55 protein-coding genes, 2 tRNA genes, 1 other RNA gene and 1 pseudogene (1 of these 59 cut by a window edge) are annotated in these 56,770 nt (G+C 64.2%); 25 read left to right on the top strand and 34 right to left on the bottom strand.

Translation table 11 applies throughout. The annotated features are described in order from the left end of the window. The 3 genes and pseudogenes from QM797_RS12020 to QM797_RS12030 all read right to left on the bottom strand — a co-directional run. Positions 1 to 1,090, bottom strand: a pseudogene (locus QM797_RS12020) (bifunctional [glutamine synthetase] adenylyltransferase/[glutamine synthetase]-adenylyl-L-tyrosine phosphorylase); the annotation flags it as partial. A gap of 126 nt (positions 1,091 to 1,216) precedes the next feature. Next, on the bottom strand, positions 1,217 to 2,557 hold the full coding sequence (glnA, locus tag QM797_RS12025; protein ID WP_027497412.1) for a type I glutamate--ammonia ligase: 1,341 nt from the start codon (positions 2,555 to 2,557) through the stop codon (positions 1,217 to 1,219). Between the two features lie 102 nt (positions 2,558 to 2,659). After that, positions 2,660 to 4,228: an alpha/beta hydrolase gene (locus QM797_RS12030; protein WP_283275858.1), complete on the bottom strand. Its 1,569-nt coding sequence runs from the start codon at positions 4,226 to 4,228 to the stop codon at positions 2,660 to 2,662. 81 nt (positions 4,229 to 4,309) lie between these two features. On the opposite strand from QM797_RS12030, the gene QM797_RS12035 reads away from it, so the two are divergent. From QM797_RS12035 to pip, 4 genes are all read left to right on the top strand, one after another. Next, on the top strand, positions 4,310 to 6,040 hold the full coding sequence (locus QM797_RS12035) for an NAD+ synthase (protein WP_283275859.1): 1,731 nt from the start codon (positions 4,310 to 4,312) through the stop codon (positions 6,038 to 6,040). A 118-nt stretch (positions 6,041 to 6,158) separates the two neighbouring features. Then, entirely contained in the window at positions 6,159 to 7,010 is an 852-nt protein-coding gene (gene panB, locus QM797_RS12040; RefSeq protein WP_283275860.1) for a 3-methyl-2-oxobutanoate hydroxymethyltransferase, read from the top strand. 42 nt (positions 7,011 to 7,052) lie between these two features. After that, positions 7,053 to 7,502 (top strand): hypothetical protein, encoded by a 450-nt coding sequence (locus QM797_RS12045; RefSeq protein ID WP_283275861.1) that lies wholly within the window; start codon positions 7,053 to 7,055, stop codon positions 7,500 to 7,502. Position 7,503: 1 nt separating this feature from the next. Further along, positions 7,504 to 8,460, top strand: coding sequence for a prolyl aminopeptidase (gene pip, locus QM797_RS12050; RefSeq protein ID WP_283275862.1), 957 nt, complete (start codon positions 7,504 to 7,506; stop codon positions 8,458 to 8,460). On the opposite strand, the gene QM797_RS12055 is transcribed toward pip, so the two are convergent. From QM797_RS12055 to QM797_RS12075, 5 genes are all read right to left on the bottom strand, one after another. Next, positions 8,450 to 9,880 (bottom strand): RNB domain-containing ribonuclease, encoded by a 1,431-nt coding sequence (locus QM797_RS12055; RefSeq protein ID WP_283275863.1) that lies wholly within the window; start codon positions 9,878 to 9,880, stop codon positions 8,450 to 8,452. The two genes, pip and QM797_RS12055, sit on opposite strands and share 11 nt — an antisense overlap. A gap of 2 nt (positions 9,881 to 9,882) precedes the next feature. Further along, positions 9,883 to 10,065, bottom strand: coding sequence for a hypothetical protein (locus QM797_RS12060; RefSeq protein ID WP_094688449.1), 183 nt, complete (start codon positions 10,063 to 10,065; stop codon positions 9,883 to 9,885). Positions 10,066 to 10,125: 60 nt separating this feature from the next. Further along, positions 10,126 to 10,567, bottom strand: an RNA gene (gene rnpB / locus QM797_RS12065) — RNase P RNA component class A. 25 nt (positions 10,568 to 10,592) lie between these two features. After that, positions 10,593 to 11,996 (bottom strand): MFS transporter, encoded by a 1,404-nt coding sequence (locus tag QM797_RS12070; RefSeq protein WP_283275864.1) that lies wholly within the window; start codon positions 11,994 to 11,996, stop codon positions 10,593 to 10,595. Further along, positions 11,993 to 12,571 carry a TetR/AcrR family transcriptional regulator gene (locus QM797_RS12075; protein WP_283275865.1) on the bottom strand — a complete coding sequence of 193 codons (579 nt, stop codon included), beginning with the start codon at positions 12,569 to 12,571 and terminating at the stop codon, positions 11,993 to 11,995. Before QM797_RS12075 ends, QM797_RS12070 begins: the two co-directional genes overlap by 4 nt. Positions 12,572 to 12,642: 71 nt before the next feature. Between QM797_RS12075 and QM797_RS12080 the strand changes: the two genes are divergently transcribed. Continuing rightward, entirely contained in the window at positions 12,643 to 13,167 is a 525-nt protein-coding gene (locus QM797_RS12080) for a DUF1697 domain-containing protein (protein WP_283275866.1), read from the top strand. Continuing rightward, positions 13,164 to 14,414, top strand: a complete 1,251-nt coding sequence (locus QM797_RS12085; protein ID WP_283275867.1) for an SLC13 family permease — start codon at positions 13,164 to 13,166, stop codon at positions 14,412 to 14,414. The genes QM797_RS12080 and QM797_RS12085 overlap by 4 nt, the downstream gene beginning before the upstream one ends. A gap of 111 nt (positions 14,415 to 14,525) precedes the next feature. On the opposite strand, the gene QM797_RS12090 is transcribed toward QM797_RS12085, so the two are convergent. After that, the gene (locus QM797_RS12090) at positions 14,526 to 15,224 is read right to left on the bottom strand and encodes an SDR family NAD(P)-dependent oxidoreductase (protein ID WP_283275868.1); all 699 of its coding nucleotides are present in this window, start codon (positions 15,222 to 15,224) and stop codon (positions 14,526 to 14,528) included. A gap of 119 nt (positions 15,225 to 15,343) precedes the next feature. On the opposite strand from QM797_RS12090, the gene QM797_RS12095 reads away from it, so the two are divergent. Then, positions 15,344 to 16,261 carry a helix-turn-helix domain-containing protein gene (locus tag QM797_RS12095; protein WP_283275869.1) on the top strand — a complete coding sequence of 306 codons (918 nt, stop codon included), beginning with the start codon at positions 15,344 to 15,346 and terminating at the stop codon, positions 16,259 to 16,261. On the opposite strand, the gene QM797_RS12100 is transcribed toward QM797_RS12095, so the two are convergent. The 4 genes from QM797_RS12100 to cobC all read right to left on the bottom strand — a co-directional run bounded on the left by QM797_RS12100 (position 16,195) and on the right by cobC (position 20,311). After that, on the bottom strand, positions 16,195 to 17,304 hold the full coding sequence (locus QM797_RS12100; RefSeq protein WP_283276096.1) for a bifunctional RNase H/acid phosphatase: 1,110 nt from the start codon (positions 17,302 to 17,304) through the stop codon (positions 16,195 to 16,197). The two genes, QM797_RS12095 and QM797_RS12100, sit on opposite strands and share 67 nt — an antisense overlap. Before the next feature lie 5 nt (positions 17,305 to 17,309). Then, positions 17,310 to 18,047: a zinc ribbon domain-containing protein gene (locus QM797_RS12105; RefSeq protein WP_283275870.1), complete on the bottom strand. Its 738-nt coding sequence runs from the start codon at positions 18,045 to 18,047 to the stop codon at positions 17,310 to 17,312. Between the two features lie 90 nt (positions 18,048 to 18,137). After that, positions 18,138 to 19,259 carry a Nif3-like dinuclear metal center hexameric protein gene (locus QM797_RS12110; protein ID WP_283275871.1) on the bottom strand — a complete coding sequence of 374 codons (1,122 nt, stop codon included), beginning with the start codon at positions 19,257 to 19,259 and terminating at the stop codon, positions 18,138 to 18,140. Between the two features lie 14 nt (positions 19,260 to 19,273). Continuing rightward, positions 19,274 to 20,311: an Rv2231c family histidinol phosphate aminotransferase CobC gene (cobC, locus tag QM797_RS12115; RefSeq protein ID WP_283275872.1), complete on the bottom strand. Its 1,038-nt coding sequence runs from the start codon at positions 20,309 to 20,311 to the stop codon at positions 19,274 to 19,276. A gap of 56 nt (positions 20,312 to 20,367) precedes the next feature. On the opposite strand from cobC, the gene QM797_RS12120 reads away from it, so the two are divergent. From QM797_RS12120 to QM797_RS12130, 3 genes are read left to right on the top strand one after another with little or no spacing between them, the layout of a single operon-like run. Continuing rightward, positions 20,368 to 21,060 carry an HAD-IA family hydrolase gene (locus QM797_RS12120; RefSeq protein WP_283275873.1) on the top strand — a complete coding sequence of 231 codons (693 nt, stop codon included), beginning with the start codon at positions 20,368 to 20,370 and terminating at the stop codon, positions 21,058 to 21,060. Beyond that, positions 21,057 to 21,530: a low molecular weight protein-tyrosine-phosphatase gene (locus QM797_RS12125; RefSeq protein WP_283275874.1), complete on the top strand. Its 474-nt coding sequence runs from the start codon at positions 21,057 to 21,059 to the stop codon at positions 21,528 to 21,530. Before QM797_RS12120 ends, QM797_RS12125 begins: the two co-directional genes overlap by 4 nt. Positions 21,531 to 21,548: 18 nt before the next feature. Beyond that, positions 21,549 to 22,469, top strand: coding sequence for an SURF1 family cytochrome oxidase biogenesis protein (locus QM797_RS12130; protein ID WP_283275875.1), 921 nt, complete (start codon positions 21,549 to 21,551; stop codon positions 22,467 to 22,469). Here QM797_RS12130 and QM797_RS12135 read toward each other — a convergent pair. The 3 genes from QM797_RS12135 to QM797_RS12145 form a co-directional block, all read right to left on the bottom strand. Next, positions 22,410 to 23,378 (bottom strand): cobalamin biosynthesis protein, encoded by a 969-nt coding sequence (locus tag QM797_RS12135; protein ID WP_283275876.1) that lies wholly within the window; start codon positions 23,376 to 23,378, stop codon positions 22,410 to 22,412. The genes QM797_RS12130 and QM797_RS12135 overlap by 60 nt on opposite strands. Before the next feature lie 46 nt (positions 23,379 to 23,424). Next, complete coding sequence (locus tag QM797_RS12140; RefSeq protein ID WP_283275877.1) at positions 23,425 to 23,550, bottom strand: hypothetical protein; 126 nt, start codon at positions 23,548 to 23,550, stop codon at positions 23,425 to 23,427. A gap of 191 nt (positions 23,551 to 23,741) precedes the next feature. Next, a complete protein-coding gene (locus QM797_RS12145) occupies positions 23,742 to 24,638 on the bottom strand; it encodes a LysR family transcriptional regulator (RefSeq protein WP_283275878.1) in 897 nt (298 codons plus the stop codon). Positions 24,639 to 24,750: 112 nt separating this feature from the next. On the opposite strand from QM797_RS12145, the gene QM797_RS12150 reads away from it, so the two are divergent. Both QM797_RS12150 and QM797_RS12155 read left to right on the top strand, forming a co-directional pair. After that, positions 24,751 to 26,244: a CoA-acylating methylmalonate-semialdehyde dehydrogenase gene (locus tag QM797_RS12150; RefSeq protein ID WP_283275879.1), complete on the top strand. Its 1,494-nt coding sequence runs from the start codon at positions 24,751 to 24,753 to the stop codon at positions 26,242 to 26,244. A 16-nt stretch (positions 26,245 to 26,260) separates the two neighbouring features. Further along, positions 26,261 to 27,427, top strand: a complete 1,167-nt coding sequence (locus QM797_RS12155) for an iron-containing alcohol dehydrogenase (RefSeq protein ID WP_283275880.1) — start codon at positions 26,261 to 26,263, stop codon at positions 27,425 to 27,427. Here the strand turns inward: QM797_RS12155 and QM797_RS12160 are convergent. Next, positions 27,424 to 28,833 (bottom strand): amino acid permease, encoded by a 1,410-nt coding sequence (locus QM797_RS12160; RefSeq protein WP_283275881.1) that lies wholly within the window; start codon positions 28,831 to 28,833, stop codon positions 27,424 to 27,426. The genes QM797_RS12155 and QM797_RS12160 overlap by 4 nt on opposite strands. A 113-nt stretch (positions 28,834 to 28,946) precedes the next feature. Here QM797_RS12160 and QM797_RS12165 point away from each other — a divergent pair, with 113 nt between their 5' ends. After that, on the top strand, positions 28,947 to 29,888 hold the full coding sequence (locus QM797_RS12165; RefSeq protein ID WP_283275882.1) for an NAD(P)/FAD-dependent oxidoreductase: 942 nt from the start codon (positions 28,947 to 28,949) through the stop codon (positions 29,886 to 29,888). A gap of 12 nt (positions 29,889 to 29,900) precedes the next feature. Here the strand turns inward: QM797_RS12165 and QM797_RS12170 are convergent, their stop codons facing one another. From QM797_RS12170 to QM797_RS12185, 4 genes are all read right to left on the bottom strand, one after another. Next, the gene (locus QM797_RS12170) at positions 29,901 to 30,572 is read right to left on the bottom strand and encodes a nitroreductase (RefSeq protein WP_283275883.1); all 672 of its coding nucleotides are present in this window, start codon (positions 30,570 to 30,572) and stop codon (positions 29,901 to 29,903) included. Between the two features lie 98 nt (positions 30,573 to 30,670). Next, a complete protein-coding gene (locus QM797_RS12175) occupies positions 30,671 to 31,558 on the bottom strand; it encodes a MetQ/NlpA family ABC transporter substrate-binding protein (RefSeq protein WP_283275885.1) in 888 nt (295 codons plus the stop codon). Positions 31,559 to 31,584: 26 nt separating this feature from the next. Then, positions 31,585 to 32,202 carry a methionine ABC transporter permease gene (locus QM797_RS12180; protein WP_283276097.1) on the bottom strand — a complete coding sequence of 206 codons (618 nt, stop codon included), beginning with the start codon at positions 32,200 to 32,202 and terminating at the stop codon, positions 31,585 to 31,587. Positions 32,203 to 32,285: 83 nt separating this feature from the next. Further along, positions 32,286 to 33,293, bottom strand: a complete 1,008-nt coding sequence (locus tag QM797_RS12185; RefSeq protein WP_283275886.1) for a methionine ABC transporter ATP-binding protein — start codon at positions 33,291 to 33,293, stop codon at positions 32,286 to 32,288. Between the two features lie 170 nt (positions 33,294 to 33,463). Here QM797_RS12185 and QM797_RS12190 point away from each other — a divergent pair, with 170 nt between their 5' ends. Beyond that, positions 33,464 to 34,855, top strand: a complete 1,392-nt coding sequence (locus QM797_RS12190) for an LLM class flavin-dependent oxidoreductase (RefSeq protein ID WP_349307194.1) — start codon at positions 33,464 to 33,466, stop codon at positions 34,853 to 34,855. Between the two features lies 1 nt (position 34,856). Here QM797_RS12190 and QM797_RS12195 read toward each other — a convergent pair. The 3 genes from QM797_RS12195 to QM797_RS12205 form a co-directional block, all read right to left on the bottom strand. Continuing rightward, positions 34,857 to 34,931 (bottom strand) — tRNA-Val (locus QM797_RS12195). An 87-nt stretch (positions 34,932 to 35,018) separates the two neighbouring features. Further along, positions 35,019 to 35,480 (bottom strand): peroxiredoxin, encoded by a 462-nt coding sequence (locus tag QM797_RS12200; RefSeq protein ID WP_032379128.1) that lies wholly within the window; start codon positions 35,478 to 35,480, stop codon positions 35,019 to 35,021. Positions 35,481 to 35,511: 31 nt separating this feature from the next. After that, positions 35,512 to 35,934, bottom strand: coding sequence for a DUF3052 domain-containing protein (locus QM797_RS12205; RefSeq protein ID WP_032379129.1), 423 nt, complete (start codon positions 35,932 to 35,934; stop codon positions 35,512 to 35,514). A gap of 258 nt (positions 35,935 to 36,192) precedes the next feature. Here QM797_RS12205 and aceE point away from each other — a divergent pair, with 258 nt between their 5' ends. From aceE to QM797_RS12235, 6 genes are all read left to right on the top strand, one after another. Then, positions 36,193 to 39,012: a pyruvate dehydrogenase (acetyl-transferring), homodimeric type gene (aceE, locus tag QM797_RS12210; protein WP_283275887.1), complete on the top strand. Its 2,820-nt coding sequence runs from the start codon at positions 36,193 to 36,195 to the stop codon at positions 39,010 to 39,012. A gap of 87 nt (positions 39,013 to 39,099) precedes the next feature. Continuing rightward, entirely contained in the window at positions 39,100 to 40,494 is a 1,395-nt protein-coding gene (locus QM797_RS12215; RefSeq protein ID WP_283275888.1) for a PucR family transcriptional regulator, read from the top strand. A 128-nt stretch (positions 40,495 to 40,622) separates the two neighbouring features. Further along, positions 40,623 to 41,531 carry an ACP S-malonyltransferase gene (locus tag QM797_RS12220; RefSeq protein ID WP_283275889.1) on the top strand — a complete coding sequence of 303 codons (909 nt, stop codon included), beginning with the start codon at positions 40,623 to 40,625 and terminating at the stop codon, positions 41,529 to 41,531. Positions 41,532 to 41,618: 87 nt separating this feature from the next. Next, complete coding sequence (acpM, locus tag QM797_RS12225) at positions 41,619 to 41,963, top strand: meromycolate extension acyl carrier protein AcpM (protein ID WP_051048029.1); 345 nt, start codon at positions 41,619 to 41,621, stop codon at positions 41,961 to 41,963. A gap of 8 nt (positions 41,964 to 41,971) precedes the next feature. Continuing rightward, positions 41,972 to 43,222: a KasA/KasB family beta-ketoacyl-ACP synthase gene (locus QM797_RS12230; protein ID WP_283275890.1), complete on the top strand. Its 1,251-nt coding sequence runs from the start codon at positions 41,972 to 41,974 to the stop codon at positions 43,220 to 43,222. Positions 43,223 to 43,352: 130 nt separating this feature from the next. Then, positions 43,353 to 44,786: an acyl-CoA carboxylase subunit beta gene (locus QM797_RS12235; RefSeq protein WP_283275891.1), complete on the top strand. Its 1,434-nt coding sequence runs from the start codon at positions 43,353 to 43,355 to the stop codon at positions 44,784 to 44,786. A 138-nt stretch (positions 44,787 to 44,924) separates the two neighbouring features. Here the strand turns inward: QM797_RS12235 and QM797_RS12240 are convergent, their stop codons facing one another. The 3 genes from QM797_RS12240 to QM797_RS12250 all read right to left on the bottom strand — a co-directional run bounded on the left by QM797_RS12240 (position 44,925) and on the right by QM797_RS12250 (position 46,922). Then, positions 44,925 to 45,371 (bottom strand): cold-shock protein, encoded by a 447-nt coding sequence (locus QM797_RS12240; RefSeq protein ID WP_283275893.1) that lies wholly within the window; start codon positions 45,369 to 45,371, stop codon positions 44,925 to 44,927. Between the two features lie 90 nt (positions 45,372 to 45,461). Continuing rightward, complete coding sequence (locus QM797_RS12245; RefSeq protein WP_283275894.1) at positions 45,462 to 45,974, bottom strand: DUF3145 domain-containing protein; 513 nt, start codon at positions 45,972 to 45,974, stop codon at positions 45,462 to 45,464. Between the two features lie 144 nt (positions 45,975 to 46,118). Beyond that, positions 46,119 to 46,922, bottom strand: coding sequence for a serine hydrolase domain-containing protein (locus QM797_RS12250; protein ID WP_283275895.1), 804 nt, complete (start codon positions 46,920 to 46,922; stop codon positions 46,119 to 46,121). 83 nt (positions 46,923 to 47,005) lie between these two features. Between QM797_RS12250 and QM797_RS12255 the strand changes: the two genes are divergently transcribed. From QM797_RS12255 to QM797_RS12265, 3 genes are all read left to right on the top strand, one after another. Next, positions 47,006 to 49,141, top strand: coding sequence for a molybdopterin-dependent oxidoreductase (locus tag QM797_RS12255; protein WP_283275896.1), 2,136 nt, complete (start codon positions 47,006 to 47,008; stop codon positions 49,139 to 49,141). A 69-nt stretch (positions 49,142 to 49,210) separates the two neighbouring features. Further along, positions 49,211 to 49,284: transfer RNA gene (locus QM797_RS12260), tRNA-Ile, on the top strand. Between the two features lie 101 nt (positions 49,285 to 49,385). Further along, complete coding sequence (locus QM797_RS12265) at positions 49,386 to 50,051, top strand: YdeI/OmpD-associated family protein (RefSeq protein ID WP_283275897.1); 666 nt, start codon at positions 49,386 to 49,388, stop codon at positions 50,049 to 50,051. A 16-nt stretch (positions 50,052 to 50,067) separates the two neighbouring features. Here the strand turns inward: QM797_RS12265 and QM797_RS12270 are convergent, their stop codons facing one another. The 4 genes from QM797_RS12270 to QM797_RS12285 form a co-directional block, all read right to left on the bottom strand. Then, complete coding sequence (locus tag QM797_RS12270) at positions 50,068 to 50,652, bottom strand: hypothetical protein (RefSeq protein WP_283275898.1); 585 nt, start codon at positions 50,650 to 50,652, stop codon at positions 50,068 to 50,070. After that, a complete protein-coding gene (locus tag QM797_RS12275; protein ID WP_283275899.1) occupies positions 50,649 to 50,999 on the bottom strand; it encodes a hypothetical protein in 351 nt (116 codons plus the stop codon). Before QM797_RS12275 ends, QM797_RS12270 begins: the two co-directional genes overlap by 4 nt. Continuing rightward, complete coding sequence (locus tag QM797_RS12280) at positions 50,996 to 52,741, bottom strand: TIGR03767 family metallophosphoesterase (RefSeq protein ID WP_283275900.1); 1,746 nt, start codon at positions 52,739 to 52,741, stop codon at positions 50,996 to 50,998. Before QM797_RS12280 ends, QM797_RS12275 begins: the two co-directional genes overlap by 4 nt. A gap of 160 nt (positions 52,742 to 52,901) precedes the next feature. Next, entirely contained in the window at positions 52,902 to 53,369 is a 468-nt protein-coding gene (locus QM797_RS12285) for a universal stress protein (RefSeq protein WP_283275901.1), read from the bottom strand. Positions 53,370 to 53,482: 113 nt separating this feature from the next. On the opposite strand from QM797_RS12285, the gene QM797_RS12290 reads away from it, so the two are divergent. Next, positions 53,483 to 54,205 (top strand): ANTAR domain-containing protein, encoded by a 723-nt coding sequence (locus tag QM797_RS12290; RefSeq protein WP_283275902.1) that lies wholly within the window; start codon positions 53,483 to 53,485, stop codon positions 54,203 to 54,205. Positions 54,206 to 54,215: 10 nt separating this feature from the next. On the opposite strand, the gene QM797_RS12295 is transcribed toward QM797_RS12290, so the two are convergent. From QM797_RS12295 to QM797_RS12305, 3 genes are all read right to left on the bottom strand, one after another. Further along, complete coding sequence (locus tag QM797_RS12295; RefSeq protein ID WP_283275903.1) at positions 54,216 to 55,682, bottom strand: MFS transporter; 1,467 nt, start codon at positions 55,680 to 55,682, stop codon at positions 54,216 to 54,218. 55 nt (positions 55,683 to 55,737) lie between these two features. Continuing rightward, positions 55,738 to 55,917 (bottom strand): hypothetical protein, encoded by a 180-nt coding sequence (locus QM797_RS12300; protein WP_283275904.1) that lies wholly within the window; start codon positions 55,915 to 55,917, stop codon positions 55,738 to 55,740. A gap of 74 nt (positions 55,918 to 55,991) precedes the next feature. Next, positions 55,992 to 56,459 (bottom strand): NUDIX hydrolase, encoded by a 468-nt coding sequence (locus QM797_RS12305; RefSeq protein WP_283276099.1) that lies wholly within the window; start codon positions 56,457 to 56,459, stop codon positions 55,992 to 55,994. Between the two features lie 107 nt (positions 56,460 to 56,566). Between QM797_RS12305 and QM797_RS12310 the strand changes: the two genes are divergently transcribed. Beyond that, positions 56,567 to 56,770 carry the start of a ScbR family autoregulator-binding transcription factor gene (locus QM797_RS12310; RefSeq protein ID WP_283275905.1) on the top strand. The gene runs 438 nt beyond the window's last position, so 204 of the gene's 642 nt are visible here — the first part of the coding sequence; the start codon lies at positions 56,567 to 56,569; its stop codon lies off the right edge, out of view.

Consider the following 56,770-nt stretch of genomic DNA (forward strand, 5'->3'; position numbering starts at 1 on the left):
CTTCGACCCGACGGCGCATCGCGCGCACTTCCGGCACGAAGTCCTCGCGCTGACTGGCCAGCCACACCATCGGGTTCACCGAGTCGACGTAATCGTTGCCGAGTGCGATGTCACCGGTCATCGGCCGGGCCTTGAGCAAAGCCTGGAACTCCCAGGTCTTGGCCCACCGCTTGTAGTACGCCACATGCGAATCCAGTGTGCGGACCAGTTCGCCCCGCTTACCCTCGGGACGCAGGGCTGCGTCGACCTCGAAGCAGGCCGAGGATCCGATGCGCATCATCTCACCCGCGATGCGGCTGGCCTGCGCGTCGGCGGGTTCGGCAACGAACACGACATCGACGTCCGAGACGTAATTGAGTTCGCGGGCACCGCATTTGCCCATCGCGACGACGGCCAGGCGCGTCGGACACGGGGTGTCAGGACAGACGGTGGCCACGGCGACCGCCAATGCTGCGGTGAGTGCGGCGTCGGCCATGTCCGACAGGTGCGATCCGACCACCGTGTACGGCAGGACGGGTTCGTTCTCGACGGTCGCGGCGAGGTCGTATGCAGCCAGCGCCATGATCTGGTCGCGGTACTTCTTACGCAGTGCGATCACTGCGGGCGGCCCGGTGATCGACGCCCGATACAGGTCGGGTGAGGCGTTGGGTCCGGTCTCGGGCTCGGCCCCGACAACCTCGAGGAGTTCGGCTACCAGTGTCGCCTTGCTCGGGAGCTCGATCTTCGCCGAGACTCCGCTGGCCTGACCTTCCTTGGTCAGCAGCAGACGCCAGGTGCTGTCGTCGGCGACGAGGTGGTCTGCAAGCGCACTCGACGCGCCGACCAGCCCGAGTAGGCGCCCGCGAAATCCTTTGTACGTGCGTAGCGCTGTGTCGAACTCCGACCAAGCGGCACCGAGCAACTCGTACATCCGTACCAGGGTGCGCAGCGCCAGGTCCGCATTGGGCGCACGAGAAAGCGACCACAGCAGTTCGAGGCTTTCTTCACCCGTCCAACCGAGGGTGCGCAAGTCGCCCGGAGCAGTTTCTTCGACGAGACCGAGACGGCCCGGCCCGGGAACGACGGATCTGGAAGTCGGAGGACGCACCATCTACAGTCCACCTCGGCGTGCCACAGTTTTACCCCGTCGTCGGTAATGCGACGCGAGGGTGCCCACGCCGGCATCGGAACTACATTCTCGATCGACTAGAACGTAGCTCATGACCACGCTGGGTTGTTAAAGACCCAGGTAGGCCCTGAGCTCGTACGGCGTGACGTGGCTGCGGTATTCCTCCCACTCACGACGCTTGTTGCGCAGGAAGAAGTCGAACACGTGCTCGCCCAGCGCTTCTGCGACCAGCTCGGACCCTTCCATCGCGTTCAGCGCCTGATCGAGATTGCCCGGCAGTTCCTTGTACCCCATGGCGCGACGCTCGGCCGAGGTCAGTGCCCACACGTCTTCCTCGGCCTCGGGCGGCAGGGTGTAGCCCTTCTCGATTCCGCGAAGACCGGCCGCGAGGAGTACCGCGAACGCCAGGTACGGGTTGCAGGCCGAATCTGGGCTGCGAATCTCGACGCGACGCGACGAGGCCTTGTTCGGGGTGTACATCGGCACGCGGATCAAGGCCGAGCGGTTCGCGGGTCCCCAGGACGCCGCTGTCGGTGCCTCGCCGCCGCGCACCAGCCGCTTGTAGGAGTTGACCCACTGGTTGGTCACCGCACTGATCTCGTTGGCGTGCTCGAGAATGCCGGCGATGAAGGACTTGCCGGTCTCCGACAGCTGCATCGGATCGTCGGGGTTGTGGAACGCGTTGGCGTCGCCCTCGAACAGGCTCATATGCGTGTGCATCGCCGAGCCGGCCTGATCGCTGAACGGCTTGGGCATGAACGTCGCGCGCACACCCTCTTCGATGGCGACCTCTTTGACCACATAGCGGAAGGTCATGATGTTGTCGGCCATCGACAGGGCGTCGGCGTACCGCAGGTCGATCTCCTGCTGTCCTGGTGCGGCCTCGTGGTGGCTGAACTCCACCGAGATTCCCATCGATTCGAGCGCGTCGATGGCGTGCCTGCGGAAGTTCGGGGCCGAATCGTGCACGGCCTGGTCGAAGTAGCCGCCGTTGTCGGCAGGGGTCGGCGGTGAGCCGTCCTGCGGGGCATCTTTGAGCAGAAAGAACTCGATCTCGGGGTGCACGTAGCAACTGAATCCGAGGTCTGCGGCTTTGCTCAGCTGGCGGCGCAGCACGTGGCGAGAGTCGGCCCAGGACGGCGAGCCGTCGGGCATGGCGATGTCGCAGAACATCCGTGCCGAGTGCTGGTGGCCCTTGCTGGTGGACCACGGCAGGATCTGGAACGTCGACGGATCCGGCTTGGCGACGGTGTCGGCCTCGGATACGCGGGCGAACCCTTCGATGGCGCTACCGTCGAAGCCGATCCCCTCGTCGAATGCCCCTTCGAGCTCGGCGGGGGCGATGGCCACCGATTTCAGGTACCCGAGGACGTCGGTGAACCAGAGGCGGACGAAACGAATGTCGCGTTCCTCGAGAGTCCGGAGCACGAATTCCTTTTGACGATCCATGAACGCGAGACTAAGCAAACGGAGTTAAATCTGTGTTACATCGTGAATTCGGTCTCACTTCGTGAAACTCTCTGCCCACATCGCGGCTGGTGAGGTAGCGGGTCAGCAGCGCAATTCGTCGCCCGGCGGGACCAGATCGACGAGGTAATTCACCAGCGGATCGTCGATGCAACCCACGCCCGAGAACGCCACCGTGTGCTGGGTGCCGTCGTAGGTCACGAGGTCGCCTCGCAATTGCGCAGCCAGTTCCACTCCGGCCTGATACGGAGTGGCCGGATCGTTGGTCGTCGACACCACCACCAGCGTCGGCAGCCCCTCGGCATCGACGATGTGCGGGTCGCTCGTATTCGGCACCGGCCAGAACGCGCACAGGTCGAGCGGCGCGTCGCCCGTGGCTCGGCCGTCGTCCAGATAAGGCGCGGCGGCGCGGAACCTGGCATCGGCCTCGTCGGCCGCTACTCGATCCGTGGTCGGCGGTCCGTCCACACATCGGACGGCATTGAACGCATCGTCGATGTTGGTGTAGCTACCGTCCTCCAGCCGCCCGGAGTAGGTGTCGGCCAGACGGAGGAGGGTGTCGCCCCGACCGTCGCGTAGTTCGTTCAATCCCGCCCGCAGCAACCGCCACAGCTGCTGCGAGTACAGAGCCTGCTGAGCCCCGGTGATCGCGTCGTCGTAACTGAGGCCACGTGGATCGGTCGTCTCGGCGGGCCGGTCGATCAGTGGGTCGACCAAGGATCGGAACTGTGCGACAGCTCGAGCCGGATCGGTTCCGAGCGGGCAGGTGTCGGTCTGTGCGCAGTCGGCGGCGAACTGATCGAACGCGGTCTGAAACGCCGCGCCCTGGGCGACTGCCTCATCGACGGGTGACTGATCGGGGACGAGTGCACCGTCTAGCACCATCGCCCGAACGTTCGACGGGAATTCCTCGGCGTACGCGGTGCCGATGCGGGTGCCGTAGGAGTACCCGACGTAGGTCAGCTTCTCGTCGCCCAGAACTGCCCGGATGACGTCCATGTCGCGCACCACTTCCCTGGTGCCGACGTGCTCGAGCACATCTGCGCCGGTCCGGTCGACGCACTGGGCGGCATAGTCCCGATGCTCCGCCTCGGTGGCCGCGATGCCCTCCGGGCTGACATCGACGTCCGGCTCGCGGCGTTCCTGGTCGACCTCCTCGGGCGTCAGACAGCGCACCTCTGGTTCGGAGGCCCCGATCCCGCGTGGATCGAACCCGATGCGATCGAAGCGGTCGGCGATGGCGGTGCCATCGGCCTGCGTGGCCAGATACAAACCCGAAGAGCCGGGTCCGCCGGGGTTCATCAGGATCGATCCGATCTTCTCGCCTGCCGCCCGGGTCCGGGATATGGCGACCTGGATGGTCGTGCCGGTGGGATCGGCGTAGTCGAGCGGCACGGTGACCATCGCGCACTCGACGGAGTCCCCCAGTTCGCTGCCGTCGGTGTTGTACCGATCGCAGGACTCCCACTGGAGCGTCTGGTTGTAGAACGCCTCGAGACGAGCGGGGACCGGACCGGCAACCGATGCCGACGACGATGCCTCGGAACCAGCGGAGGTCTCCGGTGCGGCAGTGGGCTCGGGGCCGGAACAGCCTGCGAGCAACACGGCAACTGCGGACAGCGCCACGGCCGTGCTCCTGGTGCGCGTTCTCATGGCACGATCGTGCCAGGTCTTTCTGGCCACTCCATTCTCGCTGCCCGGCAGGGACGGCCGCCGAGCACTAGCGTCTATGCGGTGCAGGCCCTCCGACTCGCCCTGGCCCAGACGAACTCCGTCGTCGGCGATCTTGCGGCGAACTCCGCCGCAATCGTCGAGTGGACGGTCCGTGCCGCTCACGACGGAGCCAACGTGGTGGTGTTTCCCGAGATGGCTCTGACGGGATACCCGGTCGAAGATCTGGCCCTTCGGCCGTCATTCGCCGCCGCATCCGCCCGAGCCCTGACCGAATTGGCCGCTGCGCTCGATGCCGCCGGATGCGGCGACCGCATCGTGGTGGTGGGTTACCTCGATCGCGATGCCGAGGGCTCGCGAAACAGCGCCGCGGTGATCGTCGACGGACGGGTGACAACTCGCTACGACAAGCACTCCCTTCCCACGTACCGAGTGTTCGACGAGGCCCGCTATTTCGCTCCCGGATCGCGCTTGAGCATCGTCGAGGTGAACGAGGTCAGGCTCGGAGTTGTTGTCTGCGAAGACATCTGGCAGTCAGGCGGATCGGTAGCGGCCTACGGGGCAGCAGGTGTCGACATGTTGCTCTGCCTCAACGCCAGCCCCTTCGAGCAGGGCAAGAACGAGGTACGGCACTCCATCGCCGCGCGCCGGGCCACCGAGATCGGCGTCCCGATCGCCTACGTGAATGTGGTCGGCGGTCAGGACGAGCTGGTGTTCGACGGGGCGAGCTTCGTCATCGGCCCCGACGGTTCCACCTGGGGACGCTCTCCGCAATTCGTCGAGCATCTGCTCATAGTCGACGTGGACGCGCCCACCGATCCGCGTCCGAACGCCGAGGCGGTACCCGGTTGGAGCATCGATCGGGTACCTCTGCCCGACGTCGCGATCACCGGCTGGCAGCGTGCCGAGCCGTTTATCTCCGACGTTGCTTGCGCAGAGGAACAGGTGTGGGGCGCTCTGGTGACCGGCTTGCGAGACTACGTGCACAAGAACGGCTTTCGTTCGGTGGCTTTGGGTCTGTCGGGTGGTATCGACTCGGCGGTGGTTGCGGCCATTGCCGTCGACGCCCTCGGTAGCGATGCAGTGCACGCCGTGGCGATGCCGTCGACGTACTCCTCGGGCCACTCCCGCACCGATGCAGAAGATCTTGCGTCGCGCACCGGCATCCACTTCCGCGTCGAGCCCATTGCCGACATGGTCGCCTGCTTCGTCGACCAGCTGCACCTGACCGGCCTGGCCGAGGAGAACATTCAAGCGCGCTGCCGCGGCATGGCGCTGATGGCACTGTCGAACACATTCGGCCATCTGGTTCTGGCCACCGGCAACAAATCCGAACTGGCCGTTGGCTATTCGACCATCTACGGTGATGCAGTCGGCGGCTTCGCGCCGATCAAGGACGTGCCGAAATCGCTCGTGTGGGAGTTGGCGCGGTGGCGAAACAAGTCCGCTGCCGAGCGCGGAGACATTCCTCCTATCCCCGAGTCCAGCATCGACAAGCCGCCGTCCGCCGAGCTCAGGCCGGGACAGCTCGACACCGACTCGTTGCCCGACTACGACGAACTCGACGCGATCCTGTTCAGGTACGTCGACAACGATCAGGGGTACGACGACATCGTCGCGGCCGGATTCGACGCGGTGGTGGTCGCGGACATTCTTCGCAAGGTCGATGCGTCGGAGTACAAGCGGCGTCAGTATCCGATCGGCAGCAAGGTCACCTCTCGTGCCTTCGGACGCGACCGCCGGATGCCGATCACCAACGGGTGGCGGGACTACGCGGCACCCGATCCAATGTGACGAATTGCACTGTCCGGAGCGCTCCGGCAGGTCGTGCGCGGTGGCAGACTCACCGATGTCATCACACCCCATCCCGGGGACCCGCCGAGCGGGCCTCGAGGACCAGAAAGGGACAAAGATGTCCGAAACTGCTGTGTACGGCGGCTCTTCTCAGGAAGTACCTCCCACCGGTTTGACCCGTAAGACCCGCACCCACCACCTGCTGCAGATGAAGGCAGAGGGCGAGCGCTGGGGAATGCTCACCGCATACGACTACTCCAGTGCGCGCATTTTCGAGGAAGCCGGAGTTCCGGTGCTCCTCGTCGGCGATTCCGCCGCGAACGTCGTCTACGGCTACGACACCACCGTGCCGATCACGGTCGACGAACTCCTTCCGCTGGTCCGCGGAGTGGTGCGCGGTGCGCCGCACGCCCTCGTTGTCGCCGACCTGCCCTTCGGCACCTACGAGGCCTCGCCGCAACAGGCTCTCGAGACAGCGGTGCGGTTCATGAAGGAAGGTCTCGCAGGCGCGGTCAAGCTCGAAGGCGGCGAGCGCGTCGCCGGCCAGATCGCCGCCATCACCGCCGCAGGCATTCCGGTGATGGCCCACGTTGGCTTCACCCCGCAGAGTGTCAACACCCTCGGCGGCTTCCGGGTGCAGGGCCGCGGCGACGCGTCCGAGCAGCTGGTGGCCGACGCCATCGCGGTTCAGGAGGCCGGTGCGTTCGCCGTCGTCATGGAGATGGTTCCCGCCGACATCGCCGGTCAGGTCACGCGCAAGCTGACGATTCCGACGGTCGGCATCGGCGCGGGCAACGAATGCGACGCCCAGGTCCTGGTGTGGCAGGACATGGCCGGATACACCAACGGCAAGACCGCGAAGTTCGTCAAGAAGTTCGCCGACGTCGGCGATTCACTGCGCACTGCGGCAACAGATTACCTTGCCGAGGTTCGCTCGGGCGTGTTCCCCGGACCCGAACACAGCTACTGATCGTCCTCGCCTCGTCCAGGTTCGGGTGGCACACTCGGGGCCATGACAATCAGACGGGGATCGACGTCCATCGCAGGAAGAAGCGCAGTCGCACTGGTCGGTGCGGCTGCGCTTCTCGCTGTAGTTGGAGCGTGCAGCACGGGTACGAACAACACCGGTTCGTCGTCCACCACCACGACTATCGCACCGACGACCACGGTCACCGCGCCGCCCGCGAACGCAGTGATCACCGACGCCCAGAAGCAACAGTTGTGCACCGATCTCGAGGCGCAGCTGTCCAACTGGCGCGTTCAGGGTCCCACCCTCGGCCGCGGCGGGTTGAACATTCTGGTGCAGACCTGGGCGGCACAGAGCGGCGTCATCAACCTGCAGGTGGTGCAGAACCGGGCGATCGTCGACGACGTCACGAAGGAAACGTGTTCGGACGTTCGAGACGAGGCCATCCGCTCGCTCGACATTCCGGACCTGGCTTCGGGTCTGGTGGGTTTCTAGGATGCGGACTCTGTACCCCGAGATCGAGCCGGTCCAGACCGGGCACCTCGACGTCGGTGACGGGCAACAGGTCTATTGGGAGGTCTCCGGAAACCCGGATGGAGCGCCGGTGGTGTTCGTGCACGGTGGCCCGGGCGGTGCCACCAATCCGTTGCAGCGGCGCTACTTCGACCCGCAGGCCTATCGGATCGTGTTGTTCGATCAGCGGGGCTGCGGGCAGTCGACCCCACACATTGCCGACGGCGGCGACCTGTCGGTCAACACCACCGATCGGTTGATCTCGGACATGGAGAAGCTCCGCCAGCACCTGGATATCGACACGTGGTTGGTGTTCGGCGGTTCGTGGGGCTCGACGCTGTCACTGGCCTATGCCCAGTCGCATCGCGATCGTGTGCGCGGGCTGATTCTGCGAGGAATTTTTCTCGTACGGCCGTCGGAGGTCGACTGGTACTACGGGGGCGGTGCCGGCAACATCTTCCCCGATCTGTGGGAGCAGTTTCTCGCGCCCATTCCGGAGGACGAACGCGACGGTAATCTCGTCGAGGCGTATCACCGGCAATTGGTGTCCGAGGACTACGAAGCCGCGACGCGAGCAGCGGTGGCGTGGTCGACCTGGGAGGCGGCAACGAGTTACCTGCTGCCGAAACCGGATGCAGTGCAGGACAACTCGGATCCGCGGTTCGCCCTTGCATTCGCCGGTATCGAAAACCATTACTTTCGCAACAACTGCTTTCTCGAAGAAAATCAACTGCTGCGCGACGCCCATCTGCTCGACGGTATTCCAGGCGTCATCGTGCAGGGCCGCTACGACGTCGTATGCCCGGCGACGAGTGCGTGGGCGCTGCACAAGGCCTGGCCCGGTGCGGATCTGGTGATCGTCGACGACGCAGGGCACTCTGCCGCAGAGCCGGGCATCGTGCACCACCTCGTCGAGGCGACCGACCGCTTCAGGCCGTGACGGGCGAGTAGCCGAAAGCGATCTTGCGCGAGTCGGTGTCGGCCTGGGTCAGCCGGACCGCCACCGACTCCCCCGCAGGAGGTTCGCCGTCGCATTTGCCGATGACGATGGGATCCGACACAAGCACCTCGGCATCTCGCTTGCCCTCGGCACCGCGAAGTACGACCGCATCGAACGTCTCGCCCACTCGATCTTTCAGTACGTGTGCCTCGGTGAGGTCGACGCATGCACGGTCGACCTTCGACGCTGCAGAATCGGATCCGCGCATGATTGCAGGTAGCTCGGGTAAGGCCTGCGTCGCCCACTCGGGCACCGGCGATCCGGCCACGACCGCCAGGCACACTTCTGTGGCGAAGCGATCCGACAGCCGACGCAGTGGCGCTGTCACATGGGCGTAGGGCGCGCCGATTCCCGAATGCTCGACCGATGCGTCACTGTCGACAGTGTTTGCAGTGCGGTCGAACGCGAGGTAGTCCGCGCCGCGCAGCAAGCCGGTCGCCTGGCTCATCATCGCCAGTGTCGACGGTTTGTCGGCGGACAGGCCTGCCAGCACTGCTCCGGCGGACGCGCCTGCGGGCCAATCGATTCCGAGAGCAGCGGCGGTCCTCTTCAAGGTTTCGACGGCCTCGCCCGGAGCGGGTGGAAGAGTACGAACGATGCCTGTTCCGGCGTCGAGCATGATCCTGGCGGCGCACATTCCCGTCAGCAGCGACACCTCGGCGTTCCAACCGTCTACTGCCGTTCGGGGTTGCAGCACGATGCGCCAGCCCGCCCCGTCCGGCACCACTTCCTGCTCGGGCAGCGTGATGTCGATGGCTCCGCGGCGTCTGGCCGCGTTCGCCCGCTGCGATCCGAATTCCGACAAGGCGGCGATCGAGGGATGCGGAGTTCCCGCGTCGACGTCCGCTTGCACTCCGGCGTAATCGAGCCGGGCGACAGATCGCACCAGCGCGCGGGTGACCGTCCATGCGGCCGCCTCGCCGACGTCGTCGAGTTCGATGGTCCACAGCGCGGCGCAACGAGTCTGCCCCTCCAGCAGGCTGCCCGAACCCTCCGACAGCTCTCGTGGATGCAACGGCACGGATCCGTCCGGGAGATAGAACGTCTGGCCGCGTCGACGGGTTTCGGCGTCGAGCGCTCCCCCGGGTATCACCAGTGCGCCCACGTCGGCTATCGCGTAGTGCACCACCAATCCGTTGGACGTCTTCTCGATGTGTACGGCTTGGTCGAGGTCCTTCGAGCCGGGTGGGTCGATGGTGACGAACGGAATGTCGGTGCGGTCGATTCTGCTGTCGGCGTGCAGATCTCGGGCTTGGACCGCCTCGCGCATCACATCTGCGTCGAATGTCTCGGATAGTGCGAACTCGGATCTGATGGCCGCGAAGTCGAAGCCAGGAGCCTTCAGCCGGGTGAGCAGCACCGTCAGTTGTTCCAGTCGTCGTCGGAATCGGCGGCCTTGTTGCGGGCCGCGGCGATCTTCAGTGCCTGCTCTGCGGTGGCCTTGTCCGGATACGGTCCCATGCGGTCGAGGGCGTTGGTCTGCTTGCCCTGTACGACCTGCTTGGTGGTGATGTCGTAGTACCAGGAGGTGTCGTCGTCGGTCATGACTTCCAGTGTGCCCCATGGAGCGACGCCGCAGGAGAACCGCGCGAGAAATAGTGAGTGCGAACGAGTCGGCCTGTAAGCCGGATCCTGTCCATCGTTCCCGCTTGCGCAGGTTCGACTTCGACGACCATCCATCTGGGCACACCGTTGCCGGGTACCTCGAGCAGTCCACCCGCAGGCTCGGGCGAGCAGCCCTCGAGCACCTGCGCAGCTGCACCCCTTGCGCGATGCAGCCTTCGACCTTGCTCCGGGCGGGGTTTACCTAGCCACCCCAGTCACCTGGGGTGCTGGTGCGCTCTTACCGCACCGTTTCACCCTGACCTGCAGTTCGATTCCGAGAAACCGATCCGCAGGCGGTCTGTTTTCTGTGGCACTGTCCCGCGAGTCACCTCGGGTTGCCGTTAACAACCGCCCTGCTCTGTGGAGTCCGGACTTTCCTCGGCTCGAAGCGCGACGGAGATGATCCGCCGGTCCTCCGAGCCGCAGCCGTCCGGCCAACTCGTTCGCGATTGCGTACTCTACCCGGCTCACGTTGGATGTCCGGCGACTGCCCGGCCACGAAGAACAGTGGCAGTCACGATGGCCGCGGCAGCGGTGACGGTCGCACCTACCCAGGCCGCCGACGTGTAGGCACCCTCCGAGGGAAAGGTGGATCCTGTACTGGTTCCGGTGGCCAACACGAGCCCACCGATCGCACTGCCGAAGGCGAATCCGACGCTGCGCACCACCTGGGTGATACTCATGGCGCTCGACGTCTCCGACGCAGGCACGACGGGCAGAACGACGGCCGGGAGCGCAGCCGAGCAGCTACCGACCCCGAAGCCCAGAATTGCCATCGCCGCGCAGAGTTCCACGATGTCGGTGCGTGCGAGGGCAAACAGAGCGAGGGCCACCAGGACGACGAGCGCGCTGACCGTGAGTGCCCTGCCGGGCCCCACTCGACGCAGTGCACGGGGTACCAGCTTGCCCGCGAGAAATCCGAACACCGAGAACGGAACCAAAACCAACCCAGCGGCGAACACGTCGAGCCCGAAGCCGTATCCGGCACTGGCAGGCGTCTGCGCGAATCGCGTGACGATGGTCAGCAGCAGATACATTCCGATGCCGCCCAGGAACATTGCGCTGTTCGCACCGACTACTGCCCGTTGGCGGAGCAATCGGAGATCGACGAGCGGTGCCGGGCTCGAGAGTTCGACGCGTACCCAGATGGCGGCAGCGACGAGTGCCCCTGCACCGAGTACCCCCGCCGTCCATGCGTGCCTCGCCCACAGCGCGGTCTCACTCACGAGGATCAACACGAACGACAGAACGAGCGCGAGCAGCACTGCACCGGGAACGTCCATTCGAGTCGTTCGCTTCTGGGTGGAGGGTGGAATGACCTTCCACGCAACCGCCAGCGCCATGACCGTCAGTGCCGCGCCGAATCCGTAGGCGGCGCGGATCCCGGCGTGGTCGGTCACAAAGCCTGCCAACGGGTAGCCCACCCCGACTCCCGCCGTCGATGCAACCGACAACAGCGCGATAGTCGAACCAGACCGACTGCTGGACAGATGATCTCGTGCGACACCCATCAGCATCGAGGTCAGGGCCAGCCCCACCCCCTGGGCCGCGCGGCCGAGGAGCAACCAGGCGAAGGACAGCGGCAGTGCGGTCAGAACTCCACCGACCGACACGACGCCGAGCGTTCCGAGGATGGCCGCCCGCCGATGCGGACCGGATCCCAGCCGACCGAGTAGCGGCGTGGTCACGGCACCTGTCAACAGGGCCAGAGTCAACGTCCACTGCGCACTCGACAGCGAGACATCGAATGTGATTGCGACACTGGTGATCAGCGGGGCACCGAGGCTGCCGACAGCGGCCACGACCACTCCGACGAACACCAACGCAAGTACCAACAGGCGCTCGCCGCGGCCCTCGGCGTCGGCACTCATCGGTTCGTATCGCTGGTGATGTGGTCGAACAATCCGGCCTGGATGCGAGTGCCCACTCCGTCCGCCCATGGCGCGTCGACGTCGTTGATCTGCAGGGCCGCACCACTGTTGAGCAGCATGCCGAACGCGAGAAACGCCTTGACGGTCACGGCGTCGAGCCCGGTGACCTCCGCGACTGTGTTCCACATCCGGCCGAAGCCGGCCCGCACCGCGTCCCGGACCTCGGGATCGCCACATGCTGCGATTCCCTGTAGTTGCAACAACAGCGAGGTTCGATCATCGAGCATGGCGTAGTAGCGCTCCCCCATCGACGCCAACGCCTGTTGGCCGGTGTCCGTTCCCGCAGCTTCACGCATTCCGTCGGCCAAGCGATCGAAGGACGCGACGACCAGTTCGGAGAACAATGCCTTCTTGGTTCCGAATATCCGAAAGATGTAGGCCTGCGTGATCCCGGCTGTGCGGGCGATCGCCTCGGTCGAACCGCCGTGGAGTCCGGCCGTAGCGAATTCGTCCGCTGCGATCCGCAGGATCTGCTCTCGACGGTCGGGTCCGGTCATCCGTTCTCGCTGCGCCATGGTCACCAAGTTACTGGTTACTAACTACTTACTCAAGGGCGGTTGTCGAGCACTTCACTACAGTTCCTCCCATGAGTGAGTGGGTCGTGTTGCCGCGCGGCATCAACGTCGGTGGCATCAACATCAAGATGGCCGACCTCCGTGCAGCTTTGGCCTCGACCGGCTTCACGAATGTGCGCACGATTCTGGCGACCGGCAACGTACTGCTGCAGTCGCCGTTGACCGCCGCGGCCCTGAAAGCACGGGTCGAGAGCACGCTCGCCGAGGCGTTCGGCTACCAAGCCTGGGTTGTCGTACTCGACGTCCCGACACTGGGGACGATAGTGGAGTCCTACCCGTTCGACGCCGAACGGGAAGGCTGGCATCCTTATGTGGTGTTCGGTAGCGACGATAGCCATTTGACCGAATTGTCAGCTCTTGCAGAAGAACTCGACTCCGAGCTCGAGAGGATCGCCGAGGGGAACAGCGTGCTCTACTGGGAGGTTCGCGAGGGCAACACCACCGACAGCGCGTTCGGGAAAGCCACGGCGAAGGCGAAGTACAAGGCCACGACCACCACGCGGAACGTTCGCACTCTCGTGAAGATTCTCGCGTGACCGTCCTCGCTGCGGCATTGGTCGCCGCCGTTCTCGTCTTCGCCATCGTTCGCCCGCGCGGTCTCCCCGAGATCGTCGCTGCACTTCCTGCGGCAGCAGTTGTCCTTCTCGTCGGCCTCGTCAGCCTCGACGCCGCTCGTGAACAGGTACTCGAGCTCGCTCCCACCGTCGTTTTTCTGGCGTTCATCCTGATCCTGGCGCATCTGTCGGATGCCCTCGGTGTGTTCACCTGGATCGCCGCGAAGCTGCGCCGCGGATCCAAGGGCAGCCCACGCAGACTGCTCACCCTCGTGTTCGCAGCTGCCGCGGCCACCACAGCCGTACTGAGCCTCGACGCCACCGTGGTTCTGCTGACACCGGCCATCATCGGTGCCGCTCGGATCCTGGGGATGTCGCCGCGTCCACACAGTTACGCCACTGCGCACCTGTCCAATTCGGCCTCGACTCTGCTGCCGGTGTCCAATCTGACCAACCTGCTGGCCTTCGCTGCGACCGGACTGACCTTCCTGCATTTCACGGCACTGATGGCACTGCCGTGGATCTTCGCGGTCGCCATCGAACTCGCGATATTCCTGATCTTCTTCCGCAAGGATCTGACTCGCATCGCCACACCGCCGGACACCTCTGCTGAGCAGGGCACCGTCGACGTCCCCGCACCACGAAGCACACTCGCCATCCTCGGCTCGACACTCGTCGGCTTTGCGGTGGCAGGACTGTTCGATATCGAACCGTTCTGGGTGGCTGCGGTGGGGTCTATTGCGCTCGCGATCCCAGCACTTCGCGCTCGGCACACCACACCTCGCGCCATTCTGCGCGGTGCCGATCTGCCGTTCTGTGGCTTCGTCTTTCTTCTCGGCATCGTCGTTCTCGGCGTGACGGCGGGCCCGATCGGCGACTGGCTGGCGCGAATCCTGCCGTTCGACACCACCTTCGCGTCCCTGCTCGCCGCGGCTGCCATCGCGGCGGTGGCGTCGAACATCGTCAACAACCTGCCCGCGACGCTGCTGCTACTGGCCGCGTTCGGGGCCGACGCTCCCCCGGCGTTGTTGTTGGCCACGGTGATCGGTGTGAACCTCGGCCCCAACCTCACCTACGTCGGGTCGCTGGCGATCATGCTGTGGCGACGCGTCGCGTCGGCCAACGACGAGCCGGCGGATCTGCGAACATTCACCGTTCTCGGCGTCATCACCACTCCACTGACCATCGTCGGTGCCGTGGCGGGACTGTGGCTTGCTCTGCAGGTCTAGGCCTCGTCGAACCTGCTTCCAGCGCAGCAGATGGTTTCTCATGCCTACCGTTCGGATGCACCGAGATCCGATTGCCACGACCCCCGGAATCGTGCCTACTCGGTCGATGAGTCACCAGCGGAGGAGACCCTGACTGTTTCCCACGGTGCCGGTAGGTCCGTCGTCGGCAATCGTGGCGAGTCGGACTATTTCGTCGGTGCCCTGCGTGACGTCGTGTGCACCCTTGCCGGCGTTCAGATCGGTGCGCGTGTAGCCGGGGTCGGCGGCATTGACTCGCATCATCTGGAGCGCACGCGCGTACTTCACCGTGAGCATGTTGAGGGCGGTCTTGGACGACGCGTAGATCGGCGGCACCACCTGCCAGTCGAAGTAGTCGTGCTCGATGGTGTCCTGAATGGATCCCACACCCGAGGAGATGTTGACGATTCGTGCATGGTTCGAGACCTTGAGCAGTGGCACGAATGCGTTGGTCACTCGAATGACGCCGAACACGTTGGTTTCGAAAACGTCTCGGGCGTCATCCGCAGATCCTTGTTCGAGCGGAACGAACGCGCCGGTTATGCCGGCATTGTTGATCAGGACGTCGAGGCGTCCATGGTCCGCACGCACTTGGCGCGCAGCAGCGTCGACGCTGCTCTGATCGGTCACGTCCAGTTGGACGAAGGTGACGCCGAGATCGGCGGCAGCAGCACGACCCAGCTCACGGTTGCGGGCACCGATGACCACGGTGTGGCCGGCACGCTGTAAGCGCCGTGCCGTCTCGTGGCCGATTCCCTTGTTGCCGCCGGTGATCATCGTGATTGTGCTCATGACGTCGACGCTAGGACGCGGCGATCCGATCGAGAAGATGCCAGTTGTCGGTAGGTCTGCCGGTACCACCCACGTCTTCATCGAGAAGACGCCAGTGGCTGAGGTGGCACAGTGGTGAGATGACCGTAGAGCAGCAGGGACGCCGGCCGGCGGGTTTCTCGTCGGTGCTCCGTGGCTGGCGTGACCGCAGCGCACCCGTCCCATCCGACTCGGCCGTCAGGCCTCGGCGATCGTCGGGGTTACGCCGCGAAGAACTCGCCACACTCGCCGGAATCTCGGTGGACTATCTGATCCAACTGGAGCAGGGTCGCGCGTCGAATCCGTCGGCGGCGGTGGTCGCTGCTCTCGTTCGGGCCTTGAGCCTGGACCTCGCCGATGCCGGAGTGTTGTATCGAGCTGCCGGACTCGCGGCACCGTCGTCGGCCGTCGATCGATCGGTACCGGACAGCGTCGAACGGTTACTGGCCCGAGCCGACAACTGGCCTACGGCGGTGTACGCGGCTGATTGGTGGTTGCTGAGATGGAACGCGGCATGGTCCGCTCTGATGGGCAATCCGATGGAACTGTCCGGACATTCACGAAACCAGGTCTGGTTCGAGATGACCGAGGACACGTCGACCATGTGGGTCGACCCCGGGCAACGGGAACAGTATCGAGATGCGCTGGTCGGCGATCTCCGCGTCGCACAAATTTCGCATCCCGACGACGCCGAGCTCGACAACCTCGTCCATGACCTTCGAGCGCGCAGCGACGAATTCTCCGATCGTTGGCACCACGCTCGGCCGGCCGTCTACCGGGGAGCACGCAAGAATATCGACCATCCTCTGGTGGGGTCGATGGTCCTCGATGGGGACGTGTTCCAGCCGGCAGGCTCCGACGTGCGGGTGATCGTCTACACCGCAGCACCTGGCTCACGAGATGAGTCCAGACTGTTGTCGCTCGGATCCCGTGCACGGAACCGAGCCTCGGTTCAAGCCGGCGAAGCCAGGTGCGAGGTGTCGTTCACCAATCGCACCGAGGCCCCGCCGTCAGGGTAGAACTCGGCGATACTCAGCGACGCGAGATCGAGGTGCAGTCGATAGAGCAGCGACGGGCCTACGTCGAGTGCAAGTTGGAGCAGCATCTTGATCGGGGTCACGTGAGTGACCACCAGAACAGTCTTTCCAGCGTATTCGGTGAGCAACTGATCGCGGGTTGCTTCGATGCGCTTGCGCACCGCGTCGAAACTCTCTCCGTTCGGCGGTGCTGCTGACGTCGTACCGAGCCAGGCCTGATGCTGCTCTGGATATCGCTCTTTCGCCTCGCCGAACGTCAAGCCCTCCCAGTCGCCGAAATCGGTCTCGATGAGACCGTCGACTGTGGTGACGGGCAATCCCAGGCGGTCGGCTGTCGCTGAGGCGGTCTGTTGAGCGCGGGCGAGTGGCGAGGCCACGATGGCATCGATGTCTGTCCGCGAACCGAGAACTGTTGCGGCAGAATCGGCTTGGCGTTGTCCCAGGTCGGTCAGGTCAGGATTGCCGCGGCCGGAGTATCGCCGATCGACCGACATGGGGGTCTGCCCGTGACGCAACAACAGCAGGCGTGTGGGCTCCCCCATCGCTCCGGTCCACCCGGGAGACTCGGCCTTCTTCGTGACCGGCTCGGCATCCGGCAATACCGACAGGTCCACGCCTTCAGCCGCGGCATCCATCGCCTCGTTCGCCAGCGCGTCGGCGTGCGAGTTCTGCGCGCGGGGAATCCACTCATAAGTGACGGAATCGAATTCGCGAGCAAGCTGGGCCGCTTGTCGCTGAAGCGGAATCATGTCCGGGTGCTTCACTTTCCAGCGCCCGGACATCTGCTCGACGACGAGTTTGGAGTCCATGCGGACGGCAACTTCACGGGCACCGACATCACGAGCGGCAGTCAGTGCAGCGATCAGGCCGTTGTACTCGGCGACGTTGTTGGTGGCCACTCCCAACGAAGCCCGACGCTCGGCTAGCACCTGCGAGCGATCGGCGCTGAACACCACTGCGCCGTATCCAGCGGGCCCCGGGTTCCCCCGCGATCCACCGTCGGCCTCGGCGACAACCCGCGACATCTGGCTCAAATTCCGGATTCCTTGGTGCGTACCAGGATTGCGTTGCACTCGGAGCAACGAATCAGTGCGTCTGCCGGCTGGTTGGCAATGCTCGCGATCTCGTTGCGGTCGAGCTCGATTCGGCAGGCGCCGCAGCGGCGGGCCTGCAGCAGTGCCGCACCACGGCCGGTGAGGGCCCGCTGCTTCTCGTAGAGCGCAAGCAGATCCGCGGGCAGCCCCGAGACCAAGGACTCGCGACGCTCGGCGCTGCGGTTCTCAGCGGCGTCGAGGTCTGCGACGGCGTCGTCACGGCGGCGGCCGGCGTCGACGAGCTCGTCCTCGATCTGCGTCAGCTGCGCACCGGCATGCTCGTAGTCCCGCTCGCTGGCCTCGCGCTGCTCCATGACCTCGAGCAACTCCTCTTCGAGGAGGCCCTGACGCCGTTCCAGGCTTTCGAGTTCGTGCTGCAGTTCGGTCATTTGCTTCGGCGCGATAGTGCCGCTCTCGAGCATCTTCTTGTCGCGTGCCTCGCGCTTGCGAACCGCGTCGACCTCGCCCTCGAGTTTTCGGATGTCCCGATCGAGATCGTCCATCGAAATCTGCACCGTTACCGCCGCGTCCTTGCGGGTGGTGCGCTCGGTCTCGAGCTTGTCCACCTCCTGCTGCTCGGGGAGGCTTTTGCGGCGATGGGCGATCTGCGAGAGTTCGGTATCCACACCGGCCAATTCGAGTAGCGAGGCCTGCACTTTGGGATCGACGTTCACGCTTGATGACTCCTGCGACTATGGAAGTTGATAAGAGATCACCCTACCGGCTGGGCGAAACCGAGTAAGCCGGATCCACTCGGGCCGTTCTCACAGTGTCCACGGGTCGGTGCGCACGTCGGTAACTCTGCTGCTCCAGCCGTCCGTGTCACCGAACGCGGCGTCGACGATGCTTCGCGCCTGTTCACACCATGGGAACTCCGACGCCCAGTGCGCGGTGTCGATCACCGCGGGCCCACCCGCGCGCAGATGTTCGTCGACGGGGTGGTGCCGCAGATCCGAGGTGACGTACACGTCGGCGTCGGTTCGCGCGACTGCAGAAAGGAACGAGTCGCCTGCTCCCCCGCACATCGCGACCACCGAGACCGTGGCGTCGGGGTCACCGGCGGCTCGTACGCCCCAGCTGGTGGCCGGCAACGCGTCCCGAACGACGTCGGTGAACTCGGCGAGGGTCATCGGATTCGGCAGTCGACCGATGCGCCCCAAGCCGATGCACGACGGTAACGCCGCGGACTCGACGACGTCGAACGCGGGCTCCTCGTAGGGGTGCGCGTGACGTAGAGCCGAAAGCACCCGCGCGCGTTGCGCTTTGGGTGCGACAATCTCGATGCGATCCTCCATCACGGTGTGCACCTCACCGAGAACGCCCAGTGTCGGGTGCGCATTCGGGCCGGGACGGAACTGGCCGAGACCCGTCGCCTGCCAGCTCGCTTCGCTGTAGTCACCGATCTGTCCGGCTCCGGCGTCGAACAAGGCTTGCCGTACCGCGGCCGAGTCGGTGGTCGGTACGAAGACCACCCATTTGTCGTGTGCAGGTGCGGGAATGGGCTCGAGTGGCCTGGTGTCGATCACGCCGAGGGCGGCTGCGAGTGCGTCGGAGACACCCGGATCGGCGGAGTCCGCGTTGGTATGCGCGGTGAACAGTGCACAGTCGGCTCTGATCAACCGATGAATCACCGAACCTTTGGCGGTATCGGCCGCCACGGTGTCCACACCTTTGAGCAGCAGCGGGTGGTGCGCCACGATCAGATCGGCACCCCACGCGATAGCCTCGTCGACCACCGCCTCGGTGACGTCGACGGTGTACAGAATTTGCTGCACAACAGCTTTGGGGTCTCCACACACCAGACCCACCGAGTCCCAGCTCTCAGCCAGGAGCGGTGGGTACGCGTTGTCGAGAACCTCGATGACGTCCGCCAATGTCACTGCCATGCTCACTGCACTCCTCACAGAACGGTATTCAACGCATCCACCAGTATGTCGACCTGCTGCGAGTCCCGTACCGCCACGCGCAGATAGTGGCGATCCAGGCCCGGGAACGTGTCGCCGCGCCGAACTGCAATACCCATCGTGCGCAGGCGCTCTCGAACCAGATCGGCGTCGTCGAGACGAATCAGCAGATAGGGTGCCCGGGCCGGGCCTGCCACGGAGAGTCCCAGGTCCCCCAGCCGCCGAATCATCTCGGTTCGTTCGCAATCGATGCGCTCAGCTTCGGCTCGAGCCTGCTGCGCCGCAAAGGGTTCGGTGCAGGCACGGATCGCTTCGATCTGCAGAGTCCCCAGCGGCCAGTGCGCGCGGCCGTGCTGCATCCTCGCAAGAACGTCAGGGTGCCCCAGTGCATATCCGCACCGCAATCCCGCCAACGCCCACGTCTTCGTCAGGCTGCGCAGAACCACCACGTCCTCCAGGCGCTGCGACGCAACCGATTCTCCGGCTCCGAGCACTGCGTCGGCGAAGGCCTCGTCGACCACCACCGTCCGGCCGGGTCGACGCAGGCTCAGGACCGTCTCGCGTGGATGCAGAACCGAGGTCGGGTTGGTGGGGTTGCCGATGATCACCATGTCGGCGGCATCGGGCACGAGCGTCGGGTCGAGCACGAAGGGCACCGGCAGAATCACCCGATGCACCGGTACACCCGCCTGTTCCAACACCCAATCGGGCTCGGTGAAGGACGGATGAATCGTTGCCGCGAGTTGCGGCTCCAAGCGCGGCAGCATCGAGAAGCCCTCGGCCCCGCCGCTGAGCAGCAGCACCTCGTCCGGGGAGCGGCCGTGGAGTGCGGCCACCTGCTCTCGTGCGGCGTACTCGGCCGCAGCGCTCGGGTACGAACCCAGCGAACTCAGTACAGTGGCCAGCCGGTCCCGCAGCCATGCCGGCGGGCCGTCGCCGCGCACGTTGACGGCGAAGTCGACGAATCCGGACTCGACCTCCACGTCTCCGTGGTGGCGGAGGAGCGCGTCGGGTTCGGCAGTTGTATCGGACATCGCGACGAGCGTAGCCGCAGGCTTTCCCAACCAGGCCGCACCGATAGGCTTCGAACATGCCTGCCGCTACCCCCGCGTCCGTTGTCCTGTTCGATCTCGATGGGACGTTGACCGATTCCGCGCCGGGAATCCATGCCGGTTTTCGCCACGCGCTGGCCTCGGTGGACGCCCCCGAGCCGACCGAAGAGCAGCTGTCACTGGTCGTCGGGCCGCCGCTGATCGACACCTTGCGCGGGCTGGGTCTGGACGAGAACGCGGCACAGCGCGCGTTGGCGGCGTACTTCGAGCGGTACGACGAGCGGGGCTGGGCCGAGAACACCGCATTCGACGGCATCGAGACAGTACTGACTCGATTGCAGGACCGAGGAGTGCGCCTCGGTGTGGCGACATCGAAGTCGGAGCGCTTCGCCGTTCGCATTCTCGACCACTTCGGTCTGTCTCGATACTTCGAGTTCATCGGAGGTGCCAGCAACGACGGCACCCGACGAGCGAAGTCCGATGTCATCGCGCACTCGCTGTCCAATCTCGGCATCGACCCCGTCGAACACGCGGACGGCGGCACCGACGGGGTGATCATGATCGGTGATCGTGACCACGACGTGCACGGTGCAGCTCGATTCGGCATTCCCACGGTGTACGTGGAGTGGGGCTACGGCATCGACGGCGAGAGCGACGACGCCGCGTTCACCGCATCGAACATGGACGAGTTGGCTGCGGTGCTCGAGCAGAACACGGTGGCCGGTCAGTGAACGAGCCACTGCATGTGACATTTGTCTGCACCGGCAACATCTGCCGATCACCGATGGCCGAGAAGGTGTTCGCGGCGCATCTGCGCGATGCCGGTCTGGCCGATGTCGTGCGGGTGTCGAGTGCGGGCACCGGCGGCTGGCATGTGGGCGACGGCGCAGATCCGCGCACCGTCGCCGAGCTCGTTGCCCACGGTTACGACGGTGACCACGAGGCCGCGCAGGTCGGACCGGACCATCTGGCGGCCGATCTGATCGTCGCGCTCGACACCGGCCATGCGAAGGCGCTGCTGCAGCTCGGCGCGCCGGCCGATCGGGTGGCCCTGTTGCGATCGTTCGATCCCGACGCCGACGACTCGTCGGTCGCCGACCCGTACTACTCGTCCGACGCCGCGTTCACCGAGGTGCGCGAGCAGATCGAAAGTGCCGTCCCCGGGCTGTTGAACTGGGCACGGTCTCAGCTCTCCGGCTGACCCGGCTACCGTGGTGGGGTGGAGAAGTTAGGGTTCTTGCTGCGTCCGAAGTGGTTGGTGCTGGCCGCCGTCGCGCTGGCCTTCGCATTTCTGTGTTTCAGCGTGCTCGCCCCGTGGCAGCTCGGCAAGAACACCTCGACTTCCGAGCGCAACGACCTGATCACCCAGTCGGTCGATGCAGATCCGGTACCCATCTCCGACATCCTCAACGCCAACGGCTTTCCGGCCGACGACGAATGGCGCCGGGTGATTGCGACCGGCTCCTATGAGGCCGATTCCGAGGCACTGGTGCGGCTGCGCAGCATTCGTGAACAGCCCGCGTACGAGGTCATCACACCGTTCGTGATCGACGGTGGGCCCACCGTACTGGTCAACCGCGGATACGTGCTGCCGGTGGAGGGCACCAGACCACCCGACTTCGCGCCCGCGCCTACAGGACAAGTGACGCTCAACGCCCGAGTGCGCCAGGCCGAGGGCACCTCGCGGGAACCGATCGAGGAAGACGGTCACCTGCAGGTCTACAACATCAATCCAGAGCAGATCGGCGCGGCGGTCGGCGTCGATGCGATCGACGGGTACCTCCAGCTCGACGACGATCAGCCGGGCGGCCTGGGCCTGATCGAATTGCCGCAGACAGATGCAGGGCCCTACCTCTCCTACGGTCTGCAATGGCTGGCGTTCGGCATCATGGCACCGCTGGGTCTGGCGTACTTCGTTCGCGCCGAGATCAGGGAGCGTCGCATGTCTCGTGCCGAACTGGCCGCCGCGGTGTCCGGGGAACCGGAACCCATGCCTGACGACAGGTCCGGTCCGGACGACGAGGAAGAAGAATTCACACTTCCCACTCGACGCGAGAAGCGGGCAAGAGCACGAGCAGCGTCACGCCCGACGGCGCCTGCGGATCCTCGCCTGGCCGATCGCTACGGCAAGGATCGCTGACGCGGTCACCGACAGTTCCTGCACCCGAGTCGACAGAATGACGGCACGACGTAGGTCGCGCGCTGTAGGCGAGGCCCCGTCGCCCAGGGTCGGCCGGTTCTCGATGCCGTGTCGATACTGCGTTCTACCTCCGAGCCGCAGTCCCAGCGCGCCGGCGGCCGAGGCCTCGGCAACGCCTGCATTAGGGCTGGGGTGCTTCGACGCGTCGCGACGCCACATTTTTGCTGCCTCGACGGGCGAGCCGTGCACCAGCGGCGCTGCCAGTACTGTCGCCAGACCGGTGACCCGGGCGGGCACCAGGTTCATCACGTCGTCGATTCGCGCTGCGGCCCAACCGAAGCGCAGATACTTCTTGGACCGATAGCCGACCATGGCGTCGAGTGTGTTGCTCGCACGGTAAGCCAGAATTCCCGGCACCCCGGCACACGCGCCCCACACCAGGACACCCACGGCGGCGTCGGATGTGTTCTCTGCGATGGATTCGAGTGCGGCGCGCGCCAGACCGTCTGAGTCGAGGGATTCCGGATCGCGGCCACACAGCGACGGGAGCAGTGCACGCCCACGCACCAGATCCTCGTTGTCGAGGTGATCCGCCATCTGCCCGCCCACCCTGGACAGAGACGTTCCACCCAGCGCTGCCCAGGCGGCAGCCACGACCAAAACTGTCTCGGCAGGTGCACCCAAGCGGGCGGTGGCGCGGCTCGAGGCGATGCCGACAACGGCCACCGAACCGATCAGCGTCAACGCATGAACGACTCCGACGGCTTTGCTGTCACGGTAGAGGACTCGTTCGACGTGCAGTGCCGTCGTGCCGAATCCTGCTACCGGATGCCAGCGCTTCGGGTCTGCGAACACGCGATCGAGGCCGTAGCCGATAAGTAAGCCGATCGCTCGGGGGTGTGTCCACATCCCACGAATCTTGCCAACTGGGCATTCGGTGGTGAAAACCGGTGTGTCAGGCCCAGCGTTGGCGGTACGCGCTTGCGAGTTGACGGTTGCGGAAGTCGATGTCGCTTCCGTCGTTGAGCAGTGCGACTGCCATTCCTACGAAGCCGACGGCTGCAATTACGAACAAGGTCATGATTCCCCCAGAATCTAGTGTGGATCCGCAGTGCGGATGTGTCTGTAACAGATTGTTACCCCTATGTTCGCTGTTTCCCACTTCTTTGAGGTCGGCGTCACGTGTGTCCGTCATCACGAGACGCTCGTCTCATCGGAACATCCAAAATCTAACTGCCACCGGCCATCTCGCGCTGTGCAGTTCTCCCGTAGTTACTGCGGCACAGGAAACAGATGCTGCTCGTCGGTCACGACCGAGCGCAGAAATTCGTCGACGGCCTTCACCCGCGCCAACCCGGTCAACTCTCGCGGCACCACCGTCCAATACGCCCGCTCGACCGAGACGACGCCGGGCAGCACCGACGTGAGTGCCTCGTCCGGCTCCCCGATGTAGCTGGGCAAAGGCGCAATTCCCACACCGGATCTAGCCGCGATCCACTGCCCGGTGATGTTGTTGGTCTGAATCTGCGCGCGGCCCTCGGGGAGGATCGAGTCCAGGATTCGCAGCGGCGCGACATCGAGCAGAGCATCGACGTACGAAATCAGCGTGTGGCCTCGGAGGTCGTCGACGCTACGGATCGGCGACATCGCGGCGAGATACTCCTCGGTGGCATAGAGCTCGAGCGAGTACGTCGCCAGTCTGCGCGTGACGACGAATCTCGGCGACGGCCGCTCCAGCGTGATGGCGATGTCGAACTCTCTTGTGGCCAAGGATTTGTGCTCTGTGGCGGTGACCAATTCGATATCGAGATCAGGGTGCTTGTCTCGCAGTACGCCGAGTTTCGGTGTCAGAACAAAGGCTCCGAAGCCGTCCGGAGCCGCGATACGGACGGTGCCGCGCAGGGATCCGGTGTCGGACGTCTGATCCTCGAACGCCGCGATGAGCGTCGACTCCACGGTTTCGGCGTAGCCGACGAGCCGCCGCCCCGCCTCGGTCAACCGCCAGCCCGACGGGGTTCTGTCGAAAAGCCGCTGTCCGGCGGACTTTTCGAGTGCAGTGATGCGACGGCCGACGGTGGTGTGGTCCACGCCGAGAGTACGAGACGCGTCGGTCAATCGTCCCGTTCTCGACACTTCGAGGAAGTAACGGAGGTGGTCTGGGTTGAACACCCACCCAGCCTATATTGCTGTGCATTTTTGCAGGGCATCCTGCGATTTTGGGCTTTGACATGTGCATCGATACCAGTGAGACTCGAGACACACCGATGGAAAGGATCGAACGTTGACCGACGTCATTGCACACTGGATCGATGGCAAGACCTACTCCGGCAAGTCCGACCGAACTTCCCCCGTCACCAACCCCGCGACCGGCGAGGTGACCGGCACCCTTGCCCTGGCCGACACCGGCGACGCCCGCGCGGTCATCGACGCCGCCGCCGCCGCGTTCCCGGCGTGGCGCGACACTTCGCTGGCCAAGCGAACCTCCATCCTGTTCTCGTTCCGAGAGCTGTTGAACGCCAAGAAGAACGAACTCGCCGCCATCATCACCGCCGAGCACGGCAAAGTTCTCTCCGACGCCTTGGGTGAAATCTCGCGCGGCCAGGAAGTCGTCGAATTCGCCTGCGGCATTGCGCATCTACTCAAGGGTGGATACACAGAGAATGCATCGACAAGCGTCGACGTCTACTCCATCCGTCAGCCGCTCGGACCGGTCGGCATCATCTCGCCCTTCAACTTCCCCGCCATGGTTCCGATGTGGTTCTTCCCCATCGCCATCGCGGCCGGCAACACCGTGGTACTCAAGCCCTCCGAGAAAGACCCGAGCGCGAGCATCTGGCTCGCCGAACTCTGGTCCGAGGCGGGCCTGCCCGACGGCGTGTTCAACGTCCTGCAGGGCGACAAGGTGGCCGTCGACGAGCTCCTCGAGAACAAGAAGATCAAGTCGATCTCCTTCGTCGGCTCCACCCCGATTGCCCAGTACGTGTACTCCACAGGCACCGCCAACGGAAAGCGCGTCCAAGCCCTCGGCGGAGCCAAGAACCACGCCGTCGTCCTCCCCGATGCCGATCTCGACCTCGCCGCCGACGCCATGGTCAACGCAGGCTTCGGCTCTGCAGGCGAACGATGCATGGCCATTTCCGCTCTCGTCGCCGTCGGCAACATCGCCGACGAACTCGTGGCCAAGATCGCCGAACGCACAACACCGTTGGTCACCGGCGACGGAACCCGCGGCGCAGACATGGGACCGCTTGTCACCAAGGCCCACCGAGACAAGGTCGCCTCCTACGTCGATGCAGGCGAAGCCGCCGGGGCCACCCTCGTCGTCGACGGCCGCGGTGTGCAGGCTGATGGTGGAGAGAACGGATTCTGGCTCGGCCCCACGCTGATCGACCACGTCACGCCCGAGATGAGCGTCTACACCGACGAGATCTTCGGACCGGTTCTCTCGGTCGTCCGCGTCGACACCTACGACGACGCGCTCGCGCTCATCAACGACAACCCCTACGGCAACGGCACCGCCATCTTCACCAACGACGGCGGCGCGGCCCGACGCTTCCAGAACGAGGTGGAGGTAGGCATGATCGGCATCAACGTGCCGATCCCGGTCCCCATGGCGTATTACAGCTTCGGCGGCTGGAAGAACTCCCTCTTCGGCGACAGCCACGCACACGGCACCGAAGGAGTGCACTTCTTCACCCGAGGAAAGGCCGTCACCAGCCGCTGGCTCGACCCGAGCCACGGCGGCATCAATCTCGGCTTCCCTGAAAACAGCTGACTCGAAGGAGCACACCATGGTTGCCAATATTTCGTTTCCTCGGTTCCTCAAGCTGGGTGGCGGCGCCGTCGAAGAGCTGGGGACGGTACTGACCGACCTGAATGTCTCGCGTCCGTTGCTCGTTACCGATGCGTTCATGGCCGGCAACGGATCCGCCGATCGTTTGATGCAGATCATGACCGAGGCCGGGAAGACGCCCGCACTGTTCTCGGGCACCGTTCCGGATCCGACGACCGATTCGTTGGTCGCGGGCCTCGATGCGGTGCAGCAGCATTCGGCCGACTCGATCATCGGGTTCGGCGGTGGCAGTCCGATGGACACGGCCAAGGCACTGGCCATTCTCGCGGTGCAGGGCGGGACGATGCGGGACTTCAAGGCACCCGTACTTTCGACCGGCCCGGCCCTGCCGATCATCGCCATTCCCACAACGGCCGGAAGTGGTTCGGAGGCAACCCAGTTCACCATCATCACCGATGTCGCCTCGGACGAGAAAATGTTGTGCCCCGGCCTGTCCTTTCTGCCGATCGCATCCATCATCGACTTCGAGTTGACGATGTCGATGCCCGCACGTCTGACGGCCGATACCGGGGTCGACGCACTGACGCATGCCATCGAGGCGTACGTCAGCAAGAAGGCCAACGCCATCTCCGACGGTTTGGCGCTCAGTGCGATTCGCACGATCGGCGCGTCGTTGCTGCGGGCTTATCGAGACGGTGACGACCGACAGCCGCGGGAATCGATGATGCACGCCTCGACGCAGGCCGGCATGGCGTTCTCGAATGCGAGCGTCTGTCTGGTGCACGGCATGAGCCGACCGATCGGTGCCCATTTTCATGTGGCACACGGGCTGTCGAATGCAATGCTGTTGCCCGCCGTCACGGCGTTCTCGATCATGGGGGCACCGGCTCGCTATGCCGATTGCGCTCGTGCGCTCGGTGCGGCGTCGGAAAGCGATTCGGATCAGGTAGCCGGGGGCAAGTTGCAGGACGCGATCGTCACCCTGTGCCGCGAGGTCGAAGTTCCCACACCTGAGACGTTCGGTATCGACAAGTCGAAGTGGGACGACCTGTTGCCACTGATGGCCGAGCAGGCTCTCGCCTCGGGCAGCCCGGGCAACAATCCAGTCGTCCCGACGGCGGAGCAGATCGTCGATCTGTACCGCCAGGTCTACGCGGGGATCTAGGCCGAGTCACCGGGCACGCGGGCGGCAACAGTGTCGCGCCGCGTGTTTCGGCGTTGAACGAGGACTCCACCGATCACCGTGACTGCCGCGAGTACCGCCGACAGCAGGATCGAAGACCGCTGTTCCGGCCGCACCACCATCATCACCAGAACGAAGACGATGAACCCGATGGCCAGATAGGTGAGCCACGGGTACAGCCACATTCGAACGGCAGGGCGTTCTCCGTCGCGATCGAGTTGCCGTCGCAGCACCAGTTGACTGCTGGCGATGGCGAGGTAGACGAACAGTGCGACGGCACCGGTGGTTGCCAGCAGGTAGGTGAAGAGCTTCTCGGGCAGGATGTAGTTGCCGACAACGGCGAGGAACCCCAGAACCATCGACGCAATCACCGCGATCCACGGCACTCCGTTGGACGTGATCTTCTTGACCGCCCGAGGTGCATCCCCTCGATCACCGAGCGAATACAACATGCGCGACGCGGTGTAGAGCGCCGAATTCAGGCACGACGCGACGGCGGTCAGGATGACGATGTCCATGATGGTTTCTGCGTGGGGAATTCCCATCTTGGACAATACGTACTGGTACGAGCCCGTTGCTGGATCCAGTTCGTTCCAGGGCACCAACGCGACGATGATGAAGATCGACCCGAAGTAGAAGATCGAGATACGCCAGATCACCGAGTTCGTCGCGCGAGTGATTCCCTTTGCCGGGTCCTTGGATTCGGCGGCGGCGATGGTGACGATCTCCGATCCCATGAACGAGAACATCGTTGTGAGCATGGCGGCTATCACCGCGCCGAAGCCGAGCGGCATGAAGCCGCCCGAGGCCCAGAGCTGTTCCACGCCACTGACTTCGGAGTTCGGTAGCCATCCCAGAATGGCTGCGATGCCGAGTCCGATGAAGGCGATGATGGCCACCACCTTCACCAGCGCGAACCAGAACTCGAATTCACCGTAGTTGCCGACGCTGATCAGATTGGTCGCAGTGAGGGCGACGACGATGATCAGTGCCCACATCCATTGCGCGCCGCCCAACCAGTTGGTGAGGATGGCGGCTGCGGCGGTCGCCTCGACGGGGATCACCAGCACCCAGAACCACCAGTAGAGCCAGCCGACGGAGAAGCCGGCCCAATGTCCCAGTGCCCGGGTCGCATACGTGGAGAACGAACCGGTGTCGGGGTTGGCGGTGGCCATTTCCCCGAGCATGCGCATCACCAGGATCACCAGGAGTCCGGCGAAGAAGTAGGCCAACAGCACCGCAGGTCCTGCGGTTGCGATGGCGTTGGCGGAGCCGACGAACAATCCGGCACCGATCACTCCGGCTATCGAGATCATCGTCACGTGCCGCGGTTTGAGACTGGTGCCGAGTCCGTGCTCTTCGGTATCTGGCTTATCGGTAATTGCCATCCCGATAGTCCAACACAAGGTCGGGCGCGCCGCAGCGAGTGACCGAATTGTCCAGACAAACCATGGTACATACGGTGGGCTTACGTTCAGCCACCTCCGGGCATACTGACCCCATGAATGTCGACGCTGAGCGCACCACGGACTCGATCACCATCGTCGGTGCCGGAATTGCCGGCGCGGCATGCGCCCGTGTTCTTCACGACGCAGCCGTGCCGTTTCGCATCGTCGACAGAGGACGCGCCCCCGGCGGGCGAATGTCCTCCCCCGAGTTGCACGGACGACGCGTCGATCTGGGTGCCGGCTACTTCACCGTCCGAGATCAGGATTTCTCGACGGTGGTAGCCGACTGGGAGTCGAGGGGCTTGGCGCGCCAGTGGGCCAACACGTTCGGCATTCTCAAACCCGAGACTGCGCCGTGCACCACCACCGGCCCGGTTCGATGGGCCACCCCGAACGGGCTCCGATCTCTGGTACGAGACTTGTTGGGAGACTTCGATATCGAAGGATCCTCCGAGTTGACGGACCTACCTGACGGCCACGTCGTGGTGGCGATGCCCGATCCTCAAGCGACGCGACTGACCGCAGTCCCCGACGGCGTCGAGTACGAACCGGTCATCGCAGTCGCATGCGGATTCGACGGGTTGGATGTGCCGTTCCGCGACGCGGCCTTCGTCAACGATCATCCCGATATTGCCTTCATCGTCGACGACGGTGCCCGGCGCGGGGACGGTGCACCCGTGCTGGTGGTTCATACGACCTCGGAGCGTGCACAACAGCATCTCGCCGAGCCCGACGGAGTGATCACTCCGGTTCTCGACGCGCTGCGCGACCTGTCGGTCGTCTCCACGGCACCCAGCTGGACGCACGCCCATCGATGGACGTTCGCAAAGCCTGCGTCGCAGCACGATTCCACCTTTGCGCTCGAGCAGCGCGACGGACGACTCGTCGGGTTCGCCGGCGATCAATGGTGTGCATCGGGAGCGCCCAGAGTGGAAAGCGCATGGCGTTCGGGCACGGATGTCGGTACCGAGCTGGTTCGTCGTCTTCGGAGCTGACGCCGCACGTGCTCAGCTGACGAATCTCACGGTCTCGTCCAAAGGCGCTCGGCTGGTGCGAAATCCGTTGATCGAGTGGGTCTCGTCCGGGTAACCGAAGGAAATTCCCGCCACCACGCGCCGGTCGTCCGGAATGTCGAACCACTCGTGCAGAAACGGTGAGTAAGCCGCCAATGCTGCCTGCGCGATCGCTCCGAGACCGAGGCTCTGCGCCGCGAGCAGAAAGGTCTGTAGATACAACCCGCAATCGACCGCCCCGTACACACCGAGATCGGCATCGGTGGTGATGATGGCCGCGTGCGGGGCGTCGAACAATTCGTAATTGCGAATGAACTGACGCGTCGTCGCCTCGGTATCGGACTTGACCACACCGATGCTCTCGTACAAGGCTCCGCCGCATTCGCGTCGCCGAGCGCGGTGCAGGGCGTTGTAGTTGGCCGGGAACGGAAAGTCCGGTTGCGGGACCCCGGACGCCACGTGCTCCACCAAGGCCTCGGAGAACTTCCGGGTGGCATCGCCCTCGGTGATGATGACCTGCCACGACTGTGTATTCGACCAGGAGGGAGTACGCCGGGCGGCAGACAGCAGTTGCTCGAGCACATCGCGGGAAACCTGTTTGGGCAGGAACTGCCGGCACGAGTACCGCTCGTCGAGTAGTTCTGTCAGCGCGTCGTACCGGGTCACGTCGTCCGCCTCGTCTCATTGCTGTCGGGTGCGGATCGAACGTAGCACCACGGACACGCCCGACGGTCCAGTGCCGGACCGTCGGGCGCGAGGTGCTCCTACTGAAGGGGAAGCAGGATGTCCTTCACCCGCGGGTCGGTCGCCAGAAATTCCTGCACCGCAGGGTCCTTGAACGCAGCGACGAGATTCTTGATGTTGTCCGTGTCCGCCCAACGACTACCGATCGTGAGCTGCCCGGCGAACTCGTCCGGTGCCGGCGGTGCAAAGATCTGCTTCTCGACGGGGATGCCGGCCGCGAGGTAGTACTCGGTATAGCCCACTGCTGCATCGAGATCCGGCAATGCCCGTGACTGCGCAGCGAAGTCCAGCAGTGTGAACTTCAGGTTCTTCGGGTTTCCGACGATGTCCTTCTGGGTGGCCGTCGACTTGTCGACGGCGGGGTCGAGGGTGATCAGACCGGCTCGTTCGAGCACCCACAGACCCTGCGCTTCGTTGGCTGGATCGGAGTAGAGCGAGACCGTTGCGCCGTCCGGCAGTTGAGCTGGGTCCGAGTACTTGTCGGACCACAGTCCGAAGCCCCAACGGAACACCGGGGTTGCGGCTTCTTCCTGGAAGTCGGGGTTGGATTCGAGTACCTGGCCCAGCCACAGCTTGTGCTGGTACACCGTGGCGGCCACCTTGCCCTCACTCACCGCGCGGTTGATGGTGTTGCTGTCTGCGAGTCCGCGGAATGCAACCGTGATGCCGTACTTGGGAGCTACCTGATCGGCGACGAATTCGACGAGGGCCTGCTCGGACGCATTGCCTTCAGCAGTGGCGACGACAAGCGTTGCGCCCTCGGTCTCGTTGGCCGATGCCGTGTCGCCGAAGAACGCGACGCGGACAACCACGGCGAGGGCAATCAGTAGCACGACGGCCGCGATGATCCAGGGCGCTTTTCGACGGTTCTTCAGCTCGAAGCCGTGCGCTTCGGTGGACGTTGTCATGATGGATTGGACCTTTCGAATGCGGTTCAGGCAGTGCGCAAGGCGCGCTGATGAGGTGTGGTGTAGCGAACGAGTGCATCGCCGACGAGCTGGACGGCGGCGACGGTGAGAATCAGGATGACGATCGTGGCGATCATGACGGTGTGATCGAATCGCTGGTATCCGTATGTGACTGCAACATAACCGATTCCGCCTGAGCCGATGGTGCCCGCTATGGCCGAGTATTCGATCATGGCAATGACGTTGATGGTCAGTCCACCGATGATCGACGGCACCGCCTCGGACAACTGCGTGGTGGTGACCTGCAGTGTGGAACCGCCCGACGCCCGGGCAACGTCGACCACCGACGTCGGAACCGAGCGCAGAGAGTTCTCGACGATGCGGGTGAAGAATGCGATGCCCGCCAGCGACATCGGCACCACAGCGGCTGCGATACCGATGTTGGTTCCGGTGATCCATCGCGTGACCGGAACCAGTGCAGCCATCAAGATCAGAAACGGCAACGACCGCCCGATACTGACGATCCAGCTGATCGGCGCATGGAGCACCGGGTTCTCGAACAACCCGCCGGGTCCGAGGTTGAATAACACCGCACCGAGTGGCACACCGACGAGAACCACGATGAACATCACGATCCCGACCATCGTGAGGGTGTCGCCGAGCGCAGGCAGGAGCAGAGCAGGCAATTCGTCAACGGGAACTTTGTTTCCTGCGGCCACAATTGCGATCACGACGCTGCCTCGAGGATCGGCTGCTCGGTGAGTGCAGAACCCGACAACCCCAGCGCTTCCAGTCCACCGGGGACGCGTCCACTCAGGTGGGCACCGATGCCGAGCGAGGCGCTGCCGACAGCCACTCCGGCCACTACCTGCACGGAGGCTCCCAACAGCGCGACCGGTGCGCCCAGATCCTGGCCCAGCCGCCCGATCCAGTCCTGCGGAACATCGGGCGAATCGTAGGTCACGTTCCATTGCACGTCGCCGTCCGCAGCCTGTGCGTCGTCACGCCTGGGGCGCAGCTCGTTGCCGAGCGCCGACGTGTGGTCGGTCAGCAGATCGATCAGCTTCCCGGATTCGACGATGCGGCCGTGATCGAGCCTGGCCACCGAATCAGCTGCTCGCAGAACGGTATCCATCTCGTGGGTGATGAACACGATGGCGAGGTCGAGGTCGCGACGCAGTTCGCGCAGCAATTCGACCACCGATTCGGTGGTCTGCGGATCCAAGCCGGAGGTGGCCTCGTCAGACAGCAACACCGACGGCCGAAGCGCCAACGCTCGCGCAATTCCCACTCGCTGGCGTTGTCCGCCCGAGAGTTGAAACGGATAGCGAGCGGCTTTGTCGGAAAGACCTACTCGGTCGAGAAGCTCTCCTACCCTCCTGGCCGTCTCTGCCTTCGTGGCCCCCAGGAAGTCGAGTGGCAATGCGACGTTCTCCGCCACGGTTCGACGCGAGAGCAGGCTCGACGACTGAAACACCGTACCGATTCGGCGCCGCGCGACTCGAAGTTGCTTGGCATTCAACTGCGCCAGGTCGTCTCCGTTGACGATCACCGAGCCCGAGGTGGGCCGAGTCAACAGGTTGATGCATTGAGCCAGTGTGCTTTTGCCGGCACCACTGGGGCCGACGACGGCCAGGATCTCCCCGGACTGCACCGTGAAATCCAGCCGGTCGAGGACGACGGTCGCGTTCTCCCCCGTCCCGTACGTCTTGGTCAATTGCGCTATTTCGATCATGCTCCGACGCTCTTTTCAGTGATGTGACTGCGCAACACTGAGGTATCGAAGTGCTGCTGACCAGCTATCGACTCATCACGATCCGAACTGTTCCCACCGCCCTGAGTCGTCGGTAGCGTCGCACCGCTGTCGATATCGAAGACAGGTCGTCCCGCCGAAGGAGTTCCCCCGTGTCACGCGAGATTCGCTTCAATGCCTTCGACATGAATTGCGTCGCGCATCAATCCCCCGGTCTGTGGCGTCATCCGCTCGATCAGTCGTGGCGATACAAGGAACTCGGCTACTGGACCGATCTGGCGAAACTGTTGGAACGAGGCCTGTTCGACGGTTTGTTCATCGCCGACGTCCTCGGCACGTACGACGTGTACGGCGGCAACCACGATGCCGCCATCCGGCACGGTGCGCAGATTCCGGTGTCGGACCCGCTGTTGCTCGTCAGCGCGCAGGCCGCCGTCACCGAGCATCTGGGCTTCGGCATCACTGCAGGTACCGGTTTCGAGCATCCGTATCCGTTCGCACGTCGGCTCTCCACGCTCGACCATCTGACCAACGGCCGCATCGGGTGGAATGTCGTCACCGGTTATCTGCCGTCAGCGGCGCAGAACATGGGACACGACGATCAGCTGAAGCACGACGATCGCTACGACCACGCCGACGAGTACCTCGAGGTCCTCTACAAGCTGTGGGAGGCGTCGTGGGACGAGGACGCGGTGGTCCGCGATCGCGAGACCGGTGTGTTCACCGATCCCACCAAGGTGCATCGAATCGGCCACCGAGGCAAGCATTTCACGGTGCCCGGTATACATCTGGCAGAGCCGTCGCCGCAGCGAACACCGGTGATCTATCAGGCCGGGGCATCACCGCGCGGGGTACGGTTCGCGGCGCAGAATGCAGAGGCGATCTTCGTCGGTGCGCCCACGAAGGAGATTCTGGCGCAGACGGTTTCGAATATTCGTCGAGCATTGCGCGACGCCGGTCGTGATCCGTATTCCGCGCGGATCTATCAGCTGCTCACCATCGTCACCGACGAGACATCCGAGCTCGCTCACGCCAAGCACGACGAGTATCGGTCGTATGCCAGTGCCGAGGGCGCGTTGGTGTTCATGTCGGGCTGGATGGGCGTCGACCTGTCGAGGTACGCACTCGACGAGCCGCTGGGAAATGTCGAGAGCAACGCGATTCAGTCGTTTGTTGCGTCTTTCCAGTCGATCGGGGCCGACGGCACGGAATGGACGGTGCGCGATATCGCCGAGTGGGGCGGCATCGGTGGTGCCGGTCCGCGCATCGTCGGCTCCCCCGGTGAGGTGGCAGATCAACTGCAGGAGTGGGTGGACGAGACCGACGTGGACGGCTTCAATCTTGCCTACGCCATCACACCGGGAACCTTCGAGGACGTCGTTCGGTTCGTTGTTCCAGAATTGCAGCGGCGGGGTGTCTATCGCACCGAGTACACACCGGGCACATTGCGTCACAAGCTCTTCGGTAAGGGTGATCGACTGCCCGAGGAACACCGGGCACAGCAGATCGTGCGAGAGGTTCGGGCGAGCCGAGAATCGCTGTGAATGGTGGGCGCAGAGGGGTTCGAACCCCCGACCGCTGGTGTGTAAAACCAGAGCTCTACCGCTGAGCTATACGCCCGAGTACCGGTGGCCTGGGGATAACCCCGGGCCACCGGAACGCTTGGAGAAATTTATCGTGTCTGATCTCTAACTACAATTCCGCAGGTCAGCTCACCTGTGCGAGAGCCTCGGACCACGATGAACTGTCTCGAGCTTCCCCGGGACCGTTCATTTCGGCGAATCTGATGATTCCGGACTTGTCGACGACGAACGTTCCGCGATTGGCGAATCCGGCGCTGTCGTTGAACACGCCGTACGCCTGAGCCACTTCACCGTGTGGCCAGAAGTCGGACAGCAGCGGAAAGGTGTAACCCTGTTCTGCGGCCCAGATCTTGTGGGTCGGAGGCGGACCCACCGAGATCGCCAGGATCGCGGTGTCGTCGTTCTCGAACGTCGGTAGCTCGTCGCGCACTTTGCACAGCTCGCCCTGGCACGTGCCGGTGAAAGCCAGTGGATAGAACACGAGCAGAACGTTTTTCACGTTCCTGTACGACGACAACGTGACCAGTTGATTGTTCTGGTCCTTGAGTGTGAAGTCGGGCGCAACAGCGCCAACCTCGATCGGCATCTAGAACCGTCTTCCTGTGTCGAGCATCGGCCTACCGCTTGGTGGCGGGAGTCTTGGGTTGAACCAATCGACTTCCGATCCAGTCGCCGAGATTTGCCGCAGAGGTCTGCGTCAATCCTGCGGTCGGGGCGGATTCGGCAATCTCGCTGGGTTCGACGTGCCCGGACATGCCGGTCTTGGGGCTGAGGACCCACACGATGCCATCGTCCGAAAGAGGACCGATTGCATCCATGAGTGCATCGACCAGGTCACCGTCTCCGTCGCGCCACCACAGCAGCACAACATCGATCACCTCGTCGGAATCCTCGTCGAGGGTCTCCCCACCGATCGCATCTTCTACGTCGGCGCGCAGATCATCGTCGGTGTCCTCGTCCCAGCCCAGCTCCTGTACGACCATGTCGCGAGTTATGCCAAGTTTCTGAGCGTAGTTCTGAGCGTCCGCCGCGGCGACCACGGTGGTGACCTCCTTGAATTGTGGGTGCAGTAGTCAAAGCGAACAGTGTTGAAGCCGTTCGCGCAAGCTGACCGCGCCGAAATTGAGTACATAAATTTCTACTGGTGGGTATTGGACCTCTGTACTACCAGAACCAACAAGATGTAGCAGGATTGGGGAGGAATCACGAGAACGAGGAAAGTAGACCGCCGTCACAGGGGCGGGTCTACCGGGACCGGGCGCCACACCGAGCGTCCGCCACATTGAGGAGTGCACACGTTGTCCGAAGTGAACAGCGGCGAACGGCAGAACACATCGTCTGCAGGCAAGAAGGGCTCGGACGGCCGGGTCCGCGTCATCCGTGAGGGTGTCGCGTCGTACCTGCCCGATATCGACAACGACGAGACCAACGAGTGGATCGAATCGTTCGACGGCTTGCTGGAGAGGTCCGGCCCCAACCGCGCTCGCTACCTGATGCTGAGGTTGCTCGAGCGCGCCGGCGAGCGCCGAGTTGCGCTGCCGTCCTTGACGTCGACGGATTACGTCAACACGATCCCCACCGAGAACGAGCCGTGGTTTCCCGGCGACGAGTCGATGGAACGTCGTTACCGTGCGTGGATCCGCTGGAACGCGGCCATCATGGTGCACCGCGCACAGCGTCCCGGCGTCGGCGTCGGCGGACACATCTCCACGTACGCGTCCTCCGCAGCGCTCTACGAGGTCGGCTTCAACCACTTCTTCCGCGGCAAGGATCACCCGGGCGGCGGCGACCACATCTTCATCCAGGGTCACGCCTCCCCCGGCATCTATGCCCGCGCCTTCCTCGAGGGCCGCATCCCGGCCGAGCGCATGGACGGCTTCCGCCAGGAAGCAAGCCACGAGACCGAGGGCGGCGGACTGCCGTCGTACCCGCACCCGCGGCTGATGCAGGACTTCTGGGAGTTCCCGACGGTGTCGATGGGCCTCGGCCCGATGAACGCCATCTACCAGGCTCGCTTCAACCATTACCTGAACGACCGCGGCATCAAGGACACCACCGATCAGCACGTGTGGGCCTACCTCGGCGACGGCGAGATGGACGAGCCGGAATCGCGTGGACTTGCACACGTCGCCGCCACCGAGGGTCTGGACAACCTCACGTTCGTCGTCAACTGCAACCTGCAGCGTCTCGACGGCCCGGTGCGCGGTAACGGCAAGATCATCCAGGAACTGGAGTCGTTCTTCCGCGGTGCGGGCTGGAACGTCATCAAGGTCGTCTGGGGCCGCGAGTGGGACACGTTGCTGCACGCAGACCGCGACGGCGCGCTCGTCAACCTGATGAACACCACCCCCGACGGCGACTTCCAGACCTACAAGGCCAACGACGGCGGTTACGTCCGCGATCACTTCTTCGGCCGCGATCCACGCACCAAGGAGCTCGTCAAGGATCTCTCCGACGACGAGATCTGGAACCTCAAGCGCGGCGGTCACGACTACCGCAAGGTGCACGCTGCCTACGCGGCCGCGATGTCGCACAAGGGCCAGCCGACGGTCATCCTGGCGCACACCATCAAGGGCTACACCCTCGGCAAGCACTTCGAGGGCCGTAACGCCACGCACCAGATGAAGAAGCTGACGCTCGACGATCTCAAGACGTTCCGCGATCTCCAGCACATCCCGATCTCCGACGAGGAGCTCGAGAAGGATCCGTACATGCCGCCGTACTACCACCCCGGTGCGGATGCTCCCGAGATCCAGTACATGCTCGATCGTCGCAACAAGCTCGGCGGCTTCGTCCCCGAGCGTCGGGTGGACGTCAAGCCGCTGCCGCAGCCGGGCGACGACACGTACAAGACGCTCCGCAAGGGCTCCGGCAAGCAGGAAGTCGCCACCACCATGGCGCTCGTGCGCGTCATGAAAGAGCTGTTGCGAGACAAGGAGATCGGCCACCGAATCGTGCCGATCATCCCGGACGAGGCCCGCACGTTCGGCATGGACTCGTGGTTCCCGTCGCTGAAGATCTACAACCGCAACGGCCAGCTGTACACCTCGGTGGACTCGGAGCTGATGCTCGCCTACAAGGAGAGCTCGGTCGGCCAGATCCTGCACGAGGGCATCAACGAAGCCGGTTCCACATCGTCGTTCACCGCGGTCGGCACCTCGTACGCCACGCACGGCGAGGTCATGATCCCGCTGTACATCTTCTACTCGATGTTCGGTTTCCAGCGCACCGGCGACGGCCTGTGGGCTGCGGCAGACCAGATGGCTCGAGGGTTCGTCCTCGGTGCCACCGCCGGCCGCACCACCCTGACCGGTGAGGGTCTGCAGCACGCCGATGGTCACTCGCTGCTGTTGGCATCGACCAACCCGGCGGCCGTGGCTTACGACCCGGCGTTCTCGTTCGAGATCGCGCACATCGTCAAGGACGGTCTGCGTCGGATGTACGGCGGCACCGAAGGCGTAGAAGGCTTCGGCGGCGAGAACATTTTCTACTACATCACCCTGTACAACGAGCCGTACGTGCAGCCGGCCGAGCCGGAGAACCTCGACGTCGAGGGCTTGCTCAGGGGCATCTACCGATTCGCTGCCCCGCAGGAAGGCGATGGACCCGAGGCGCAGTTGCTGGCGTCGGGCGTCGGCATGGTCTCGGCCCGCAGGGCCCGAGAGTTGCTGTTCGAGGAGTGGGGCGTGCGCTCGGCCGTCTGGTCGGTGACGTCCTGGGGCGAGTTGCGCCGCGACGGCGTCGACGCCGAGCGGGAGTCGTTGCGCAATCCCGGTGCCGACAAGCGCGTTCCGTTCGTGACCTCCGCGCTGGCCGACGCCAACGGCCCGGTCGTCGCGTCCTCGGATTGGATGCGTGCAGTACCGGACCAGATTCGCCAGTGGGTTCCGGGCGATTACGTCACCCTCGGCACCGACGGCTTCGGGTTCTCCGATACCCGTCCGGCCGCGCGTCGGGTGTTCAACGTCGACGCCGAGTCGATCGTCGTCGCCGCGCTGTCCGCCCTCGCAGCATCCGGTGAGATCGACAAGTCCAAGGCCGTCGAAGCCGCGGAGAAGTACAAGATCGACGACGTCACTGCTGCTCCGACGTCGTTCGCCGATACCGGTTCGGCGTAGGTTCCACGCCTGTTCGGCCGACCCCCGTCCCACGTCGCGAAGCATGTCCGTCGCGATAGGGGCGGGGGTCGGGCGTAGGTTCTCCTTATGTCCGATGCGAAACCCGACCCACCGGGCAGCGCGTCCGCACGCGACGTGTCCCGACGCGACGCCTACCGCGAAGCGTTGCGCGAGTCATTGACCCGCGATTCCCTGACGTCGGACAACGAGGTGCACCTTCCGGTCGCCTCACTGGCACCCTCCCGCCAGAAGCGCGATCCTCTGCCCGACGCCCTGCTGCGACGGGTCAAGCAGTTCTCCGGCCGACTCTCGACCGAGGCCGTGACGACGATGCAGGGCCAGCTGCCGTTCTTCGGCGATCTGGACGCAGCCCAACGTGCGAGTGTCCAGCTGCTCATTCAGACGGCCGTCGACAACTTTCTCGAATGGCTCAAGAATCCGCACAGCGATATCCGCTTCTCTCTCGATGCCTTTCAGGTGATCCCCCAAGACCTCGCCCGACGCCTCACTCTTCGCCAGACAGTCGACATGGTCCGCGTGGCGATGGAGTTCTTCGAGCAGTGGCTTCCGGCTCTCGCACGCAACGATCAGCAGTTGGTCGCGCTGACCGAAGCCGTGTTGCGATACGGACGCGAGCTCGGTTTCGCGGCCGCATCGGTCTACGCCAGTGCCGCTGAGTCCCGTGGAGCCTGGGACACCCGCCTCGAAGCCCTCGTGGTCGACGCCGTCGTGCGCGGAGACACCGGCTCGGACATGCTTTCCCGCGCGGCCACGTTGAACTGGGACGCCACCGCGCCCGCGACTGTGCTGGTCGGCACTCCCCCGGACGATCGGGGCGTGTCCGTCGTCGGAACCGTGCACGCGGTGGCGCAGAAGCACGGACGCGCAGCACTGGCCGTGGTCCAGGGGACGCGGTTGGTCATGGTGGTCAGCGGCCAGATCACCGATTCGCCTGCCCACCACACCTTCATCGACGACATGCTGCAGAACTTCTCCGACGGGCCCGTCGTCATCGGTCCCACCACCCGCACTCTTGGAGCGGCGCACTCGAGCGCCGTGGAGGCGTTTGCCGGGATGCAGGCCGTGGCGGGTTGGCGGGGCGCACCGCGTCCGGTGCATGCAGGTGAGCTGCTTCCCGAGCGTGCGCTGCTGAACGACGGTGCGGCGATATCGGCGTTGAACGATCATGTGGTCGTTCCGTTGGCTGCGGCGGGTTCCGGATTGGCCGACACGCTCGACGCCTATCTGGACTGCGGCGGTGCCGTGGAAACCTGCGCACGGCAGCTGTTTGTTCATCCAAATACCGTCCGTTATCGCCTCAAGCGCATTGCCGAGGTAACCGGGCGCGATCCCACCAACCCGCGGGATGCGTACGTGCTCCGAGTTGCAGCAACGGTAGGAAGGTTGGCTCGAACTCATCACGAACCACCCCATTCTGCCCCATACGTCACACAAGTCACATTCGGTGAAGTAGTCACGTAACGCGCAGCCACCGTCCGGCGATGGCGGATCTCCACGAGGCGATTTGTAGGGTTCCCACAAATTGCTTGTCGAGAGTTCATCGGGCGCGACATCACTGATCGATGGGCCGACAGTGTTCCCTTAACTCTGTGATTGCGTTGCTTGCGCCCGGTCAGGGCTCCCAGACTCCCGGCATGTTGCTGCCATGGCTCGAACTGCCCGGCGCAGCCGACCGGCTGGCGCTGTGGTCCAAGGCTTCCGGCCTCGATCTCGTCCGTCTCGGCACCACGGCCACCGCCGAGGAGATCACCGATACCGCGGTGACACAGCCGCTGGTCGTTGCGGCTGCCTTGCTCGCTTTCGAGGAAATCGCTGCACGTGGCCTGTTCCCCGAGGATGCCGTCATCGCCGGACATTCCGTGGGCGAGCTTGCTGCCGCGGCCATTGCCGGCGTCATCTCCTCCGACGACGCAGTCTCCCTCGCCGCGGTCCGTGGCGCTGCGATGGCGAAGGCCTGTGCGCTCGAGCCGACGGGCATGTCTGCAGTCTTGGGCGGCGACGAGTCCGCCGTCCTCGCCCGACTCGAAGAACTCGATCTCGCCCCGGCGAACGTGAACGCCGCCGGGCAGATCGTCGCAGCCGGCCTGCTGACCAAGCTCGCCGAACTGGCCGAGAGCGCGCCCGAGAAGGCTCGCGTCCGCGCACTCCCGGTCGCAGGCGCGTTCCATACCAAGTACATGGCGTCGGCGGGCGACACCGTTGCCGCAGCCGCTGCTGCCATTACTCCCTCGGAGCCGTCGCGGACCCTGCTGTCCAACTCGGACGGTCAGCCGGTCACCTCGGGTGCCGATGCGCTGAACAAGCTTGCCGCTCAGGTCACTCGCCCCGTGCGATGGGATCTGTGCAACGCCTACCTGCGCACGGCACAGGTCACCGGACTTGTGGAACTGCCCCCGGCAGGCGCACTGGTCGGCATCGCCAAGCGTGAACTGCGCGGCGTCGCCAACCTCGGTCTGAAGACACCGGCGGACATTTCCGCACTGGCCGAGCTCGGATAGCTCGGCAACCCACACCGCAGTCTCTCGCGCTGCGGATCTACTTCCACTCCCCGAGTGGCAGAAATGCACAACCGCGTCTCGAAGCACATGACTTCGGCGTTCGACACAGAAGAGAAGGGACCCACAACAGTGGCCAGCCAGGAAGACCTCATCGCCGGACTTGCAGAGATCATCGAAGAGGTCACGGGCATCGAACCGTCCGAGGTGACCGTCGAGAAGTCCTTCGTGGACGACCTCGACATCGACTCGCTCTCCATGGTCGAGATCGCAGTGCAGACCGAGGACAAGTACGGCGTCAAGATCCCTGACGAGGACCTCGCAGGTCTGCGCACCGTCGGTGACGCCGTCAACTACATCCAGAAGCTCGAAGCGGAGAACCCCGAAGCCGCAGAAGCTATCAAGGCCAAGCTCGACGACTCCGCGAGCGAGTGACAGGGCCCATGACCAGCCCATCCACCGCCAACGGACGCTTCCCCAGTGTCGTCGTCACCAGCCTCGCTGCGACAACGTCACTTGCGGGTGACGTCGATGCCACGTGGAAGGGTCTGCTGAACGGCGACAGCGGTATCCATACTCTGGAAGACGATTTCGTCTCCGAGTACGGCCTGCCCGTGCGGATCGGCGGACACCTCGCGGTGAACCCGCAAAGTCTGCTCTCACGGGTCGAGATCCGTCGGATGAGCTACGTGGAGCAGCTGGCCACCGTGCTCGGTCGCGAGGTATGGAAGAACGCCGGCACGCCCGACGTCGATCCCCTGCGCCTCGGTGTATCGATCGGTACCGGGCTCGGTGGCGGCGACGCGTTGATCGACGCCAACGACAAGATGAAGGCCGGCGGCTACCGCAAGGTATCCCCGCTCGCCGTTCAGATGGTCATGCCGAACGGCCCCGCAGCGGTGGTCGGGCTCGAGCTCAAAGCACAGGCCGGAGTCATCACCCCCGTCTCCGCCTGCTCCTCGGGATCGGAAGCCATCGCTCACGCGTGGCGGATGATCGTGATGGGCGACGCGGACATGGTCGTCACCGGCGGTGTCGAGGGTTACATCGACGCGGTCCCGATCGCCAGTTTCTCCATGATGCGGGCGATGAGCACCAACAACGACAACCCGAAGGGGGCGTCACGTCCGTTCGACAAGGACCGTGACGGCTTCGTCTTCGGTGAAGCGGGTGCGCTCATGGTCATCGAGACCGAGGAGCACGCCAAGGCTCGCGGCGCGACGATTCACGCCCGCCTGCTCGGTGCCGGGATCACTTCCGACGGGTTCCACCTCGTGGCCCCCGATCCGGAGGGCAAAGGTGCCGCGCGCGCTATGAAGCGTGCAATCGAGACCGCAGGCCTGCAGAAGTCCGACATCACCCACGTGAACGCTCACGCAACGGCAACTCCCATCGGAGACACCGCCGAGGCGCTGGCGATCAATCAGGCAGTCGGAAATCACGCAGCGGTGTACGCACCGAAATCCGCTCTCGGCCACTCGATCGGTGCCGTCGGCGCTCTCGAGTCGGTTCTGACGGTGCTGGCAGTGCGCGAGGGAATCATCCCTCCCACACTGAATTTGGAGAATCAGGATCCCGAGATCGATCTCGACGTCGTCAAGGGCGAGCCCCGCGTCGGACAGATCGATTACGCGATCAACAACTCGTTCGGATTCGGTGGGCACAACGTAGCGCTCGCCTTCGGAAAGGCGTGATGCACTGAGTCGATCGTTTCGACTCAGCGAATCCCGCTCTCGCAGTGCATGATCCGAACCGGGGACCGTTCCTCGTGAACGGCCCCGGTTCGGGCCTCGCCCCCACGGGGGCCCTGAAGAAGGACAAGCGATGACCATTCTGGCTCCCGTCACTCGATCCGGTACTTCTACCGATCCCCGCGATCCACTCGCCCGCCTCGAGAACCTGTTCGACACCGGAACCACAGTCCCCCTGCACGATCGGGACAAGTCCGGCATTCTTGCGGCCTCCGGTGAGATCGACGGAGTCCACACCATCGCGTATTGCTCCGACGCCACCGTCATGGGCGGTGCCATGGGCGTCGACGGCTGCGAGCACATTGTCGCCGCCATCGATATCGCCATCGAACAGCGCGCTCCGCTCGTCGGCGTATGGCACTCCGGTGGAGCTCGCCTCGCCGAGGGCGTCGAAGCTCTCCATGCCGTAGGACTCGTCTTCGAGGCCATGGTTCGAGCGTCCGGCCTCGTCCCCCAGATTTCCGTCGTTCTCGGCTTCGCGGCCGGCGGCGCCGCCTACGGTCCTGCGTTGACCGACGTCGTCATCATGGCTCCCGAGGGACGCGTGTTCGTCACCGGCCCCGACGTCGTCCGCAGTGTCACCGGCGAGCAGGTAGACATGGCCTCGCTCGGTGGCCCCGACACCCACCACAAGAAGTCCGGTGTCTGCCACATCGTCGCCGACAGCGAGATGGACGCATTCACCCGCGCCCGCCGTCTGGTGTCGATGTTCTGCGAGCAGGGCGAATTCGACATCGCCGCCGCCGAGCACGGCGACACCGATCTCCGGGCTTTGATGCCCGAATCCAACCGTCGCGCATACGATGTGCACCCGATCGTCCACGAACTGCTCGACAACGTCGAAGGCGAATCGACGTTCGAGGAGTTCCAGGGCGGCTGGGCCCGCAGCATCGTCATCGGCCTCGGACGCATCAGCGGCCGCACCGTCGGCGTCATCGCCAACAATCCCATTCGCCTCGGCGGTTGCCTCAATTCCGAAAGCGCCGAGAAGGCAGCACGTTTCGTGCGGTTGTGCGATGCGTTCGGCATTCCGCTCATCGTGGTCGTCGACGTTCCCGGATACCTGCCCGGGGTCAGCATGGAATGGGAAGGCGTCGTACGTCGCGGAGCAAAACTGTTGCACGCCTTCGCCGAAGCGACCGTTCCTCGCGTCACCCTGGTCACGCGCAAGATCTACGGCGGGGCGTACATCGCCATGAATGCTCGCGCACTCGGTGCCACTGCCGTGTACGCCTGGCCCGGCTCCGAGGTCGCCGTGATGGGCGCCAAAGCAGCCGTCGGCATCCTGCACAAGAAGGCCCTCGCCGCCGCGCCCGAAGAGGAACGTGAGGCACTGCACGATCGCCTCACCGTCGAGCACGAGAGCATCGCCGGTGGCGTCGAGCGGGCCGTGGCCATCGGTGTCGTCGACGAGGTCATCGAGCCGAGCAAAACTCGCAGCACGGTCACCAAAGCACTCGCTGCTGCTCCCGCGGCGCGGGGCAACCACAAGAACATTCCACTCTGATCGTCTCGGGGTGCACCGCGAACTCGTCGGGTGTCACCCCTCCCCCGTTTGGGATCAATGCGGCTTCCAGTCGCTCTGAATGCAACAAAGCCGCATTCATTCAGCACCCGGGCGGGCGGCGGGCGGCTCGAGCGCCGGTCAGCTCTCGATCCACTTGTGGTCGTGAGCCAATCGCAGTATCACTGATCGGATATCGAGAATCTGCGCCGCTGACAAGGTGCCGTTGGCGGTCAGGAGAGCCTCGGTCAGTTCCGCGGTGAAGTCCCCCTCGGACAGCACGTCGCAGATGACATCTTCGAGTTGCTCGTGTTCGGTGATTTCAACGTTGTGGAACGGCACGTCCGGCTTGTGTCGGGTCACCAGTGCGGTCGATGCCGGACCGTCGATGATCTGCACCTGGGTGGCCTTGAGGCCTCGGTCGCCTTCGACGGCGACGTACTCGACTCGAACCCCCGGTGCCAACAGTCTCTTGTCGAAGTCCAGATCGTTGACGTGAATGAACACGTCCTCGCCGCCCTCGTCCGGCGCTACGAATCCGTACCCCTTGAACTCGTCGAATCGAATCACTTTTCCAGTCGACAGCATCGAACTCACCACTCCACGGTCGTTCCCACATGCCTACCCAGGCACGCTCGCGAAACTACCGCGACACTCAGGCCCCAGCAACCCGGTCGGCTAGCCGACGTCGCGGCTCAGCCACGTCACTTCCGCTCCGGAACCACCGGTGCGGAACGGCTCGAGGGCAGCGTCCCAGTCCGAGCCGAGCGCATGCTCCACGGCTGCAGTGAAATTCCCCTGGTTGTTTTCCATCAGAGCGCGCAGCCGCATCTCGCCGAGTACCACGTCACCGTTCGCGCTCGTCGTTCCGCGCCACAGGCCCAATCCGGGCACGTGCGAGAACCGTTCGCCGTCGACGCCTTCGCTGGCATCCTCGGTCACCTCGAACCGCAGCATCTGCCACGAGCGCAGGATGCCGGCAAGCGTGGCGCCGGTACCGACCGGGCCCACCCAGTCGGTGGTGGCGCGCAGCTGACCATCGGAGGCAGGCTGCGCCGACCACTTCAAATTCGCACGGCAATCGAGGGCGTCGGTCAACGCCCATTCGACGTGCGGGCACAGAGCAGCGGGCGACGAGTGGATGTACACAACACCCGACGTCGCTTCTGCGAACTGATTCGATCCACGCATTGCACTACCTCCAGCTTCGACGAGGGACGTCTTCCCCAACGACCTCGACATGCTGCGGCTGGCTGCAGTGAATCCATGCGTATGTGTACTAGTGTGCCCCGAGTTACCCCTGTTGCGCCAGTGCAATCTGTGAACAGACGAGTTTCACCCCGCCAGCACTGCGTCGGACAGTTCCGGCCACAGCGGCTTGGCCCAGTCTCCGAACGCCCGATCGGTCAACACCACGCATGCAGTCCGTACCGCCGGATCCACCCACAGAAACGTTCCGGCTTGCCCGAAGTGACCGAACGTGGACGACGAGTTGTTGCTCCCGGTCCAGTGCGGAGTCTTGTCGCCCCGCAGCTCGAACCCGAGCCCCCAGTCGCAGGGCCTGTGTGATCCGTAACCGGGCACGATTCCGTTGAGACCGGGAAACTGCACCTCTGTCGCCGACGCCAGTGTCTGCGACGCCAGGAGCGTCGGCGCGAGCAACTCGGCCGCGAACCTCGTCAGATCGGCGAGCGTGGAGCGGCCGCCGTGACCGGCCGATCCCGGCAGCGACGTATTCGTCATCTGCAGCGGCCCGCACACGGCCTCGTTCAGGTAGTCGGGGAAGGCTATGCCGGATTCGGCTTCGATCAGCTCGGCCAACACCTCGAACCCTGCACTCGAATAGATCCGCTTGGTGCCGGCCGGTGCCGTCGCCGTGCGGTCGCCGAACGCCAATCCCGACGCGTGCGCCAGCAGATGACGCACCGTCGAACCCTCCGGCCCTGCGGGCTGATCGAGTTCCACCGCGCCTTCCTCGACGGCAACGAGGACCGCGTACGCGCTCAGCAGCTTGGTCACCGAGGCGAGTTCGTAGACATTCTCGGTGTCGCCGACTTTCTCACGAATACCGGAGTCGGTGACGACTACGGCACTGACATGATCGACGGGCCACGAGGCTGTGAGATCGAGAGTAGGCACAACTCCAGAGCCTAATTGTCGGTCGATGACAGTGCCCCGGTCCCCCGCCGGGCTACTCTCGATCCACAGGAATGGGAGATGCGATGTCGGTTGTGTATGGATCGTGCAATTTGTGCGAGGCGATCTGCGGGCTCGAGTTCACCGTGGAGAACGACGCAGTGGTGTCGATCCGGGGTGACGAGAAGGATCCACTCTCACGCGGCCACATCTGCCCCAAGGCACTCTCGCTGATCGATCTTCATGCCGATACCGATCGACTCACCACACCGGTCAAGCGGGTGGGCGACAAGTGGGAGAAGATCGGGTGGAGCGAGGCATACGACCTCGTCGTCGAGGGTCTTGTCTCGACGCGCAAAAAGTACGGGCGCCACGCGGTCGGCATATATCAGGGAAACCCCAACGTGCATTCGATGGGCGCGATGACGCATGGGATTCCGTTCACCTCGCTGCTACGGACGCGCAATCGCTACTCCGCCACCTCGCTGGATCAGCTGCCACATCAGCTGGTCGACCATCTGTTGTACGGCCATCAGCTGCTGCTACCGATCCCGGACATCGATCGAACCGATTTCTTTCTTGTCCTCGGCGGTAATCCGATGGCGTCCAACGGCAGCATGATGACGGTGCCCGATTTCGCCAAGAGAGCGCGGGCACTGCGCAAACGGGGTGGCCGCCTGGTCGTGGTCGATCCGCGCAAGACCGAGACCGCCGATATCGCCGACACGCACTTCTTCGTTCGGCCCGGCAGCGATGCACTGCTGCTGCTCGCGATGATTCACACCGTCGTCGCCGACGGCGAGGTGAAGGTTGCCGATTACGTCGACGGGGCCGATCGACTCGCCGATCTCGTCGCGGAGTTCACCCCGGAGGCCGTCGCCCCCGTTGTCGGAATCTCGGCGGACGAGATTTCGACTCTCGCTCGTGATTTCGCCGCAGCGAAATCTGCCGTGGCGTACGGCCGAATGGGGGTATCGACCCAGCAGTTCGGCACCGTGTGTCAGTGGGCAATTCAGGTGCTCAACATCGTGACGGGCAATCTCGACCGCCCGGGTGGTGCGATGGTGACCGACCCCGCGATCGATCTGATCTCGCAGGGCATCGTCGGCCGCGGCCACTTCGACAAGTGGCGCAGCCGCGTTCGCGATCTTCCCGAGTTCGCAGGCGAATACCCGTGTTCGACGCTTGTCGACGAGATCACCACCGAGGGCAAAGACCAGATCCGCGCGATGGCGGTGCTGTCCGGAAATCCGGTGTTGTCGATGCCCGGTGGCACCACCCTGAACGACGCGTTCGCGGCCCTGGATTTCATGGTGTCGTTCGACTTCTACATCAACGAGACCTCGCGCCACGCACACGTGATTCTGCCGCCGACGATGTCGCTCGAACGCGATCACTACGACCTGATCTTCAATTCCTTCGCGGTACACAACACCGCGAAATACACGCCCGCGGTTCTACCCAAGCAGGCTGACGCCAAGCATGATTGGGAGATCTTCCGAGATCTCTCGCTCCGCTACAAGAACCGCATGGCGGGTTCGACGTTCGATCGGCTGAAAGCACGAGTGACTCCGAAGAGCATCATCGGCGAGGCCCGCCTACGCCTGTCCCCTGCTCGCACTCTGGACATCCTGCTCCGTAGCCGACGAAAAGGGTTGTCGCTGAGAAAGCTTCGGGCCAATCCGCACGGCATCGATCTCGGTCCACTGCGTCCCGGCTTTCCGCAGAAGTTGAAGACGCGGGACAAGCGTGTCCAGTTGATTCAGGATGTGGTGGTCACCGAACTTCCCGCGTTGGTGGATCTGATGCATTCCAGCGCAGTTCCGAGTGGTGACGAGTTGTTGATGATCGGACGGCGGCACCTACGCAGCAACAACTCGTGGATGCACAACACCACCCGGCTCACCAAAGGCAAAGCGCGACATCAGCTTCTGGCACATCCGGACGACCTCGCACATCGCGGTATCGAGGACGGATCGATGGTGTCGGTCACCTCCGCTGCCGGAACCGTCGATATCGAGGTGGCTGCATCGGAGAAGATGATGCCGGGCGTGGTGAGCATGCCGCACGGCTTCGGCCATCAGCGCCCCGGTGTCCAGTTGTCGGTCGCGACGACGGTGCAAGGACCGAGTGTCAACGACATCACCGACCCGGGCCGCGTCGACGCCGTCTCGGCCAACGCGATCCTCAACGGGGTCCCGGTGCAGGTCCGAGCCAAGTAGCGCACCCGATGCACCACCGAGGGGGCCGGATTCTGTACGATTCTGCAGGCTCGTACCTGGTACGAGCATGGGGCGGTAGCTCAGTCGGTTAGAGCCGTGGACTCATAATCCATTGGTCGCGGGTTCGAGCCCCGCCCGCCCCACCGCGGTGTCAACAGCCGAACCCTGATGTTCGTGCCGATCCATGGACACCTCAGCGCCATTGCGGACATCGGATGGCCTCGATTGTGGGCACACTGAACGCATGCGAAATCGCAGTGTGCAACACCGCGACGAGATGGAGCGCGCAGTGACTGCTGAAGAATCTCCGTCCTCGGCATCCGACCACCCGGCGACGTGGAAGTTCGACTACCCGATAATTCACGCCGAAACTCGGGCACAGTGGCGCAGCTGGTTGGCGCGCAATCACCCCTCGACCCGAGGCGTGTGGCTGTGCTCGTGGCGCACCACCACCGACCGACCACGCTGTCCCTACCCCGAAGCCGTCGAGGAAGCCATCTGCTTCGGTTGGATCGACTCCACCAACACCGTCCTCGACGAGGAGCGCAGCCTGCAACTCTTCACGCCGCGCAGGCCCAAGAGCCAGTGGACCCGTCTGAACCGGAAACGCGCCACCGATATGGAGGACCGCGGCCTCATGACCGAAGCAGGTCGCCGTGCCATCGCTGCCGCGAAAACCAACGGCTGGTGGACGATTGCCGATCAGGTCGAAGACCTCCAGGAACCTCTCGAGCTGACCACGGAGCTGAACCGAGACCCGAACGCTCGGAGCACCTGGGACGGCTTTCCGCCCAGTGCCCGCAAGCAGATGCTGTGGTGGATTATCAGCGCTGTGCGAGACGACACTCGCGCTGGTCGAATCACTCAGGTCGTCGCCGAGGCCGCGGCCGGTCGCCGAGCTCGCGGCTGAGTGCCGTCGACCGCGATCAGATCAGCGCCGCCCTTCGGTACAGCCGCGACCAATAGACCAGCAGCACAGAGGCACTGGCTCCGAACCACAACCACGTTACGAAGGCCGCCAGGACGCCGGTGACGAAAAAACCCAGTACCAGTGCCACGACCCAGGCGAGGACATAGGCCAGAATCGTGACGACAGCCGCGACTGCGCACCGCCCCGGGAACTGCCGGACCGTAGCCAACGCTGCGTGGAACGGATTCCGTTGCCCGTCGGCCACGCTTGGAAGTATCAGCAACGCAACCAGAATCACGATGGCCGGGAGCAGCGGAAAAAGTATTGCCAGAGCGACGGCCACCCCGGTCAACACCACGCACCACACCAATACGCGCGGCCGTCGCCAGGCCCGACTCAGCGCACCGGATGCGTTGCCGTTCACCACATCGAGTGCCGTCGACGCGGTGATCCACAGTGCTAGTACCACCGCGGCAGCAGAAGCCAGAACCAATCCCGCAAAACCGAGTGACGACGTCGGAACTGGATCCCCCAGCACAGTCAGCGCCTGAATCAGCGCCGACACGACCACCACGGCAGCCAGAACCGCGCTCCCCCTCACGGCGCACCGACCGTCGAATTGCGATCGAGCACGTCCTGCACGGAACCCGAGTAGAGAACCTTCGTACCGACCTTGATCTCGACGGTGCTCGCGTCGTCCGACGTAGCCGAACCGGTAATCGCCTCGTTACCGGTTGTCTCGCCGGCACATTCGATGTCTGAACCGGTACCGGAGCACACGGGCGCAACCAATATCTCGATACCCTGCTCGAGCAGGACGTCGTTGACTGCGTAGCGCAGATTGCCGAGCTCGGCTCCGCCTACCGGCGCAAGCGCTGCGGTCTGTGAGCAGCCCGCGCACGCCACCACCGCTGACATGAGGAAGATCTTCCTGGGAACACTGTTCATCGGGCCTGCCTCGTCTCGTAGGCGATCGAACGCGCGTGCTCGTCCAGGTGTTGCTGCTCGAGAGCGGCGTCTGTGATGGTGCTCAGATCGAACGGGGCCGGCAGGAGCAGTTCGGTGTTGCGATCCAGTCGCGAACCTCGTCGCATCAGAGGATTCTCGGCCCAGTCGTTGGCCGCCAGTTCACGGCTGCGCGACGCGAGATCCAGGTAACTGCCGCTGTTTCCGGGCGTGACCGGAGATGCGTGATCGAGCACAGTCGTGAACAGCGACAGAGTCCCGTCCCGGTTGTCGACGATCTCGACCACCTGCTGCTGTTGCGGGAAGTCGATGCACGACGCGGTGGTGATCTCCCAGAATCCGCGTCCTCCGCTCGAATGCGCCAATATCTGGTTCTGGTGGGTGTGGCCGTTGAGCCAGCCGATCACCACCGGATATTTCAACAGCAGATCGACGAATTCGTCTGCGCCGTAGAGCTTCACCGATTGCCCCGGCCGCTGTGCCCGGTTCTCCAGCGTCAGGCTGTTGTGGTGGGTGTAGATCAGCACGAGCTTGTTCTCGGCCTGCGCCCGTTCCAATTGCTCTGCCAACCAGTCGAATTGCTGCTCCGGGACCGCACCGTCGGGCCCGGCGACTGCGTTGCAGGTGTCGAGTCCGAACGTGCGGATGTTCGGGGTGGGGTCAGCCGACCACCAGGTCTCGCCGGAATCGAGGTTGTGTTGTGTGAAGCCGTGGCCGATCGGCCCCGGCGTCGGCGTGGTCTCGAAGTGCTCTTCCATGAACTCGCGTTGCTCGAACAGGTATCGCGCCGAATCGGCCGACACCGCCCGAAAGCCCCGTCGCGCACCGGATCCGACGCCCAGTGCATCGACCATTCGCTGCAACGGACTGGCCGTCGAGGCATAGCCGGCCAGAGCCGATGTAGCCGTTGCCTCCAGGGTGTACGCCTTGCGACCCCCGACTGCGAGCGCGTGCAGCTGCGAGGAGAGATCGAACGTGCCGAGCAGGAGGGTGTCGTGATTTCCGTAGACCGAGTACCACGGCACGGGTAGTCCCACCGATTCGACGGTTCCCGACATCGCCTGGGTGAGAAGGTCGGGAAGCGTCGGGAATCCGTAATCGCCGAACGACCCGCCCGACGGATCGGCCGGCCGATAGGCCCACTGCGCCTCTGGCCACGCCTGAACACCCTCGAAGATGTCCGCCGCACCGCTCGTGGGCCTCACCGGGACTCCGTCGAGAACATCGATGTACCAGCGCAATTCGAGATGGGAATGCATGTCGGCGCTGTCTCCGGTGACCACCGCCGCTCCCATCGGTGCGCCGGTGACCGGGCTGATCCGAGCGTCGGCGAAAGCCTTCACCATCGCAGCGGTGACGTGCACGGTCAGCGGGTCCTGCGGGTGGAAGGCCGAACCCCACGCAGCGTGATCGGAGACGATCATGGGCTCGATCCGGCCGGGCGATTGCGCGTCGATGACATGCATGTCCGACAGGTGCCCGAGGTAGAGCAACGACCGCCGCGACTGCAACCGTGACGGCTGGGGTGCTCGGCCCAGAATGTCCAGTCGAGGCACGTACGGCTCCCCGGCCCCGGCACCGAGGACGCGATACTGCCCGGGCCCGCTCGAGGTCCGCAGGATCGTCTGCGCCAGCGTTCCGGTCGCGGCAGCAGCCGCAGGCTGCGCGCGGGCTGCGCGCGGGCAACCAGGGCCTGACCCAGCACGTGGGGTGCGATTCCCCACACCGCCGCGAGAGTCCCCACGCGAGCCACGAATTGTCTACGCGAAAGCCCGGTCATGGAACTCCTCGGATCCGAAATCGGCACCACGTGAGCCTCGCATCCGACGAGGTGACTGCCTATTTTTACAGGGCAGGCCGCAGATCGGCTCGATTTCGCATCGTTCAGGGCACCACGGTCACCGGCCACCGTCCCGCTTTGACCAACCGGACTGCCACCGAACCAGCGATTCGATGTCCGGCATTCTCGGACGCCCCCACCACGACGGCGTCGGTACGCAGTTGCTCTGCGACGGCGATCAATCCGTTGTACGGATCACCCTGTGCGGTGCGAAACTCCCACCGCACGTGCTGGAAGTCCTCGAATCGGGCAGCCGACGTTCTGATGTAGTCGAGCAACTCGTCGGCGATCTGCTGACCCGTTTCGACGAGTGAGATGCCGGCCTGGCCCCAGGACGCCGTGGCGATGGGTTGCACGTACACCAGTACCAGCAGCGATCGTTGTCTACGGGCGAGTCCAGCGGCGTAGGCGGCGGCACGCCAGGACGAATCGGACCCGTCGACGCCCACCACGATCGATTTCGGTCCGTCGTGGCCGTACTCGAACCCGGTGGACTCCTGCGCATCGCTCACGACCTGAGGCTACTGCCGGTACCCGCCCGTTCGAACACCCCATGCGGTGGCGGTACGGTTGCTTCACATCGAGTACAGGTTGCTCGAACGATCACACAGGACGGGAGTTGCAAGTGAACGACGTCTCGCAGCACGACAGCCCGTTGACCGACCCGGCAACTGTGTTCGCCGCTCTGGCCGACATCGTGTACCGGGGCAGCAGCGCCGAGGCGATCTACACCGCGATCTGCAACGCCGCCGTACTGATCGTTCCGCACTGCGATCACGCCAGCCTGATGCTGATGCGCCACGGGAAGCCCGTTACTGTCGCAGCCTCGGACGACATCGCTCGCGTCGTCGACGATATCGAGCGCGCTACCGGTGAAGGCCCGTGTCTGGACGCGATCACCAGCGAGGCAGCCCAGCTCGAAGCCGACTTCCGCACTCCCACCCAGTGGCCCGCGATGGCTCGCGGTGTGTTGAACCGCACGCCGGTACGAGGTGCCATGGGATTTCGACTCAATGTGGACGATCAGAAGGTGGGCGCGCTCAACCTGTTCACCGACCAGCCGGGTGTGTTCGACACCGACAGCGCGAGCAAGGCGATCATTCTGACGGCGTTCACAGCGGTCACCGTTGCCGCGGTCATGAACGGGCAGGAAGCGTCGACGCTCCGTGACGGGCTCGAAAGCAATAGGGAGATCGGCAAGGCCATCGGTTTGATCATGGCTCTGCACGATGTGTCCGGCGACGAGGCATTCGCCCTGCTACGTAAGTCTTCCCAGGACTTGAATGTGAAGATTGCCGACCTTGCAGCGTCTGTCGTCGATCGGCACAGCAAGGGCTTGAACAGCTGAGCAACTGTGCTCAGCTCGCGCCCTGAACCTTCTTGGGGAGTGCGAAGACCAGAGCCAGCGCCACCACACTGAATGCTGCGCTGACAGCCATTGCCATGGCCGCTCCGTGCAGAAAGCCCGATCCAACGGTGTCGGGCCCGGTGATGTCCAAACTCCCGAACAACACACTGCCGATCACGGCAATGCCGATCGCGGAGCCGACGCGCTGCATCGTGGAGATGACCCCGCTTGCTGCGCCTGCATCGTCGCGATCGACAGTCGCGACGATGAACTGTGCGTTGGGTGCAATGAACGCACCGTTTCCGAGGCCTGCGATGAACAGTGGAACCAGTAACGTCCAGTGCGAGATGGTATCGGCTGAGCTGGTCGCGAGGATGATCCACAGCCAGATCAACCCGATCGAGACGAGCGAGGCTCCGAATATCAGAACGGTGCGACCGAGCCGGACGGTCAGCTTGTTGCTCTGCGAGGAGGCGATGATGCTGCCGATAGCGAACGGTATCGACACCAGTCCCGACGACAGAGCCGTATTGCCGAGTCCGGTCTGCCACAGCAGCGAAATGGTGAAGAAGATGCTGGTGAAGGCCGCGAAGTAGACGAGCGCGAGGATCACACCTCCGGTGAACGCCGGGCGGGTGAACAACCGCGGTGGCACCAGCGGATTGTGTCCACGGCCGGTGTGGATCACCTCCCACCATCCGAACGATGCGATCAGCCCCAGACCCGCAGCGATCGTCAGGTAGGTCCACAGCGGCCAGCCCAGTTCTTGGCCCTCGATCAACGGAACGAGCAGGGCTATCAGTCCTACGGAAATGAGAACCAGTCCGAGCCAGTCGATTCCGGGGCGGGACGTGGGAGCGGAATCTTTCTTCTTCGGTAGCAATACAGCGGCAGCCACCAGACCGACGATTCCGATGGGCAGATTGACCCAGAAGACCAATCGCCACCCGTTCTCGTCGCCGAACGCCTGAATGATCAGGCCTCCGACGATGGGGCCCAGCGCAGTCGACACTCCGATGACTGCACCCATGATGGCAAAAGCCTTGCCTCGCACCGGTCCCGGAAACAGCAGCTGTATGAATGCGGTGACCGCGGGTACGAACATGCCGCCCGCCAGGCCTTGTACGACCCTGGCAACGACCAACTGAAGGTCGTCCTGCGCGAGACCACACGCGAAGCTCGCGACGGTGAACAACGCGAGGCCGGTGAAGAACACCCATTTGTGACCGACGCGGTCGCCTACCTTGCCCGCAGGAATCAGAGCCAGGCCGAATGCCAGTGCGTAGCCCGAAATGATCCACGACAGAACCGATTCCGACGCGTCCAACGTGGTGCTGATTGTCGGTAGAGCCACGTTCACGATGGTGGTGTCGAGTAGTGCCATGAACATACCCAGCAACAGAACCACCAGCGCCTGCCAGGCGCGCTTGGGTACCTCGATCGCCGGTGGGGTTGCGGAGACACTGCGGTCGGTCATTGTGCTGCCCTTCGTAGTTGTCGCTGAGCAGTATCGGCCAACCGACCGATGGTCACTAGCCGATCATGGCGGTGGCTGCCAATACCCACGACAGCCCCGCGGCCAACACCACGAACGCCGACGCAACGACGCGTCCGCCCCACCGTGTCTCCAAGAGCGAGGCGTCCACCACAGCCGTTTCCAACGGAGACGTTGCCACCATGGTCTGTGCGCTGGACGCATCCGTCGGCATCATGATCCACTTCCCACCCTGCATCTACGAATCTCGTAATTTCCGGCCGCTGGATACCCCGGTCCCGCATGCCGAAACTATCGCGCTGCGACAACCGTCTCCACAGCATCGAGAAAAGGGTGCTGCGCCGTCAGCAGCTTCTCCCTCGCCTGTGCGAGTCCGAACCATTCGATGCGGTCGACCTCGGGAAACGAGGCCATCACACCGGATTTCGGTGGCCACTCGATCTCGAATGTGTTGCTCACCGCATTCGAGACGTCCAGATCGGCTTCGACGCCGAAAGCGGTAACGATCTTTCCACCGCGCTGCGTGACGGTGCCGAGCTCCACGTGTTCTCCGGCGGGCACGTCCATCCCGACTTCCTCCCGAAACTCTCGGCGCGCCGCGGTCCACAGGTCTTCGCCTTCGTTCAGTAGCCCTTTGACGATCGACCACGCTCCGTCGTCCTTACGCGCCCAGAACGGTCCGCCGGGGTGTGCGATCAGGACCTCCGGACCGTCGGCACCGACGCGATACAACAGAATTCCTGCACTCGTATTGACCATGGCAAACAGGGTGCCATCAATTCGCTTGCTCACCGTCGTCTCCCGTCACTACCGCTGATCGCTGTGCACGCTGTGCCGTGAACCCGCGTAACAGCTATTGTCGACCGATGCAAGAGCGTGCAGCATCCACCAGGCAGGCCGTACTCGAGGGAGCCGCTGCCAGTTTCGACAAGTTCGGTTACGGCACAGCAAGTTTGAGCACCATCATCGCCCATGCCGGGGTGAGCAAAGGCGCGATGTACTTCCATTTCTCTTCCAAGGAGGAGCTCGCGCAGGCGGTGATCGACGCGCAGCTCGCCTTGGCGACGGCC

Source organism: Rhodococcus sp. IEGM 1381 (genome assembly GCF_030056795.1).
Lineage (GTDB): Bacteria > Actinomycetota > Actinomycetes > Mycobacteriales > Mycobacteriaceae > Rhodococcoides.

Excerpts from the sequence above, each read along its gene's own strand:
- glnA (WP_027497412.1), bottom strand. The coding sequence starts at position 2,557 with ATGGATCGTCAAAAGGAATTCGTGCTCCGGACTCTCGAGGAACGCGAC.
- QM797_RS12030 (WP_283275858.1), bottom strand. The coding sequence starts at position 4,228 with ATGAGAACGCGCACCAGGAGCACGGCCGTGGCGCTGTCCGCAGTTGCC.
- panB (WP_283275860.1), top strand. The coding sequence starts at position 6,159 with ATGTCCGAAACTGCTGTGTACGGCGGCTCTTCTCAGGAAGTACCTCCC.
- QM797_RS12045 (WP_283275861.1), top strand. The coding sequence starts at position 7,053 with ATGACAATCAGACGGGGATCGACGTCCATCGCAGGAAGAAGCGCAGTC.
- pip (WP_283275862.1), top strand. The coding sequence starts at position 7,504 with ATGCGGACTCTGTACCCCGAGATCGAGCCGGTCCAGACCGGGCACCTC.
- QM797_RS12060 (WP_094688449.1), bottom strand. The coding sequence starts at position 10,065 with ATGACCGACGACGACACCTCCTGGTACTACGACATCACCACCAAGCAG.
- QM797_RS12070 (WP_283275864.1), bottom strand. The coding sequence starts at position 11,996 with ATGAGTGCCGACGCCGAGGGCCGCGGCGAGCGCCTGTTGGTACTTGCG.
- QM797_RS12075 (WP_283275865.1), bottom strand. The coding sequence starts at position 12,571 with ATGGCGCAGCGAGAACGGATGACCGGACCCGACCGTCGAGAGCAGATC.
- QM797_RS12080 (WP_283275866.1), top strand. The coding sequence starts at position 12,643 with ATGAGTGAGTGGGTCGTGTTGCCGCGCGGCATCAACGTCGGTGGCATC.
- QM797_RS12090 (WP_283275868.1), bottom strand. The coding sequence starts at position 15,224 with ATGAGCACAATCACGATGATCACCGGCGGCAACAAGGGAATCGGCCAC.
- QM797_RS12095 (WP_283275869.1), top strand. The coding sequence starts at position 15,344 with ATGACCGTAGAGCAGCAGGGACGCCGGCCGGCGGGTTTCTCGTCGGTG.
- QM797_RS12100 (WP_283276096.1), bottom strand. The coding sequence starts at position 17,304 with ATGTCGCGGGTTGTCGCCGAGGCCGACGGTGGATCGCGGGGGAACCCG.
- QM797_RS12110 (WP_283275871.1), bottom strand. The coding sequence starts at position 19,259 with ATGGCAGTGACATTGGCGGACGTCATCGAGGTTCTCGACAACGCGTAC.
- cobC (WP_283275872.1), bottom strand. The coding sequence starts at position 20,311 with ATGTCCGATACAACTGCCGAACCCGACGCGCTCCTCCGCCACCACGGA.
- QM797_RS12120 (WP_283275873.1), top strand. The coding sequence starts at position 20,368 with ATGCCTGCCGCTACCCCCGCGTCCGTTGTCCTGTTCGATCTCGATGGG.
- QM797_RS12135 (WP_283275876.1), bottom strand. The coding sequence starts at position 23,378 with ATGTGGACACACCCCCGAGCGATCGGCTTACTTATCGGCTACGGCCTC.
- QM797_RS12140 (WP_283275877.1), bottom strand. The coding sequence starts at position 23,550 with ATGACCTTGTTCGTAATTGCAGCCGTCGGCTTCGTAGGAATGGCAGTC.
- QM797_RS12155 (WP_283275880.1), top strand. The coding sequence starts at position 26,261 with ATGGTTGCCAATATTTCGTTTCCTCGGTTCCTCAAGCTGGGTGGCGGC.
- QM797_RS12160 (WP_283275881.1), bottom strand. The coding sequence starts at position 28,833 with ATGGCAATTACCGATAAGCCAGATACCGAAGAGCACGGACTCGGCACC.
- QM797_RS12165 (WP_283275882.1), top strand. The coding sequence starts at position 28,947 with ATGAATGTCGACGCTGAGCGCACCACGGACTCGATCACCATCGTCGGT.
- QM797_RS12175 (WP_283275885.1), bottom strand. The coding sequence starts at position 31,558 with ATGACAACGTCCACCGAAGCGCACGGCTTCGAGCTGAAGAACCGTCGA.
- QM797_RS12180 (WP_283276097.1), bottom strand. The coding sequence starts at position 32,202 with ATGGTCGGGATCGTGATGTTCATCGTGGTTCTCGTCGGTGTGCCACTC.
- QM797_RS12185 (WP_283275886.1), bottom strand. The coding sequence starts at position 33,293 with ATGATCGAAATAGCGCAATTGACCAAGACGTACGGGACGGGGGAGAAC.
- QM797_RS12200 (WP_032379128.1), bottom strand. The coding sequence starts at position 35,480 with ATGCCGATCGAGGTTGGCGCTGTTGCGCCCGACTTCACACTCAAGGAC.
- QM797_RS12215 (WP_283275888.1), top strand. The coding sequence starts at position 39,100 with ATGTCCGATGCGAAACCCGACCCACCGGGCAGCGCGTCCGCACGCGAC.
- acpM (WP_051048029.1), top strand. The coding sequence starts at position 41,619 with ATGACTTCGGCGTTCGACACAGAAGAGAAGGGACCCACAACAGTGGCC.
- QM797_RS12230 (WP_283275890.1), top strand. The coding sequence starts at position 41,972 with ATGACCAGCCCATCCACCGCCAACGGACGCTTCCCCAGTGTCGTCGTC.
- QM797_RS12235 (WP_283275891.1), top strand. The coding sequence starts at position 43,353 with ATGACCATTCTGGCTCCCGTCACTCGATCCGGTACTTCTACCGATCCC.
- QM797_RS12240 (WP_283275893.1), bottom strand. The coding sequence starts at position 45,371 with ATGCTGTCGACTGGAAAAGTGATTCGATTCGACGAGTTCAAGGGGTAC.
- QM797_RS12245 (WP_283275894.1), bottom strand. The coding sequence starts at position 45,974 with ATGCGTGGATCGAATCAGTTCGCAGAAGCGACGTCGGGTGTTGTGTAC.
- QM797_RS12255 (WP_283275896.1), top strand. The coding sequence starts at position 47,006 with ATGTCGGTTGTGTATGGATCGTGCAATTTGTGCGAGGCGATCTGCGGG.
- QM797_RS12265 (WP_283275897.1), top strand. The coding sequence starts at position 49,386 with ATGCGAAATCGCAGTGTGCAACACCGCGACGAGATGGAGCGCGCAGTG.
- QM797_RS12275 (WP_283275899.1), bottom strand. The coding sequence starts at position 50,999 with ATGAACAGTGTTCCCAGGAAGATCTTCCTCATGTCAGCGGTGGTGGCG.
- QM797_RS12295 (WP_283275903.1), bottom strand. The coding sequence starts at position 55,682 with ATGACCGACCGCAGTGTCTCCGCAACCCCACCGGCGATCGAGGTACCC.
- QM797_RS12300 (WP_283275904.1), bottom strand. The coding sequence starts at position 55,917 with ATGATGCCGACGGATGCGTCCAGCGCACAGACCATGGTGGCAACGTCT.
- QM797_RS12305 (WP_283276099.1), bottom strand. The coding sequence starts at position 56,459 with ATGGTCAATACGAGTGCAGGAATTCTGTTGTATCGCGTCGGTGCCGAC.